Here is a 55,927-nt window from a genome sequence, read left to right as displayed (position 1 = left end):
GAGCGCAGCCTGGCTGAAGCTGCGATGGCGCGCGACTTCTTCGAACACGCGCAGGGTGTTGAGGGAGGGCAGTTGACGCATGGAGGCAGAACCCCGGATCGAGCGTTTGGCTCGGTTTGTTTTTTGTAGGTTTTGTTTGTAGGGGGTATCTGACTATTGCGCAGGGTTTGATGCAAGGGTTGTTTGTGCGGGCACCTTCGCGAGCACGCGCGCTCCCCCATTGGAATGCATTCCGGGGTGGGAGCGAGCCTGCTCGCGAACGCTGTCTCATCGGCGCAATAACGGCTGGATCAGAAGTAGTAGCCGACGTTCACATACAACTGGTTCTCCCACTGATCCAGCCCACCCGCACCCAGGCTCTGGGTGTAACTGCTGCCACCAATGTAGGGATCATTCCGGCCAAACAACCACTCGGTCGCGACCCACAATTTGCTCACCGAAAAAGAGCTGCCGAGGATCATTCGCTCTGAGGTCTTGAAGCCGCTGGCGGATTTGTCGAAGGCGCTGTAGTTGGCGTAGAGCTTGACGCCGCTGACCTGATCGAAGAAGTATTTGCCCGCCACGTCGTAGCTCAAGTCCGCGACGTACAGATTGCCGCGACTGGCGACATTGTAAGTACCGTCGTAACCACCGAGTGTGACCACTGCATCGCTGCCGGGATTGCGTGGCGACATCTGTTGCCGCGCCGCTTGCAGTTGCACGCCCCACGGGCCGTTTTTGCCCAGATAGTGAATGGCCACGGCGTTGCGCCGGCCATCGTTGTTGGTGTCTCGGTTTTGCAGGCTGGAGGTCAGGCCTGAAATGCCGACCTCCGATTTCCACGGGCCCAGATCGAGTGCCTTGGCGACGCGCAGCACCACGGTGTTGCGCTCCTGGTTGTCGCTGCCGTCGGCGACATAACTGTCGGCTTCGGAGACGATGCTCGAGTAGCTGACGCCATTGCTGGTGCCTTTGCCTTGCCATGCCGGGCGCAGGTAGTAACCGGCCTGGACGTTCCAGTCGCCACTTTGCTGGATGTATTTGGCGCCGACCTGTTGCACGTCTTCCAGGCCGATGACGTTGCCCAGGGTTTCGTAAAAAGTGCTGCCGAAATACGGCTGCAAGCCGAACGGCACGGTGTTCAGGCCGACTTGCACTTGCTGGTCGGGGTTGAACTTGTAGCCGACCCACGCGAACTTGGCGAACTGGATGTCGCCATAGTTTTTCGTGTACTGGTAAGGGTAGGAGCGACCGTAAAAACGGTATTGCGCTTCGCCGATCCAGCTGTCGGAATTGTACTTGGCGCTGAGGAATACCGTGTCGAGACCAAACTTCTGTATGTCACGATCCGGGTCGAGGTCCCAGCGCGCACGAATCGCGCCGCCCAGATCAAGATTGTCGGTGACCTGCACGGCCATCGCCGGGGCGGCAATGCTGCAGGACAGAGCGATGGCGGTGGTGCGCAAGCGAATGGAAGCAGAGAAGGACATGGAGCGGCTCTCGATTGTTTTTATTAGAGATGCCGCGCAGTTTTGCTATCCGCCGATTGTTGAACAAACGATAAAAACGATGAGTAAACCTGCGTGGGATGCATGTTACTCGCAAATTCCTGTAGGACAGTCCGGCAGGCTCGTGGGATGCTTGGCATCTTGTCAGTGGTTTTCGAGTGCCTCGATATGAAACGCAAAATGCCTGGCCTGAACGCGCTCAAAGCGTTCGAAGTGGCCGGCAGCACCGGCAGCTTCACCCGCGCTGCCGAGTTGCTCAATGTCACCCAAAGTGCGGTCAGTCGGCAGGTGCGGCAACTGGAGGAACAGCTCGGCGAGAGCTTGCTGGAGCGCCGTCATCACCATCTGGAACTGACGTCCGCCGGCAAGGTGTTGCTGCGAGCCCTGCACCAGTCTTTCGACAAGATCGAACTGACGGTGCGCAGCATTCAGCAGAAAACTCATTCCAATCGTTTGCACATCAATGCACCGCCGACCTTCACCAGTCGCTGGTTGATGCCGCGGTTGGGCCGCTTGCGCGAGCAGCACCCGGAGCTGGAATTAAGCATTACCACGCGCTTGCAGGACAGCCTCGCCGAAACCAACACCCTCGATTGCGCGATCCGTTTCGGCAATGGCGAGTGGGACGGCCTCGACAGTTCGCTGTTGATTCAGGAGCGGCATATCGCCGTGTGCGCGCCGTCGTTATATGCCCGTGAAGTGGGCGAGCGGGGCGTTGATCTCAACCGCCTGACGCTGCTGCATGTGCTGGCCAGGGAAGACCAGCGCTATCTGACCTGGAAACACTGGCTCGACGCCGCGCGGATCACCGGTGTGGATACCCAGGGCGGGTATGAGTTCGATCTGCTGGACCTGGCCATTCAGGCGGCGACCGATGGTCTGGGCATCACCATTGCCGATTGGCATATGGTCGCGGCCGAGCTGGCCAGCGGGCAACTGACGCAAGTGCTGAATGTGCATGTGGAGGGGCATCAATCGTATTGGCTGGTGACGCGACCGGAGCAGACCGAGATGCCGCAATTACAGGTTTTTTCGCAATGGCTGCAAGAAGAAATCTGGCTGGCGCAGCGCCAGTTAGAGCCCTCGACCGCTGCTATCTGAATCAGCCCGGATTCCCTTGTAGGAATGAGCCTGCTCGCGATGGCGGTGTATCAGCGAAAAATATGTGGCTGACACACCACCATCGCGAGCAGGCTCACTCCTACAGGGGATTTGCGCCGATGTGGGGTAACCTGCATTTTTCGAATGTTTGCCCGCCCGATAAATCGTTTGTTCAAGCCGCCATCGATGACAAGACTGGCGGCATTGATAAAAACAAACGATGGGCGATGCACATGCGAATCGAGCGAAATTTTGTTAACGGCCAATTCATCGAGCCTGCCAGCGCGGCGCTGATCGCGGTCTACAACCCGGCGACCGAAGCGCTACTCGGCCACGTCTCGGGTGCCACCGTCGAAGAAGCCACTGCGGCGGTCGACGCGGCGGCAACGGCGCAAAAGGTCTGGGGCAAACTCACCAGCATCGAACGCGCCGAACACCTGCGAACTTTCGCCACTGCCCTTGAAGACTGCGCCGAAGCCATCGGCACAGCGCTGGCGGCCGAGTCCGGAAAAAGCGTCAGCGACGCGAGTAACGAAGCGCGTTACGCCGCGCAGATCACCCGCTATCACGCCGAATGGGCGCGGCGCATCGAAGGCGAGATTATCCCCAGCGATAGCCCTGACGAAAACCTGTTTCTGCACCGCGAACCGATCGGCGTGGTGGCGTGCCTGATCCCGTTCAACTATCCGGTTTACACGTTGCTGCGCAAAATCGCCCCGGCGCTGATTGCCGGCAACACTGTGGTGGTGCGCCCGAGCAACAACACACCGACCTCGGCATTCGAGATCGCCAAAGCCGTGCAGCAGTCGGGCATGCCGGCCGGTGTGATCAATATCCTGACGATGGATCACGCCACGGCAGCAGCGGTTTGCACGCATAAAGCGGTGGGCCTGATTACCCTGACCGGCAGCGTCAACGCCGGGCGCATCGTCCTCGATTACTGCAAAACCAACATCGCCAAGCCGTCGCTGGAACTGGGCGGCAAGACCCCGGCGATCATCGAAGCAGATGCCGATCTGGAAGCGGCCGCTACCGCGGTCATCGCCTCGAAAACTACACACTGCGGGCAGTTGTGCACGGCGGTCGAACGCGTCTACGTGCAGGAAAGCGTCTACGACAAATTCCTCGCGCTGCTCAAGGCGAAAATTGCCGAAGTGAAGTTCGGCGACCGTGCCACTGATGCGAGTCTGATGGGGCCGCTGGTCAACGCCAGTTCGCAGAAGAATATTCACGCCATGGTCGAGCGCGCCATTGCTGACGGCGCGACTCTCGAAAGCGGCGGCGTATTGCCACAAGGCCCCGGGCATTTCTATCCGCCGACGCTGCTCAGTGGCTGCCGGCAGGACATGGAAATCGTCCAGGAAGAGATCTTCGGCCCGGTGCTGCCAGTGCTCAAGTACCGCGACATCGACGAAGCGCTGGCCATGGCCAACGATCACCAGTTCGGCCTGTCATCGGTGCTCTACACCGAGAACTACCGCACCGCGCAGAAAGTCGCCAATGCCATCGAAGCCGGCGAGTTGTATGTCAATCGCACCCCGGCCGACCCGTATCAGGGTTACCACGCCGGCTGGAAACGCTCCGGCCTGGGCGGCGATGACGGCAAGCACGGCATGCTCGAATTCACCCAGACCCGACTTGTGGTCATGAAGTACTAGAAAGGCAGCTGCTGGCTGTGAGCTTCAAGCTGTAGGTAAGGGCAAACGGTGGCGGGCTTCGGCTTGCCGCGCGTAGCTTGAAGTTCGCAGCTGATTTTATCTAATAAAAACAATTATCAGGGGCGCCCGGACACCGGACCGCCCGAGGTCACTTCAATGTCCAAGCATGCATCCTCTGCTGCCGCTGTTCAGGGTTCCGATTCGGCTGTGAAAAGCCAGAGCGACAAGGGAAGTCGCTATGTCCAATTGATGTTGCTGGTGCTCGCCGCTGGCGCGATCTACCCGATTCTCTATCTTCGCCAGGTCTATCAGACGACCATGCTCGAAGTGTTCCAGATCAACCACAGCGAGTTGGGTTATCTGTATTCGATGCTGGGCACGATCTTCCTGCTCAGTTATTTGCCAAGCGGTTGGCTGGCTGATCGCATTGCACCGCGCTTTCTGATTTTCTTCTCATTAGTGGCTACCGGAGTCTTGGGCCTTTGGTACTCGACCGCGCCGTCGATGACCGGGTTGATGATCATTTTCGGCTGCTGGGGCCTGACCACCGGTTTGACCTTCTGGGCCTCGGTACTCAAACGCGTGAAGATGATTGCGCATCACACCGAACAGGGGCGTTTTTTCGGGATCCTCGATGGTGGACGCGGATTGGTCGAAGCCTTGCTCGCGACCGTTGCACTGGGCCTGTTTGCCTTCGCCACCGAAACCCGTGGCGAGTCCACTGCCGAAGGTTTCAAGCATGTGGTCTATCTCTACGCCTTCACCTGTATTGCCATCGGCTGTGTGCTGGTGCTGATCAAGGATCCGAAGTCGATGGAAGAAACGCCGGCGGTGGAGAAGGGCAAGTTCAATCTGCTCAGCGACCTCACCACGTTAGTGAAAATTCCCGAGCTGTGGCTGGTCACCGCCATCGTGTTCTGCGGATACCACATCTTCTGGGCCACCTACAGTTTCTCCGACTACCTGCAAGGCAGCGGCATGACGGCGGTCATGGCCGGCACCATCACCACGATCAAACTGTGGATGCGTCCGATCGGTGGCATTGGCGGCGGCTGGCTGGGTGACAAGTTCTCCAATATTTCGGTGCTGATCGTCGCGCTGCTGTTGGCGAGTCTGGCCATCGTCGGGCTGATCGTGTTCCCGGGACTCAACAGCATGGGGCTGCTGATCGCTACGGTGATTTTCATCGGCCTGATGACTTATGCGATTCGCGGTCTGTACTGGGCGATTCTCGACAGTTGCAACATTCCGCTGCGCATCACCGGCCTGGCTATCGGGATCGTCTCGGTGGTCGGCTACATGCCGGATGCCTTTATCCCGCTGATCAACGGCTACCTCACCGAACATTTCCCCGGTGCCCTCGGCTACAAGCTGTACTTCGGCTACATCGCCACTATCGGTCTGGTCGGCATGCTCGCTGCTGTGGCCTTGCGTGCCCGAATCAATCGTCAATCTTCGAAAAAAGCAGGAGCCTGAGATGAAAATCATCGCCCTTGAAACCCATATCGTTGCCGTACCGCCACCGCACATCGGCGGCATGTACTGGCTGTTCGTCAAGCTCAAGACCGATTGCGGGATCGAGGGTGTCGGCGAGATCTACGCCGCGACCTTTGGCCCGAAAGCGATGTTGCCGATCATCGAGGACGTGTTCGAGCGCTATCTGCTCAATCACGACCCGCACCACATCGAACGCTTCTTCCGCCAGGCCTATTCCAGCGGATTCACTCAGCGTCCCGACCTGACCATGATGGGAGTGGTCAGCGGCCTGGAGATGGCCTGCTGGGACATCATCGGCAAAGCGGCGAACAAGCCGGTCTACGAATTGCTCGGTGGCAAGGTCAACGAACGCCTGCGCTCCTACACGTATCTGTACCCGGTCAACAGCCGTGGCGAGTACGACTACGACGACCCCGATCTGGCCGCCGAATGCGCCATCGACAACATGAACAAAGGTTTCACCGCAGTGAAGTTCGACCCGGCCGGGCCGTACACCGCGTACTCCGGGCACCAGATTTCGCTGGAAGTGCTGGAGCGCTGCGAGACCTTCTGCCGCAAGATCCGCGAAGCGGTAGGCGACAAGTGCGACCTGCTGTTCGGCACTCACGGGCAGATGGTGCCGTCGTCGGCGATTCGTCTGGCCAAGCGCCTGGAAAAATACGATCCGCTGTGGTTTGAGGAACCAGTGCCGCCGGGGCAGGAAGAGGCCATGGCGCAAGTTGCGGCCAAGACCAGCATCCCGATTGCCACCGGCGAACGCCTGACCACCAAATACGAATTTTTCAAGCTGTTGCAGGCCGGCGGCGCGTCGATCCTGCAGATGAACGTGGCGCGCTGCGGCGGCCTGCTCGAAGCCAAGAAAATCGCCAGCATGGCTGAAGCCTACTACGCGCAGATCGCCCCGCATTTGTACAACGGGCCGATTGGCGCAGCGGCGAGTTTCCAGTTGGCAACCTGCACACCGAACTTCCTGATTCAGGAAAGTATCGAGACCTGGGGCGGCTTCCACGCCGAAGTACTGACCAAGCCATTGCAGTGGGAAGACGGCTACATCATTGCGTCCACCGAGCCGGGCCTGGGCGTCGAGCTGAACATGGACGTGGTGCGCAGGCATTCGCCGTATACCGGCGAGCGGTTGCATTTGCAGATGGCGCCGAGCCCGGCTGACGTCAAAGACACCTCGCCGGCTCGCGGCTGACACAGCTTTTGATTGCTGAGCCCCCTGTGGGAGCGAATTTTGTACAACGACTTACGCGGTAACCGTGCATGACATACGACTACATCATCGCTGGCGCAGGCGCCGCTGGCTGCGTGCTGGCTAACCGGCTCTCGGCGTCGGGCAAGCACACCGTGCTGTTGCTGGAAGCGGGCGGCAAAGACAGTTCGCTGTGGTTCAAGATCCCGGTCGGCTTCGCCAAAATGTATTACAACCCGACCTTCAACTGGATGTATTACAGCCAGCCACAAAAGCAGTTGGGCAACCGCGAGATCTACGCCCCGCGCGGCAAAGTGCAGGGCGGTTCCGGTTCGATCAACGCCATGATCTACGTGCGCGGCCAGGCTCATGACTTTGATGATTGGGCCGCCAATGGCAACGATGGCTGGGGCTTCAAGGATGTGTTGCCGTACTTCCGCACACTGGAAAACCACCCGCTGGGCGATAGCGAATACCACGGTGGCAGTGGCCCGATCAGTATTACGCCGATGAAGGGCCAGACGCATCCGATCTGCGATGTGTTTCTTGAGGGCTGCTCGGAACTCGGCTATCCGCGCAGTGAAGATTTCAACGGGGCAAAGTTCGAAGGGGCGGGTCTCTACGACGTCAACACCAAGAACGGTCAGCGCTGCTCCAGCAGCTTCGCGCATCTGCATCCGGCTCTGAAACGACCGAACCTGACCGTCGAGCATTTCGCGCTGGTGGATCGGGTGTTGTTTGATGACACGCAACAACGTGCGACCGGAATCTCCATTACTCAGCATGGCGTGGTACGAACCTTCACCGCACGCAAGGAAGTGATCTTGTGCGCGGGTGCCGTCGACACGCCGAAAATTCTGCAATTGTCCGGCGTGGCCGATAGCGGCTTGCTGGCCCGGCATGGCATTCCTCTGGTCAAGCACCTGCCGGCAGTAGGGCAGAACCTGCAGGATCACCTGTGCGCCAGCTATTACTACAAGGCCAATATCCCGACGCTCAATGATGAACTGAGTTCGCTGTTCGGTCAGTTCAAGCTAGGCGTGAAATACCTGCTGACACGCAAGGGCGCCCTGGCCATGAGTGTGAATCAGGCCGGCGGTTTTTTCCGTGGTGACGCGCAACAGAATCACCCGAACCTGCAACTGTATTTCAACCCGCTGTCGTACCAGATTCCGAAGAACAACAGGGCCAGCCTCAAGCCCGAGCCGTATTCCGGCTTCCTGCTGTGCTTCAACCCGTGCCGGCCGACCAGTCGTGGGCATATCGAGATCGCCTCGAAAAATCCCCGGGATGCAGCGTTGATCGATCCGAACTACCTGAGCACGCAAAAGGACATCGACGAGGTCATTCAGGGTAGCCGTCTGATGCGCAAGATCATGAACGCCCCGGCGCTCAAGAGCATCACGGTAGATGAAGTTTTACCGGGGCCAGCGGTGGAAACTGACGAGCAGATGTTGCAGTACTTCCGCGATAACTGTGGCTCGATCTATCACTTGTGCGGGTCCTGTGCGATGGGCGCTGACGAGCAGACGTCGGTGGTCGACAAGCGGCTGAAGGTGCATGGTTTCGACGGGCTGCGGATTGTTGATGCGTCGATTTTTCCGAATGTAACCTCGGGCAATACTCACGCCGCGGTGTTGATGGTGGCGGAGAAGGGCGCGGATCTGATTTTGCAGGATGCGTAATGAGTGGTGACAGTTGCGCGCGAGGGTTTTCAGCCGTGTGCACTAGGCTTTTGAAGGCCGTCGATAGTCAGATCGGCCGGTCTTTCAAGGAGCCTCTGATCATGGATGATCTGGTCAAAGAAGTTATTCCGCTGTTGCAGTACCTGATTCCCGGGTTTTTGTCGGCGTGGATTTTTTATTCGCTGACGGCGTTCAAGCGACCCGATACGTTTGGGCAGATCGTGCAGGCGTTGATTTTTACGTTTGTGATTCATGGGGCGGTGCTGGCGGTTGGGGCAATCTGCTTGTGGATAGGCGCGAAGGGCTTTTCTATCGGGAAGTGGGATGCTCGGGCTGAAACCCTTTGGGCATTTGTTTTCTCATTGGCGCTTGGAATCTTCGCGTGCTATCTGGCTACCAGCGACAGGATGCATGCGTGGCTACGTAGTAGAAACGTAACGAAACAATCTTCTTACCCCAGTGAATGGTTCAGTATTTTTGCTCAGCACCATCGTCTCATCACCCTCCATTTGAACGATGAGAGGCGCGTTTTTGGCTGGCCTGTGGAGTGGCCGCCGGAATCCGACAGTGGCCAGTTCGTGATGCAAAATCCCTGTTGGCTGGATGCCGACGGAACAGAAGTGCCTTTTGGCGCTGAGTTTTTGCTGATAGATTCCGGGAAAGTCAAATGGGTAGAGTTCGGCCCGAAATCGGAGGTTTCGTCATGACAGCCAGAGCACCGCAACCAATGCCAGAATGGGTGGCGCGTCGTTATACGAAAGATGGCAAGCCAGTGGCAAATGCGCAGCCTAGAGCACCCAGTGCTCCACCACCGCTCAAGAGCTAGCGCCTTTCAGCCCCACCCCTCAGCCACCGCCCGGCGAATCGCTTCCAGCAACATCGCAAACGCCGGGTTGTCGTTATTCTCCCGCCAGATCAGATGCAGCTCGCTCTGCACCCCTTCGCCCAGATCGATATCGCGAAACACCACATTCCTGAACACCACACTGGTCGCACAACGCGGCACCAGTGCCAGGCCCATCCCGGCATTCACCAGTGCCAGAATCGTCAGCGACGACCCCAGCCACTGCACGTAATCCGGTGCAACCCGGGCCGAGCGCAGCATGCCGGTCAGCAGTTCGTTGAACGGCGGATAAGCGGCGTGGGAATACATCAGAAATGGCTGCTTATCCAGATCGTTTACGGCCACTTCAGCCGCGCTCGCCAATGGATGGCCACTCGGTACCGCCAGTACAAACGGCTCGCGCACCAGGCATTCAGTGGCATATCCCGGCTCGAGTAATGGCGCACGGGCGATGCCCAAATCGATGCGTCGCGCGCGCAAGGCTTCGTGCTGCTGGTAAGTGTTCATCTCCGACAGATCGATTTTTACCTGGGGCTGTTTCAGGCGCGCCTCGGCGATAACCTTGGGCAGAAACTCATACACCGCGCTGCCGACAAAACTGATGTTCACCGAACCGATATCGCCTTCGGCAAACCGGCGGGCGGTGACTGCCGCTTGCTGCGCGCGCTCCAGCAGGTTCTGTGCTTCGATGAAAAAAGCCCGGCCGGCGGCGGTCAGCGCGACACTGCGGGTGCTGCGGGTGAACAGCGCGACGCCGAGGTGATGCTCAAGCAATTGAATCTGCCGGCTCAGTGGCGGCTGCGTCATGTTCAGTCGCTCGGCGGCGCGGCGAAAGTTGAGTTCGGTGGCGACGGTGGTGAAGCAGCGCAGTTGAGTCAGTTCGAACATTGATCTAATCCAGGTATCAATCGAATGCCAGGTTAGATTAGACGGGATCAATGATCGCCGTCCATGATCGGTCCATCGCTTTACGCCATCCCTAAAAAAACAAGATCGGGAGTCGCCCCTTGAAAACCCTCCAGAATCCGCTGGACGTCACGGTTCTCGCCCGTGCCGCCGCCAAGGTCAAGCGCCACGTGCTGCCGCTGTTCGTGGTGATGTTCATCGTCAACTACATCGATCGGGTCAACATCGGTTTCGTGCGCAGTCACATGGAAACCGATCTGGGCATCGGTGCGGCGGCTTACGGCCTCGGCGCCGGTTTGTTCTTTGTGGGCTACGCGCTGTTCGAAGTGCCGTCCAACATGCTTCTGCAACGTTACGGCGCACGGGTGTGGCTGACGCGGATCATGTTTACCTGGGGCGCCGCCGCCATGGCCATGGCGTTTGTCAGAGGCGAAACCAGTTTCTATGTGCTGCGCTTTATTCTCGGCGCGGCCGAGGCGGGGTTCTTTCCGGGGATCATTTACTACTTCACGCAGTGGCTGCCGGCCTCCGAGCGCGGCAAGACCATGGCGGTGTTTCTCAGCGGTTCGGCGATTGCCTCGGTGATCTCCGGCCCGGTCTCCGGTGCGCTGCTGCACATCAGCGGGTTGGGCCTGCACGGCTGGCAGTGGATGTTCTTGATCGAGGGCGCGGCGTCGGTGGTGCTTTGCGGGTTTGTCTGGTTCTGGCTGCAATCGCATCCGCGTCAGGCCAAGTGGCTGAGTGAAGAGGAGCGCGAAGCACTGGTCGCGGCGATTGCCGAAGAGCAGCAGGCCCGTGAAGCGGTGCAGATCGCCAAGCCGTCGATGTTCAAGCTGTTGGCGGATCGGCAGATTGCGCTGTTCTGTTTCATCTACTTCTCCATTGCCCTGACCATTTACGGCGCGACGTTCTGGCTGCCGAGCATGATCAAAAAGATGGGCAATCTCGGCGATTTCCAGGTTGGCCTGCTCAACTCGATACCGTGGATCATTTCGATTGTCGCCATGTACGGCTTTGCGGCGATGGCCGGTAAATGGAAGTTCCAACAGGCGTGGGTCGCGCTGACGCTGGTGATCGCGGCCATCGGCATGTTCATGTCGACCACTGGCGGGCCGATTTTCGCCTTCGTCGCAATCTGCTTCGCCGCCATCGGTTTCAAGGCAGCGTCGGCATTGTTCTGGCCAATTCCGCAAAGCTATCTGGATGCGCGCATCGCCGCTGCGGTGATCGCGCTGATCAACTCTATTGGCAATCTCGGCGGTTTCGTCGCGCCGACTGCATTTGGTTTTCTCGAACAAACCACCGGCTCTATCGAGGGCGGCCTGTATGGCTTGGCTGGCACGTCGCTGATCGCAGCGGTGGTGATTTTCTTTGCCCGCACGGCGCCGGGTGCCAAAGGCAAAACCCCGGCAAAGCCCTATGACGACACCGCCGTTGTCGCGACGGCCAGCCCGGCTGCGAGCCATTGAATTGATTGTTGATCTGTCAGGAGCGTTATCTTGAAAATCACCCGTGTCACCGTGACCCCGATTGCCTTCCGTGATCCGCCGCTGCTCAACGCCAGCGGCATTCACGAACCCTTTGCGCTGCGCTCGATCATCGAGATCGAAAGCGACAACGGCTACATAGGCCTCGGCGAAAGCTATGGCGATGCCCCGGCGCTGGCGATCCAACAGCAGTTGCAGGTGCAACTGATCGGCCTCGATCCGTTCAACCTCAACCAATTGCGCGCGATCGTCCAGGCCACCGTTGCCGCCAATAAACCTGCGAGCATCGCCGGTGCCGAACTGGCGCCCGGTTCCCACGCCAGCAAAGCGGTGAGCAACGCCTATTCGGCGTTCGAAGTGGCATTTCTCGATTTGCAGGCGCATTACCTGAATGTGCCGCTGGTGGACCTGCTCGGCGGCGCGATTCGCGATGAGGTGCCGTTCAGCGCTTATTTGTTCTTCAAGTACGCGCAACATGTCGATTCGCCGTACAAACCGGACAACTGGGGCGAGGCGCTCAGCGAGCAGCAAATCGTCGCGCAGGCTGCGCGGATGATCGAGGCGTACGGTTTCAAAAGCATCAAACTCAAGGCCGGCACGTTGCCGCCGGAGCATGAGGTGGCATGCATCAAAGCCTTGAAAAAAGCCTTCCCGGGCTATCCGCTGCGCATCGATCCGAATGGCAACTGGTCGCTGGAAACGTCTATTCGCATGGCCGAATTGCTCGGCGATGATCTGCAGTATTACGAAGACCCGACCCCGGGTCTCGATGGCATGGCCGAGCTGCACAAGCGCACCGGTCTGCCGCTGGCGACCAACATGGTGGTCACCGACTTCGACGAGTTCCGTCGCAGTGTCGCGCAGAACAGCGTGCAGATTGTTCTCGCCGACCACCATTACTGGGGCGGCCTGCGCGACACGCAGGCGCTGGCGAAGATGTGCGACGTGTTTGGCCTCGGCGTGTCGATGCATTCCAACTCGCACTTGGGCATCAGCCTGATGGCGATGGCGCATGTGGCGGCGGCCGTGCCGAATCTGGATTACGCCTGCGACACCCATTACCCGTGGCAGGAGCCGGATGAAGAGGTGATCAAGGGTGGCAAGCTGTCGATTGTCGATGGCTGCGTGAAGATCAGCCGGGCAGCGGGGCTTGGCCTGGAACTGGATCATGAGCAGTTGGGCAAGCTGCATGATCAGTACCTGACGTGCGGGATTCGCCAGCGTGATGATGTGCGACAGATGCAGCGGTACAAGCCGGACTGGAAGGCGGTCAAACCGAGGTTTTGAGGTGCCTGAATAGGCGCCATCGCGAGCAGGCTCACTCCTACAGGGAAACGCGTTCCAACTGTAGGAGTGAGCCTGCTGGCGATTGGCGTCCTCACGGTTACAACGTTTCTAGCAGCCAATCGCGAAACGCTTTCAGTGACGGCAAATTCTCATTGCGCGGCGGATACACCAGGTAATAGCTGCGCCGACTGGTAATCGGCTCACCCAATTGCAGCAGCTCGCCACTGTGCAACTCATCCTCCACCAGAATCCTCGGCACCAACCCCACACCAATATTCGCCCGCACCGCCTGAATCAGGTGCGAAGTCATTTCAAAACTCGGGCCGATACGCATGCTGCGATGTGGCAGGCCGTGATGGCTGAACCACTCCGCCCACGCCTGCGCATTGCTGCTGACATTGAGCAGCAGTTGCCCGGCAATCTGTTGTTCGGCGTCGTCGCGTTCAGCCGAGGACAGCTGCGCGCTGGCAATCACCACCAGTTCTTCGGTGTGCAGGGGCAGGGCGGTCAGCCCCGGCCAGTCACCGCCGCCAACGCAAATCGCCGCGTCGATTTCGCTGGTATCAAAGTCGATCGCTTCGATACGCGAATGCAAGTGCACGGTCATGCCCGGATGCGCGGTGTAGAAATCCTTCAGGCGCGGCAACAGCCATTTCGAACCAAAAGTCGGCAGCGTCGCCAAGCGCAAACTGTGAATGCCCGAACCAAAGGCCATCGCCTGCAACGTCGCACTGCGAATCTGCCCCAGCGCTTCCGCGAGTTCACGCTGATACATGCGCCCGACGTCGGTCAGCACCACTTGCCGACCTTCGCGAGTGAACAGGCGCATGCCGAGCATTTTCTCGAGAATCTGCACCTGCCGGCTGACCGCACTTTGCGTCAGCGACAGTTCATGGGCGGCGCGGGTGTAGCTTTCGTGGCGCGCGGCAGCCTCGAAAGCCAGCAATAACGACATGGAGGGGGTGAGCGTGCGCGGATTCATTCGTAAAAGTCATCAATAGCGGGTCGAATTTACGGTTGTCCCGATGTCCTGCAGCAATGAACATGGGCGCCATTAGATGGCGGAGCCTGACGCAATCATTCCTTGCGTACAACTGTTCACCGCCACACGGCCCGATTTTGACCGAGATACCCTGACCGATGATTGCCCAGCTGTCGCCCGCACAAGCCCTGACCACTGATTACCAGCAGTTCCTCAAAGCCCTGGAGGCCAGCGGCTTTCGCGGTGAAATCAGCGCCGATTACGCCAGCCGCGTGGTGCTCGCGACTGACAACTCGATCTATCAGCGTCTGCCGCAAGCGGCGGTGTTTCCGCTGGACGCCGAGGACGTCGCGCGAGTGGCGCGACTGATTGCCGAACCGGCTTTCCGGCAAGTGGTGATCACCCCACGGGGCGGTGGCACCGGCACCAACGGCCAGTCGCTGACCGATGGCATCGTCGTTGATCTGTCGCGACACATGAACCGCATCCTTGAAATCAACGTCGAGCAACGCTGGGTGCGGGTGCAGGCCGGGGTGGTCAAGGATCAGCTCAACGCCGCATTGAAATCCGCCGGGCTGTTCTTCGCCCCGGAACTGTCGACCTCCAACCGCGCCACGGTCGGCGGCATGATCAACACCGACGCCAGCGGCCAGGGCAGTTGCACCTACGGCAAGACCCGTGATCATGTGCTTGAACTCGACATGGTCTTGCGCGGAGGCGAGCGTCTGCACGGTTTGCCCCTTGAAGAAAGTGAGCTTGAAGCGTTGTGCGCGCGCGAAGATCGCGTCGGTGAAGTCTATCGCTGCGCGCGGCAGATCATTGATGAACAGGGTGAGCTGATCAAAGCGCGTTTTCCCGATCTCAATCGCTGCCTGACCGGTTATGACCTGGCGCACCTGCGCGAGGCGGATCAGCGCTTCAACCTCAACAGCGTGCTTTGCGGCGCTGAAGGTTCGCTGGGTTTCGTCGTCGAGGCGCGGCTGAATGTGTTGCCGATTCCCAAGTACACAATGCTGGTGAATATCCGCTACGGCGGTTTCATGGACGCCTTGCGCGATGCCCGCGCGTTGATGGCGCTGAAGCCGTTGTCGATTGAAACGGTGGATTCAAAAGTCTTGCTGCTGGCGATGCAGGACATCGTCTGGCACGGCGTCGCCGAATACTTTCCGCAAAGCGCCGAGCGGCCGACGTTGGGCATCAACCTGGTCGAGTTCTGCGGCGATGATCCCGAAGACTTGCAACGTCGGGTCGAGGCGTTTGTCGGGCACTTGAGCCGCGACCGCACGGTCGAGCGATTAGGCCATACCCTGGCGGTCGGGCACGCGGCAGTCAACAAGGTCTACGGCATGCGCAAACGTGCAGTCGGTCTGCTCGGCAACGTTGCCGGTGAGGCGCGGCCACAACCGTTTGTCGAAGACACTGCGGTGCCGCCGCAGCACTTGGCCGAGTACATCGCCGAGTTACGCGACCTGCTCGACAGCCACGGTTTGCAGTACGGCATGTTCGGTCACGTCGATGCCGGCGTGCTGCACGTAAGGCCGATTCTCGACATGAAAGATCCGCAGCAAGCGGCCCTGGTGCGCCCGGTCTCCGATGGCGTCGCGGCGCTGACCCAGCGTTACGGCGGCTTGCTCTGGGGCGAGCACGGCAAAGGCTTGCGTTCGGAATATGCGCCGGCGTTTTTCGGCGAGTTGTATCCGGCGCTGCAAGCCCTGAAAGCCGCGTTCGATCCGTTCAACCAATTCAATCCGGGCAAAATAGCCACGCCTGCCAACAGCGGGGCGGCCCTGCTGAAAATCGACGAAGTCACCCTGCGCGGTGAACTGGATCGACAGATTGACGAGAAAGTCTGGCAAGACTACGGCGCCGCCATGCACTGCAACGGTAACGGCGCCTGCTACAACTTTGATCCCGACGACGCCATGTGCCCGTCGTGGAAAGCCACCCGCGAACGTGCGCAATCGCCCAAGGGCCGCGCGTCGTTGATTCGCGAATGGTTGCGTTTGCAGGGCGAGGCGGGGGTCGATGTGTTGTCCAGTGCCGTTCGCCAACCAGCGTTTTTCAGCACGCTGTGGCAGCGCTGGCGCAATACCCGCGCGCAATCCGAAGACTTCTCCCATGAGGTCTACGACGCCATGGCCGGTTGCCTGGCGTGTAAATCCTGCGCAGGCCAGTGCCCGGTGAAGGTCAACGTGCCGGAGTTTCGTTCGCGGTTTCTCGAGCTGTATCACAGCCGTTATCTGCGCCCGGCGCGGGATTATCTGATCGCCTCGCTGGAATACAGCATCCCCTACATGGCGCGGATACCGGCGTTGTATAACGGTTTGATGGGCGCTGCGTGGCTGCGCAGTGTGCTCGAACGTGCCGGCGGCATGGTCGATGTGCCGCTGCTCAGTCGCTTCGATTTCCATGCGGCGCTGCGTCGTTGGCAGGTGCAACCGGCAACGGTCGCGACCTTGTCGGCGCTGACCCAGGCGCAACGCGAGCGCAGCGTGGTCATCGTGCAGGACGCCTTCACCCGTTACTTCGAGGCGCCGTTGCTGGCGGATCTGGTCGAACTGATTTCGCGGTTGGGCTATCAGGTTTACCTGGCACCGTTCAGTGCCAACGGCAAGCCGCTGCATGTGCAAGGCTTCCTGTCGGCGTTCAACCGTGCGGCGTTGCGCAATGCCCGCCAGTTGGGTGAGTTGGCCAATGTGGGTGTGCCGCTGCTCGGGCTGGATCCGGCGATGACCCTGGTTTATCGCCAGGAATACTTGAAAGTGCCGGGTATGCAGGATTGCCCGGAAGTTGCTCTGCTGCAGGAATGGTTGCTCAAGGTGATGCCGCAGCAGGCGTCAGAAGATAACGCCGCGTCGTTCCGTCTGCTCGCGCATTGCACCGAGAAAACCAACGCCCCGGCCGCGACTCGCCAATGGGAGCAAGTGTTCGAGCGTGCCGGTTTGAAGTTGGCGACGCAGGCCACTGGTTGCTGCGGCATGTCCGGCACTTACGGCCATGAGGCACGCAACCGTGAAACCTCGGCGGTGATCTACGAGCAATCGTGGGCGCGTCAGGTCGAGGCGCCCTCGGAGAAGGGTGAAGCGCTGGCCACCGGTTATTCCTGCCGCAGTCAGGTCAAGCGCCAGTCGGATCAGGCGCTGCGCCATCCGTTGCAGGTGCTGCTTGAGGTTCAGCGTCGCTGAGCGATTGGTCCGAGTCCTTGTCCCAGATCAGCCGTGGATCGAAGCTCATCGCCGCCAGCATGGTGAACACCACGACCAGGCCGAAAAACAGGATGCCCGGTCGTGGCTCGATGTCGCCCAGGGCCTGGAATTTCACCAGCGCCGCGACCAACGCCACCACCAGCACGTCGAGCATCGACCAGTAACCGATCAGCTCGACGAAGCGGTACAGCTTTGAACGCTCCTTGCGCGCCCAGGCGCTGTCACGTTGTACGGTAGTCAGCAGTAACGTCAGGGCGACGAACTTGATCCCCGGCACGGCGATACTGGCGATGAAAATGATCAGCGCGATATCCCACGCGCCCGCTTCCCAGAACTCCAGGACGCCGCTCATGATTGTGCTGTCGGCGCCACTGCCGAGCATGGTGGTGTTCATCACCGGCAGCAGATTGGCCGGCACATAAAATGCCAGCGCGGCGAGCATGTAGGCCCAGGTGCGCGTCAGCGAGTTGGTCTTGCGCCGATGCAGCGGCGCATCGCAACGCGGGCATTCGTGCGGCTCGCCAGTCATGTCGCAGGCCAGCCCGCAGCTGTGGCACAGGCACAGGTCGAGTTCGCTGGCAGTCGGTGGCCGCTTCATAGAATGTCCCAGAGATCGCGAATGTCGCGGCCGGCAATGCGGATCATCATCAGGCTCAGCACCGCCAGCGCAAACAGGCCGATGCCGGGCAACACGTCGAGCAGTCCGGCGAGTTTGAACACTGCCACCATCGCGCCCAGCAGACACACTTCAAGCATGCTCCACGGGCGCAGGGTTTCCAGCCAGCGCATGCACAGCTTGAACCCCGGCGCCCGTCGCGAGGAGAGCGCGAAGCTCAGCACCCACACCAGCAACACCAGTTGAAACGCCGGCGCAATGATGATGGCAATGGCCGCAACCATGGCGATAAAGGTAATCGGCCCCTGACTCAGCGCCAGCACCGAGTCCCACAGCGTCGCGCTGTTTTTCAGGCCTTTCATGCTGATGCTCATCACCGGGTAGAAATTGGCGAACAGCCACAACATGGCGGCCGTGAACGTCAACGCCAGGCGTTGTTCGACGCTCAGGCCGTTGAAACGCTGCAGGACACCGCCGCAGCGTGCGCACAGGGTTTTCTGGTGTTTGCCGAGCACGGCTTTTTCATACACACAATCGCAGTGCTCGCAGATGATCAGGTGTTCAGTGTTGACCATGGACAACGCTCGACAGCAAAGACCTGATCACTATAGACGCTCCCCCGTAGGAGCTGCCGCAGGCTGCGATCTTTTGATGTTGTTTTTTAAAAGACAAGATCAACAGATCGCAGCCTTCGGCAGCTCCTACATGGCGTCAGGTCGGTTACTTGCGATCGAGCCACACGGTTTGCGCGTTGCAGAATTCGCGTACGCCGAAGTGCGACAGCTCGCGGCCGAAACCGCTTTTTTTCACGCCGCCGAAGGTCACGCGCGGGTCGCTGGCGGAGTAGCCGTTGATGAACACGCCGCCGGTTTCCAGTTCACTGGTCAGTTGCTGGGCCAGTTGCACGTTGGCGGTGTAGATCGTCGCGGTCAGGCCGAACTCGCTGTCGTTGGCCAGCGCTACTGCGTGGGCGCAATCGCGGGCGGTGATGATCGACGCGACCGGGCCGAACAGTTCCTGTTTGAACGAGGTCATGCGGTCGGTGACGTCGGCCAGCACGGTGGGTTCGTAATAGTTGCCAGCGCCTGCGGCTTTGCCGCCGCCAAGCAATAGCGTCGCGCCTTCTTCCAGGGTGTCGCGCACTTGCTGATCGAGTTCGTCGCGCAGGTCGAAGCGCGCCATCGGGCCGATGTACGTGTCGGCGGCCAACGGATCGCCGACTTTCAGCTTGCGTGTGGCTTCGACGAATTTGCGAGTGAATTCTTCAACCACGCCTTCTTCGATGATCAAGCGTTTTGCCGCTGCGCAAACTTGACCGGAGTTCTGGTAACGACCGATGACCGCAGCTTGTACCGCTTCATCCAGATTGGCATCGTTGAGCACGATGAACGGGTCGGAACCGCCCAATTCCAATACGCATTTCTTCAATGCAGCACCGGCCTGCGCGCCGATGGCCATGCCGGCACGCACGCTGCCGGTCAGCGTCACAGCGGCAATGCGCGGGTCAGCGATGGCGCTGGACACGCCTTGCGGGGTGACGTTGATCACTTCAAACACGCCTTCGGCGAAACCGGCGCGGGTGAAGGCATCGCGCAACAGGTAGGCGCTGCCCATCACATTCGGCGCGTGCTTGAGCACGTAGGTGTTGCCGGCGATCAGCGCTGGCACGGCGCCGCGCAGCACTTGCCAGATCGGGAAGTTCCACGGCATCACGGCGAGGATCGGGCCGAGTGGGCGGTACTCGATGCGCGCCTTGCCGCCTTCGACCTGAGTCGGTTCCGCGTCGAGCATGGCCGGCCCGTTTTCGGCGTACCACTCGCAGAGCTTGGCGCATTTCTCGATTTCGGCGCGAGCCTGAGCGATCGGCTTGCCCATTTCCTGAGTGATCATCGTCGCCATGGCATCGCTGGTTTCACGCAGCGCAGCGGCCAGAGCGGTCAACAGGCGCGAACGATCCTGCAACGGCTTGCGCTTCCACTTGCCGAAGCCAAAGGCTGCACGAGTCAGCGCGGCATCGAGGGCGGCGGCGGATTCAAAGGCGTAATGGCCGATCTGCTCGCCGGTGGCTGGGTTGATCGAGATGGCGTGGGTCTGGCTGGAAATCTGGCTCATGGCTTCGTCCTGCATGTTCGTCGGATGAGCCTAGAGTAGGGTGGTGTTTGTTTTCTGGAAACTGAATAATAAAGATCGTTTCTTTCACGATTGGAGAATGACTGTGGATCTGGTGCAACTGGAAATTTTCAAGGCCGTTGCCGAGCACGGCAGCATCAGCGCCGCCGCTGCGCAGATCCATCGCGTGCCGTCGAACCTGACCACGCGGATCAAGCAGCTTGAGCAGGATCTCGGTGTCGATCTGTTTATTCGCGAGAAAAGCCGTTTGCGCCTGTCACCGGCGGGGTGGAGTTTTCTCGAGTACGCGCGGCGCATTCTCGACCTGGTACAAGAAGCGCGCGCCACCGTAGCGGGCGAAGAACCGCAGGGCGCGTTTCCTTTGGGTTCGCTGGAAAGCACGGCGGCGGTGCGCATTCCCGAACTGCTCGCGGCGTATAACCAGTTGCACCCGAAAGTTGATCTGGACCTTTCCACCGGGCCGTCCGGGACGATGATCGACGGCGTGCTTTCCGGGCGTCTCGCGGCAGCATTCGTCGACGGCCCGGTGCTGCATCCGACGCTGGAAGGCGTGCCGGCCTTCGAGGAAGAAATGGTCATCATCGCGCCGCTCAATCACGCTCCGGTAAAGCGTGCGGCGGATGTGAATGGCGAGAACATCTATGCCTTCCGCTCCAACTGCTCCTACCGGCATCACTTTGAGAAATGGTTCAGTACCGACGCCGCCGTGCCCGGCAAAATCTTCGAAATGGAGTCGTATCACGGCATGCTCGCCTGCGTCAGCGCTGGTGCCGGTCTGGCCCTGATGCCACGCAAGATGCTGCAGAGCATGCCGGGCAGTGCAACCGTCAGCGTCTGGCCGCTGGCGGCGGATTTTCGCTACCTGACGACGTGGCTGGTATGGCGTCGGGGGACGGTGTCGCGCAGTTTGAGCATGTTCGTGCGGCTGCTCGAAGAGCGTGGCGTGGTGCGCGCAGAAGAGTAATTGACACTTTGTGTCATGGCTGTATCTTTATCGAAGTTTCGCAATATAAAAAACTATACAGCGCAGCCATGAGGACGAGGAAATGAGTACAGCCCTGAGCGAAAATGCAGCCCTGAGCGGTAAGGAGGCGGTCGGCGAACGTTTTGTCCTGGACACCATGCGCCATGCCCAGCAGCTGACCTGGAAGGCCGTCGATGCCATCGCCGCAGTGATCAAACCGGGCATGCTGGAGTCCGAAGCGACGGCGCGTGGCAAGGAAATCCTCGCCGAACTGGGCATGGACCGGATCTGGCATCCGCTGCTGATTCGCTTCGGCGCCAACACCCTGAAAACCTTCAAGCAGCGCTCCGACGGCGATCCGGTGCTCGGTGAAGACGACATTTTCTTCATCGACATGGGTGTGGTCTGGCAGGGCCACGAAGGTGATGCGGGGGCGACTTACACCAGCGGATCGGACCCGGAAATGAAAGCCTGCGCGGCAGCGGCCAAAGCGCTGTTCGACCGGGTCGAGGCGTTCTGGCGTGAGGGTGTATCCGGGGTTGAGCTTTACCGCTATGCGACGGATCAAGCCGAGGCGATGGGCTGGATGTTGAACCTGAATATCAAGGGGCATCGGGTCAGTGATTTTCCGCATGCGATTCACCGTGGCGGCGACCTTGGCGATTTCGAGCAGGCACCGAATGCCGGCGTGTGGATTCTGGAAATCCAGATCGCTCATCCGACGCGACCGTTCGGTGCGTTCTATGAAGATCTGCTGATCTGAGTCGTGCTGTTTTTTGAGAGCGTGCTTTTATGTAGGGGGCGTGACAACAGGGCGCAGCGCTGTAGTTGTTTTTATATAGCGTCAACTTCGATGATGCACGCCGTTTCCTAACTCTAAAGTCAAAAAACAGGACGTCCAGCATGAAAGTCAGTGCACGCAACGTATTCAAAGGCAAAGTCAGCAATGTTCAGGCCGGCGCCGTCAACGCCGAAGTGGTACTGACCCTGGCTGGCGGTGAGCTGTTGGTTGCAGTCGTGACCATGGAAAGCATCAAGAACCTCGGCATCGCCGTCGGCAAAGAAGCCGTTGCGCTGGTCAAGGCGCCATGGGTCATGCTGATGACCGAGTCCAGCGACATCCGCCTCTCGGCGCGCAACTGCCTGGAAGGCAAAGTGCTGAGCGTGACTGACGGTGCGGTCAACGCCGAAGTGGTCATCGAGCTGGCTGGCGGCTCCAAGGTCTACTCGATCGTGACCCGCGATGCCGTTACCGAGCTGGGCCTGGCCAAAGGCGTCAGCGCCACGGCGGTGATCAAGGCTTCGCACATCATCCTGGGCGTTCCAGCCTGATTTAGCTTTCAGGCAAATAAAAAACCGCTGATTCCGCGATTCGGGATCAGCGGCTTTTTGCGTCATGGCGTGCCGTTTCGCCCGTACAGGCGATAGCCCTCGCGCTGGTTCAAGCGATCGTAGTAGGCGCTGACGGCGGGCAAGTGCGGATGTTTCAGCGGCGTTTCAAACCAGCGATTCACCGACAACCCGATCGGGATATCGGCCAGTGAAAACTCTTCGCCACTGACGTAAGCACCGGTCGATTGCAGCTGGCGATCAAGAATCTGCATGTTCTTCGACCATTGTTCGATCCCGACCGCCAGCGCAGCGCTGTCCTGATAATCCGGCGACTTGCGCACCAGGGACATCAGCGGATACGACCACGAGCGATTCAGCTCCGCAGCCTGCCAGTCAATCCACTGATCGACCCGCGCCCGAGCCATCGGCCCAGACGGATAAAGCTGCGCGCCGCCGTAACGCGCGACCAGATAACGGATGATCGTATTCGATTCCCACAGCGTGAAATCCCCGTCCTCAATCACCGGCACCATCGCGCACGGGTTCAGCGCGAGGAACTCCGGGGTATTCGTCGATTTGAACCCCGAACCCCAGTCTTCACGCTCGAACGGGATGTGCAATTCGGCGCACGTCCACAGCACTTTGCGCACGTTGATCGATGAGGCCTTGCCGAGTATTCGCAGCATGTCATTGCCCTGAAAGGGTGGGTGGTTGTTCGAGTGCGCTGGCGAGAAAATCAGCGAACGCGCGCGCCGCCAGACGTGTCGCGCGGCCCATGGGAAAGTAGGCATGAACCGGCAAGTCGGCCATTTTCCATGCCGGCAATAACTGCAGCAATGTGCCGTCCTGCACCTCCTGCGCGCAGGCCCAGGACGTGGTCGAGGTGACTCCCAAGTCAGCCACGGCCGCGGCCAATGCGCCGGCAGTATCGTTGACCGAAATCTGCGCCGTCAGACTGACCGACGTGGTCGCGCCGTCGCGCTCGAATTGCCAGGATGAAGCCTGCGCCGCCGCCGGCCCGCCGATGATCCGGTGTTGTTCCAGTTCCTCGGGGCGTTGCGGCGTGCCGTGCCGCGCGAGATAGGCGGCGGACGCCACGACGATTCGTTGCATGCTGCCAATCAGCTTCGCCGTGCCGGCCAGATCCGGCAGTTTACCGACGCGAATCCCGACATCGACCGCTTCCTTGACCATGTCCTGCCACTGATCTTCGAGCATCAGTTCGAGGTGCAGTTGCGGGTGGCGTTCGGTGAACGCTGACAAGCGCGGGATGATCACCCGAATAGCCATCGTCGACGGCATACCGATGCGCAGCAATCCGCGTAGTTCACCGGTTTCGCGCACGCTGTTTTCCGCATCGTCGACGGCGGCAAGGATTGGCTCCATCCGCGCCAGAAACTCCAGGCCCGCTTCGGTCGGCACCACCGCGCGGGTGGTGCGCGACAGCAGCCGGGCGCCGAGGCTGGCTTCCAGCTCGGCAATCATTCGCGACACCTGGGATTGCGTCAGGCCCGCCTCGCGCGCGGCGGCCGAGAAACTGCCCAGGCGTGCGACGCGGGTGTAGAGCCGCAGGCTGTGAAGGTCTTTGAGTGGCATGCCGGTTCCCGTGTGCGCGGAGGATTGATGCTGGATCGAGATAAATCTTAGCCCAATTCACTGGCTACCGAGCATGAGTCGAAGCGTGGATATTGGCCACATCGGACACGCGGCACGGCCGCCAACTCCGCAACTTGCCCTTATCGAGCTTCGAGGAACACATCATGCAAATCGCCCATTCGATTGCCCTGGTCACCGGTGCCAACCGCGGCATTGGCCGTACCTTTGCCGAAGAACTGCTCAAGCGTGGCGCGGCGAAAGTCTACGTTGCCGTGCGCGACACCGCTGCGCTGGCCGACCTGCTCAAGAGCGGTGATCGCCGCCTGGTGCCGCTGCCGCTCGACGTGACTGACCCCGATCAGGTGGCTGCCGCTGCCAGTGTGGCCGCCGATATCACGCTGCTGATCAATAACGCCGGGTATGCCGCGTTCGACGGCGCCATCAGCGCGCCGGACATGCTCGACGCTCGCCTGGAAATGGAAGTGAATTACTTCGGCCCATTGGCCCTGACCCGAGCGTTTGCGCCGGTTCTGGCGGCCTCCGGTGGCGCGGTGTTGAACATGTTGTCGATGCTCTCGCTGGTTAGCCTGCCGATGGCAGCAACGTACTCCGCCTCGAAAGCTGCGGGCCTGTCACTGACGCGCAGTTTGCGTGCCGAGTTGGCTGGGCAGGGTACTCAGGTGGTCGGGGTGCTGGCGGTGCAGACCGAAACGGCGATGGGCGCAAAGCTTCCGGAACCACGCCTGAGCCCGCTCGAAGTGGTGACTGACGCACTGGATGCGATCGAGGCCGGCATCAACGATGAGGTCGTCGCTGGCGCCCAATCGCGCAGCATTCATCAGGCGTTCATCGCTGACCCGCAAAAGCTTCAGGCGCTGATGTCGACGCGTCTGCCACAGCGCGGCTGATTACCCATCCTTGATCGAGGTGTGCCATGGACTTCCTGCAAACCCTGCTCGAACGCAATGCCGCGTTTGCCGCCAACGGCTTCTCGGCCGAATTGAAGATCATTCCTTCCCAGCGCGCGCTGATCGTCGGTTGTGTCGATCCGCGTGTCGATCCGGTGGATGTGCTTGGCCTGCAACCCGGCGAGGCCGCGGTGATCCGCAATGTCGGTGGTCGGGTCACCCCGGCACTGTTTGAAACGCTGGCAATCCTCGGCCGCGTTTCGCAAGCGGGCGGCGCGGCGCTCGGTGAAGGCTGGCACTTGATCGTCCTGCAGCACACCGATTGCGGTATTCGCGGATGCCTGCACCACGCACCGGATTTGCTCGCTCAGTACATGGGCGTGGCCACGGAACAATTGCCATCACTGGCGATAAACGACCCGCGTCAGGCCGTGGCCATCGATGTCGCGGCGCTGCAAGCCAACCCACAGTTGCCCGCTGGTTTCAGCGTCAGCGGTCTGGTCTACGACGTCGCCACCGGCCGGGTCGAGACCGTGGTGCCGGCCGGTCGCTTGCGTCCCTGACAACCCCGATTTTCATAACATTGATCTGGAGAAATACGATGAGTACGTTTTTGGTAACAGGTTCTACCGGCGACACCGGCGCGCCAACCGTCAAAGCCCTGCTTGAGCGCGGTCACCGGGTCAAAGCTCTGGTCCGTCGTGAAGACGAGCGCTCGCAAAAACTCAAGGACATGGGCGCCGAGATTCACGTCGGCAACTTGCGCGACCTGAAGTCGTTGCGCCCGGCCATGAAAGGCGTGGACGGCGCCTATTTTTGCTATCCGCTGAGCGATGGGCTGGTCGAAGCCGCCGCGTTGTTTGCGCAGGCGGCGAAGGAGCAAGGCGTCAAGCACATCGTCAACATGTCGCACAAGCAATCGCGACCCGATGCACGCAGTCAGGCGACGTTGAACCACTGGATGTCGGAACAGATTTTCACCTGGTCGGGCATTCCATCCACGCATTTGCGCGTGACGTTCTTCGCCCAATGGATGCTCTACATCGCCGACTTTATTCGTGAAGGCCGTTACCTGACACCGTTCGACGCCGACAGCCGTTTTGCACCCATGGCGGCCAGTGATATCGCACTGGTGGTCGCCAATGTCCTGCTCAAGCCCGAAGGGCATGGCGGTCAGGCGTATGCGCTGCACGGCCCGATCGAGTACAGCCACCGCGAGCTCGCCGCGTTGTTGGGCAGTACGCTGGGCAAGGAGGTACGTTTCGAGCAGGTGGAAGTCGAGGAGTTTGTCCGGCTGCTCGGCGTCGATGGCGATCCCGCGTTTGCCGTACATTTCAACGCGGTGAAAATCGACCAGCGAGAAAAACGCCTTGAGGGTCTCGACGATTCGGGGGCGGCCATCATCGGTCAGCCATTGCAGACACCCGCGCAATTCATCGAGGAGCATCGCCAGCGCTTCATCTGAGAGTAACGAAACAGGGCCGGATCGCTGCACAGCGTTCCGGCCCTTTTTACGTTCAGGCGATGACGATTACACGCTGCTCGCCAACTTCCCGCCCATCATCCGCCGACGATAGGACGTATCCCGATTCGCCAGCCAGAAGTACAGCGGCGAGGTCACCAGCAAGCCCACCAGCCACGACAGATCGGCGCCGTTGATGTGCGCCGACACCGGGCCGACGTACAGCGGCGTGTTCATGAACGGGATCTGCACGGCGATGCCGATCGCATAAGCCAGCAAAGCCTGTGGGTTGTAGCGACCGTAGATGCCGCCATCCACCTGGAAGATCGACTGGATGTCGTACTTGCCTTTGTGGATCGCGTAGAAGTCGATCAGGTTGATCGCGGTCCACGGCACCAACACCACCAAAAGCACCAGCACCATGTCGACGAAGTGTCCGATGAAGTCCTTCGAGGCGCCGACGGCGGCGAAGCAACAGGCCAGCAGCACGATGATCGAGATCACCGCGCGGCTCTTGGCGGTGGGGATCCAACGGTAGGCGAAGGTCTGCACCAGGGTGATCAGCGAGAGCACGGCGCCGTACAGGTTGAGGGCGTTGTGGCTGATCACGCTGAGCAGGAACAGCACCAGCATCAGCGGGCCGATGGAGCCGGTGGCCATTTTCACTGCGTCCATGGTGTCCATGCCGACGGGCGTGGCGAGCACAGCGACGGCGCCGAAGATGAACGCCAGGCTCGAACCGAGCGCCGAACCCAGATACGTCGTCCAGAACGTCGAGGAGACTTTGACGTCGGCCGGCAAGTAACGCGAATAGTCGGACACGTACGGCGCAAACGCGATTTGCCACAACGCCGCCAGCGACACCGTGGCGAGCCAGCCGGAGAGGTTGAAGCCGCCCCGGGTGAGGAAATCATCGGTTTGAATGTGGGTGAAGATGTAGCCAAAACCGACGACGATGCCGATCCCCAGCACCCAGGTGCCGATGCGGTTGAGCACGTGGATGAAGCGGTAGCCGATGATGCCGATGATCCCCGAACCGAGGGCACCGATAACGATGCCGACCGGCACCGGAATGCTGTCGGCCACGCCGTGCAACGACTTGCCGGCAAGAACGATGTTGGAGGCGAAGAAACCGATGTACATGACGCCGGCAATCAGCACCACCAGCAGCGCGCCGAGGGAGCCGAACTGCGCGCGGCTCTGGATCATCTGCGGAATACCCATTTGCGGGCCTTGCGCTGAGTGCAACGCCATCAGTACGCCACCGACCAGGTGGCCGACGAGAATCGCGACGATGCCCCAGACCAGATTCAAGTGAAACAACTGCACGCCCAGCGCACCGGTGACGATGGGCAACGGCGCGATGTTGCCGCCGAACCAGAGCGTGAACAGATCCCTGACCTTTCCGTGGCGATCTTCGGGGGGCACGTATCCTATCGTGTGTTTTTCAATCAGCGGAGCGGAGGATGCTGCAGGGGTAGCCATGACGAACTCCAAGGCAAGGATGAGTACGTGGACGTACTTCGGCAAGCGCCGGCACGGGCGGCGCAATTCTTGTTGAAGCGATCATGTGCAAAGCATCGGGATAGATAAATTAGTAAGTTTGTTGCTACAGACCTTAAAAAAAATATGCTCCGGGTGAGGCATAGCTCCGGTATGTTCAGGCTTCACCCTTATCCGGCTTTGCACAGTCCTGTGGGGAGGGGATTTTCTGTGGCGAGGGGATAAATCCCCTCGCCACATATAAATCCTGTGGCACAGATAAATCCCTCTGACACAGATAAGTCCTTCTGCCACAGATATTCCCCTCAGAGGTGCTCTGTGCAGGAGCTGCCGAAGGCTGCGATCCTTTGATTTCTGGAGATTCCCATGGCCGCCTACAACCTGCGCCAGCTCAAATACTTCGTCACAACCGCCGATTGCGGCAGCGTCGCCGAAGCCTCGCGCAAGCTCTATATCGCGCAGCCATCGGTCTCCACCGCGATCAAGCACCTGGAAGAAAGCTTCGGCGTGCAGTTGTTCATCCGCCACCACGCCCAAGGCGTCTCGCTGACGCCGAGCGGCTCGCGCTTCTATCGCAAGGCGCTGGAGCTGTTGCGCGTCGCGCATGAGTTTGAGCAGAACGCTCTGGCCGACAACGACGTGGTGTCCGGGCAGATCGATATCGGCTGTTTCGAAACCGTCGCGCCGCTGTACCTGCCGCGCCTGATCGCCGGTTTCAAGGCGCGCTGGCCCGGCGTCGAAATCCGCATTCGCGACGGCGAACAGCAGGAACTGGTGCAGGCTCTGACCGCCGGCAGCATCGATATCGCGATGATGTTCGAACACGACCTCGACAGCACCATCGAAACCACGCCGCTGATGCCGCCGCAGCAGCCTTACGCCTTGCTCCCGGCCAACCATCGTTTCGCGCAACAGGCCAGGGTTTCGCTGCATGATCTGGTGCTGGAACCGATGATCCTGCTCGACGTGGTGCCGAGCCGCACCTACTTCGTGAGCATCTTCGAGGAACGCGGACTGACGCCGAATATCGTCTTCAGCTCGCCGTCGATCGAGATGGTGCGCGGCATGGTCGGCAATGGTTTTGGCTTTTCGATTCTGGTGACCAAACCGTTCAGCGACTACACCTACGACGGCCAGCAAGTCGTATGTGTGCCGCTCGCGGAAACGGTGACCGGTTCGGGCTTGTCGGCGGCGTGGTTGCGGCGCGTGCAACTGACCAAACCGGTGCAGTTGTTTGTCGACCATTGCCGTGAGGAACTGGCCCGACTGTACGCGTGAGTGCAGTCGAACCGGGTTTCAAGCGCGGATAAACACCAGCAGGCGCTGGAGCATGTCATCGCAAGCCTGCAACTGATCGAGGCTGACGAACTCATCGGGTTTGTGCCCCTGATCCATGCTGCCGGGGCCGCAGACCACGGTGGGAATCCCTACCGCATCAAACAGTCCGCCTTCAGTGCCGAACGCCACGGTGCCGAATTCCTCGCAACCGCTGAAGCTGGCGATCAGCTGGGCTGCCTGGCTCTGCGCATTGGTGACCAGGCCCGGATACGCTGACAACTCTCTGAAACGGATTTCACTGTGTTCACTGACCGCACGCATACGCGGCAGCACTTCGCGTTCGGCATAGCTTTTCAGCGCCTCGGCGACCAGCGCCGGATCCTGCGAGGGCAGGGCGCGGATCTCGAAATCGAAACGGCAATCGGCAGGCACGATATTCAGCGCTTTACCGCCGCTTATTACCCCGGTCTGTACCGTGCTGTACGGCGGATCAAAACGCGCATCGTGATGCTCCGGCGCTTTCAACTGCTGGCCAAGGCGCCCGAGTTCGCCGATCAGTTCGGCGGCGTACTCGATGGCATTCACCCCAAGCGGGGCATACGCCGAATGGCACGGATGGCCCTGCACATCGCAGCGCATCGCCAGTTTGCCTTTGTGGCCGAGCACCGGTTTCAGTTCAGTCGGCTCGCCAATGATGCACAGCAGCGGTTTGACCGGACGTTGCTCCAGAACCTTGAGCAACGAACGTACGCCGAGGCAGCCGACTTCTTCGTCATACGACAATGCGATGTGCACCGGGATGCGCAACGGCGCCTGCACCAGCGCCGGCACCAGCGCGAGCACGCAGGCGATATAGCCCTTCATGTCCGCCGTGCCACGGCCGAACAGTTTGCTGTCGCGCTCAGTCAGTTCGAACGGTGGCATTGTCCACGGCTGACCGTCGACCGGCACCACATCGGTGTGCCCGGACAGCACGATGCCCGGTTGATCCACTGGGCCGATCGTGGCGAACAGGTTGGCTTTGCTGCGCTCATCGTTGTAGATCAGCGCGCAGGGCACGTCGAAATCTGCGAGGTAATCCCTGACGAATTCGATCAACTGCAAGTTGGATTCACGGCTGGTGGTGTCGAACGCCACCAGCGCCTTGAGCAACTCGACGCTGTTCATCGATCATCACCGGCAACGCCGTAACCCGGCGCCTTGGCGGGGTCGAGGGCGCGGTCGATGTAGTCCTGCAGTTGTGGCTGATAGGCGTCCCAGAGTTTTTGCAGTTGGCCGATCGGGTTTTCATCCGCCCAGTCGACGCGCAGATTGACGATCGGCCAGGTCTGTTCGCCGACCACCACAACCGCTGCCGAATGCACCGGGCCGGCTTCGCCACCGAGGGCTTGCGCCGCGTGCAGGGCTTTGAGCAAGCGGTCGGCCAATTGGCCTTCGCCGTCTTCAAAGGCGCTGACCATCGCTTCGATCACCGAGCGCCCGGCGAGCATGTTGCCGGCGGCCACGCATTGATCACCGGACACGGCGTTGTGTACGCCAAGGGTTTGCGAACCGCTGAAGTGTGCGGTCTGGCCGAGATGGTTGATCGCGGTGATCTGGCGGTACTGGCTGTAGCCGTTGCGCGTGAGGACTTTGTCCAGCGCATCGTCCGGGGCCAGGCCTTGTTCCATCAATGCCAGCACTTCCGGGCCGAGCGACGGCAGGGTGATGTTCTGGCTCGACACCGCGCCAACGCCTGGCAGCAGCCATGGGCAGCGGGCGCCGACGGCGATGCTGGAGGAACTGATGGCGACACCGAACTGGCCGGTTTCGGCGCAGCGGGCTGCGATTGAAAAGGTCATCTATTGAACTCCTTGTGTGTCTGGGCTGGCCTCATCGCGAGCAGGCTCACTCCTGCAGGGGAACGCATTCCAAATGTAGGAGTGAGCCTGCTCGCGATGGCCATAACGCGGTGAACCTGCTTACTCAGGAATCACCGCAATCACATCAATCTCCATCAACCACTGTGGCTGCCCCAGCGCCGAGACCACCAAGCCGGTCGAGATCGGGAACACGCCCTTGAGCCACTTGCCGACTTCGCCGTACACCGCTTCGCGATAACGCGGGTCGATCAGGTAGGTGGTGGTCTTGACGATATGGCTCATGTCGCTGCCGGCTTCTTCGAGCAGTTGCTTGACGTTGCGCATGGCCTGTTCGGCCTGCGCACGCGGATCGCCGAGCCCTACCAGATTGCCATCGAAATCAGTACCGACCTGACCACGCACATACACCGTGTTACCGGCGCGGACGGCCTGGCACAGGTCATTGTCCAGCGACTGGTTCGGGTAAGTGTCTTTGGTGTTGAACATGCGGATACGGGTGTGAGTTGGCTGGCTCATGTGAAGCTCCTGACAAAGGTTGGCCCGGCGCAATCGGCGCCGGGGCGAAAGAGCGGATCAAGCGTCGACGGTGTCAGCAACGTGGCTGTGCGTGGCTTGATGCAGTTCGGCTTCACGCTGCTCGGCATCGCGATAGTCGAGGTACTTGCGCTGGGTGGCGATGTGGTCGGCGACGTGCTTGGCGTCGTGCCAGACGCCCCAGATGAACGACGAACCGCGACGCGACTGCCACGGCAGACCGAGGAAATACACTCCCGGCTCGCTCGACACACCGCGCTGATGCACAGGCTTGCCGTTGTCATCGAACGCCGCGACTTGCAGCCAGGAATAGTCCACGGCAAACCCGGTGGCCCAGATGATCGACGTCACGCCAGCCTTGGCCAGATCGAGATCGGCCAGCGGGTTTTTTACGCATTCAGGCTCTGCAAACGTTTCGCGAGCTTCCGGTTCTTCCGGCAGGTCCAGACCATTGCGTTCGATGTAGGCATCGGCGGCATCCAGCAGCGCCAGATAGTTTTCATCGCCGCGATTGAGGTTGCCCGCCAGATCCTGCTTGAAGGTCACCACGCCGTTGTTGAACGATTCGGTGACCCCGACCAGCGTCATGCCACGATGGGCGAGGCCACGGAAATCGATGGTGCGCCCGCCATGGGCGCCGCTGACGGCAATGGTCACGTGCTCGCGGCCGGGTTTCATGGCGGCCTGATCCCACTCGCCGAGCACACCCAGCCACCAGCAGAAATCACGGTTGCGGTAAGCGCGAGGCGGGCGGTCGTGGGCGCCGACCGACAGATAAACCTGCTTGCCGGAACGTTGCAGCTCATCGGCAATCTGTACCCCGGAAGAACCGGCACCAACCACCAGCACCGCGCCTTGCGGCAGCTGTTGCGGGTTGCGATAGTCGGCGGAGTGGATTTGCAGCAAGCGCGGGTCTTGCGGGGCAATTGCCGGGATTACCGGTTTCTGGAACGGACCGGTGGCGGCGACAACGCGGCTGGCTTCGATCACGCCTTCGGACGTTTCGACGGTGAAGCCTGGGCGACCGACATTGCGCACAACGCTTTTGACTTCGACGCCGGTACGAATCGGCGCGTTGAATTTCTTCGCATAGGCTTCAAAGTAATCGGCCACGCGTTCCTTCGGGGCAAAGCCGTCGGGGTCGACGTCATCGAATTCCAATCCCGGGAAGCGGTCGTGCCATGCCGGACCGTTGGCGACCAGCGAGTCCCAACGCCCGGTGCGCCAGCGTTCGGCGATACGGTTGCGCTCGAGGACGATGTGCGGCACACCGAGTTTGCTCAGGTGCTCGCTCATCGCCACGCCCGCTTGGCCGGCACCGACGATCAGCGTGTCTGTTGTTATTATTTCAGTGGTCATCTCTACATCCTTCCTAGCAAGGCAGTTGGATTCGGGCGCTGTTCGGCTTGTCCGTTTTGCTTGAGGTCAGACTAGGGAGAGGGGGGGTATCGGTAAAATATTATTAAGCTGGGATGTGAAGATAAAATTCTGATGCAGATGGGCGAAAGCCTTTGAATACGGGCGCGCAGGGCGCGGGCACTGAACGGGATGTCACCGCAGGGAAGAAAAAATCAGTTCGCCTGAGGCCACCGGACGATGGCCTCGCGCCTGTTTTGAAATACTCGAAGGGCTAGATCCTTCGCGCCCCGGCTTGCCCGGGCAGGTGGCCCGTCAGCAAGGTCTTGGCCGTGCCCGGCTCGGCCGGCAAATGCTCGCTGAGATCCCAGATCTCGAGCATTTTCGCGTACTCGAAGGCATGACGCGGGTCCGCTTGCACCCACTGTTGAAATTCCCGGCGCTCGTCGGCGCTGCAACTATTGTCGTGCAGCCGCATGCACCAATGAGCGGCCTGGTCGAGGACGGCGTCGTCCACTATCTCGGTGCGGGTCGTATCCATAGAGCGCTACCTGTTGGGTCGATTCAGCCACTCTACGAAGCGGTTTGATAAAAAAACGTCAAAACACCCGTGATGACCGTTTTTTCATCGGCGGGCGCGCATGGCCGCTGTAGCGACTGAATCGAGATCTGCCCGCGAGCTAATTACCATCCGCCACCTTGCGCTCGATCTCGTCGACCTTGCGCTGCAGCGTCTCGGCGTCCTGCTCCTTGGTGCGGGTCGAGGTGGGGGTGATCACCTCGTCGACGGCTTTGGTGTCGTCATCCGTGTCTGCCAGATCGCGTTGCACCACATTGACCGGTTTGCCCGAAGAGTCGACGGCCGGTGTTACGGGTTGGGTATCGTCAGTGCTGTTCATTTTTCTCAACCTCCAGTGACCTGTACGTTGGATACGATGGTCGTGCCGGAGTTCGAGATATTTTCAATCAGCGCTGATCATCCCTGACCGTGGGCTGCCGCTGCCAGTTGCCCGGTATCGACCCGGACAAATACCGAATCGCCAATCGCGGTAAGCACGTCACCGGCATACACCTCGCAGATCACCCGGCTCTTGCGCCCGATTTCGCCTTCGACTTTCGCCCTTAGCGTCAGCGTCACGCCCATTGGCGTTGGTTTGATGAACTTGATGCCGAGGTTGCCGGTGACGCAGTCGATGCGCGGCAGGCTGCCGGCTTCGCGTTGTTCGTTGCGGTAGTGATAGGCCATGGCGGTCCAGTTGGAATGGCAGTCGACCAGCATCGCGATCAGGCCGCCGTAAACCAGTTGCGGCCAGCCGCAGTATTGCGCGTCGGGCAGGTGTTCGGCGACGACGTGCACGCCGTCTGCGTGCCAGTGACTCTTGATGTGCAAACCGTGCGGGTTGCTGCCGCCGCAGCCGTAGCAGACGCCTTCAGGCGCGGCGATGTCTTGCAGGGAGGTTTCGAGGCTGGACATGCGAGGGGTCATCCTGGAGTGGTAAGCCCGGTCAGGCGTATGCGGTTGCGCCCGCCGCGTTTGGACTCGTAGAGCGCGGCGTCGCCTTGTTCAATCAGCGCGGTGAGGCTGGCCGGGGGCGTGTCGAACAGGCTGGCGCCGATGCTCAGTGTCACGGCGGCGGGCGTGGGGAAAGTCTCTGATGCGCTAGCGAGGAACTGCTCGCGCAGGGCGTTGCCCAGTTCGACGATGCGTTCGGTGGAGACGTTGCTCAGCAGCATGACGAACTCGTCGCCACCCAGGCGCGCGGCCAAGGCGTTGCGTGGCAGTTGCGAGCGAATCATCTCGCTCAAGGCGATCAGCAAACGGTCGCCGGCGGTATGGCCATACAGGTCGTTGACCAGTTTGAAGTTGTCGATATCGATCAACAGCAGGGCGCCACGGCGCTCTGGCGAAACCTCGGCGAGCAAGCGTGGTGCGCGTTTTTCGAGGGCGCGGCGGTTGTACAGGGCGGTCAGCGGATCGCGCTCGGCGAGGCGGGCGATTTGCTGTTCCCGGCGGTAGCGTTCGGTGCCGGTCATCGACAGGGCAATCAGCATGATCGCCATCGCGCCCTCGACCAGGGAAATCTGGATGATCTCGCCCTTGAACGCGGCCAGGTCGATCAGCGTGCCGGGAATCACCACGGTCAACGCTTTGGCGACATAGAACAGGCCGTGGAGCAGCAGCACATAGCGCAACTGCACCGCGCCGACGCTCAGCGATTTGCCGTGCGGGCGCAGCAGGAAACTGCCCTTGAGCGTCGCCGCCGCGACCAGCAGCGAGTTGGCCACCAGCATGACTTTCGACCACTGCGGCCCGTCCGGCAACAGTAACAACGCCAGCCAGAGCAGGAAAATCAGGTACCAGGCGCGCGACAGCCGCGTCTGGGTAAAACGCGCGACACCGAGCAGGAACAGAAAATGCGCGGTGACCAGCAGGCCATTGGCAAACCAGATCCCGATCAGCACAAAGCCGTTGCTGCGCAGCAGGGCGAGGGTGGAGCCTACGGTGATCGTGGCAAACCCGGCGCTCCAGAACAGCAGCGAAGGTTCACGGATGCTGCGCCACTCGACCGCCAGGTACAGCGCGGCAGCGGCCGCGAGCGCGATCGAAAGGGTCAGCATCGTAGGAGGGTCGAGCGGCATTTCTTCAGGGGCCTGTCTGTGGGGCAGCAAGACCGGCGATTGTAAGCGTTTGCGGCTGATTTGGCAGGAGGGCGGCGCGAGCGGCTGTGGCCGTCGCGCCGAACGGTTACTGGCTGGCGTCTAGCACCACGCGGTAGCGCGCCTTGCCGCTGCGCAAATGCTCGACCGCCTCGTTGACCTGGCTCATGGGAAACATCTCGACCTGCGGCAGAATCTGATGCCGGGCGCAAAATTCCAGCATGGTCGCCATGGTGGCGGGCGAGCCTACCGGCGAGGCGGACAGGGATTTCTGCTGCGGGATCAGATCGAACACATGCACCGGAATGGCGCTGGGCACGATGCCGACAAAGTGCAGTCGGCCGTTGGCACGCAGGGTGGCGAGCATGGCTGTCCAGTCGAGGTCGGCGTTGGCGCTGATCAACAGAAAGTCCAGCGTGCCGGCAATGGCTTTCAAGGCATTGCTGTCGGTCGAAGCGACGACATTGTGCGCGCCGAGGCGCTTGGCTTCGTCCTGCTTGTTCAACGACGAGGTGAACGCCGTGACTTCACAGCCCCAGGCGTTGAGAAAACGCAGCGCCAGATGGCCGAGGCCGCCGATGCCGACCACGCCGACGCGGTCGGTGGGCTTGACGCCAAATTGCAGCAACGGGTTGAACACCGTGGAGCCAGCGCAGAACAGTGGGCCGACCAAGGCCGGGTCAAGGTTGTCGGGTACCGCAATCGCCCACGCCCAGTGTGAACGCAAGCGGTCGGCGAAGCCGCCGTTGCTGCCGATGATCGTCGGTTGCGCGGTGCCACACAGTTGCTGCGAGCCGCTGATGCAGGACGAGCAGTGCATGCAGCTGCCCTTGTACCAACCGATGCCCACGCGCTGGCCCATTTTCAGGCCGCGCACCTGTGTGCCCATGCGGACGATTTTGCCGACCACTTCATGCCCTGGCACAAAGGGATAGCGGCTGATGCCCCAGTCGTTGTCGATCAGCGACTGATCGGAATGACAGACGCCGCAATATTCCACGGCGACTTCGACGTCTTCTTCGCCCAATGTGCCGGGATCGTAGCTGTAACGCTCCAGCGGTGCGCCGGCAGCGGTCGCCGCCCAGCCATTGAAAGTTGCGGGTTCGGTGTTGCTCATGGGGACACCTCCGGTTCGACTCGCGGGGACAGTGACAGCCCGGCAAGTCTAGTCGGTCATTGCGCCGGCGCGAGCCAGGTGTCGACGACTCGCCGATCCAGCTCTTCCCAGTACGCCATGCCCAATACCCGTGTGGTGTTGAGGCCACGCAGGTAGCCGCGCAATTGGTTGGCGGTGTCCTTGATCAGCTGCGGATCGGCGATGTTCTTGTCCAGCAGGACGCTTTCATACTGGACGAGATACTCGGCCACTCGCTCGCGAAAATCGGGCAGAACGGCGTCACGGATCAGGTCAAACGTTCTCAAAGCGGGATCCTCATTGATCTTTTTCTAGTTGTAGTGAGTGTGTATCAGTCTGCTCGGCGCGCAACTATTGCTAGAAGTAATAGTGACCATCACGAAACGCAAGTTCTGCTTTGTCGGTAATGAGCGGAAAATCGGCTCCATCGAACACGCAGCTCAAGGAATTTGCGCGATGAAGACTCTGACCCGACTGGCTCTGGTTGCCCTGTTGATGGGCGGCGCGGTTGCTACTGCACCGGCCTACGCAGACGACGCCCGGTCTTGTCATCTTCAAACCATCGCCGGCAGCAGCGCTACATTGCAGCACTCGCAGACCGTGGGTGTACTGCTCAGCGAGAACACCCTGGAAAACCTGCAATACCTTGAGCGTTACCACGACATGGCGTTGAACGGCGCAAAAGATGCGCTCGATACGCGGATTCGCCAGGCGTTCGTTGCCAGCTCCGATCCGGAACTGGCGATCGACTGGCTGATGAGTTCGTTGCAGCAACAGTTTCTGTCGGTGACCGTCTACGACAATCTCGATGCGCTGATTCAGGCGCACCCGGACATCGTGGTCAAGCTCGACACCTTCAATCGCCTGCTGACGCAACGCAACAGTCTGGTCGAAGCGCGGTTTACCGCACGCTTCTACGACGCTGACCTGCAATACATCGGCAAGGCCGAAGGCGCTGTCGAGAAACAACTGCCTTCGGTCTGGGTACATAACCAGGCAGCGCCGCAAGTCGCCGCGCAGATCGACAGACAGCGTGACCTGCAACTTAACGCATTGAAGCAATTCGATGTGTCGCTCAAGGCCCTGGTGGCGTCGAGCTGAACACTTAAAACATAAATGGCAACGGCGGCTCCGTGAGGCTGAACCGTTGCCGGTTGAACCGAACCTTTATTTTCAGGATTTTACTGATGCGTCCTTTATTTGTGCCTGCCATGGCTGTTGCTTCCCTGTTGCTCGCCGGTTGTGCCTCCACGCCGAACAACCCGACCCTGACCTTGCAGACCAGCAAGACTCCGGCGCAATACGCCGATTGCGTGGTGCCGAAACTGCAGGGCAGCGCGCTGAACCCGACGGTGTCGCAGACCCAGCGCAGCTACCGCATTGTGGTGCCGAGCAAGATTTCCGCGGACAACATTCTGGAAGCCTACAAGGCTGGCACCGGCGGCAAGGTGTTCCTCTACGAGCGCCACTTGCTGGCCTCGAACTACCTGCCTTCGAGTTTTGAGCGCGCCGCGCAGGACTGCATCTGATTTCACCCCGTACACGTATGTAACAGAGCTCCTTTGGTTGGCCGCAACCAACCAATTTTTTGCCCCGCGCCTTCATTCGGTCGCGGGGTTTTTTTTGCTTTGTTTCGCTGAAACTGCGCACACCCATTGTTGGAGCGGGCTTGCTCGCGAAGGCCGTTTATCAATCGCTCTCTGTATGACCTGACAGACCGCTTTCGCGAGCAAGCCCGCTCCCACAGGGTTCGTACAGGCACTCAACCACTGTCGGCATAGAAAAGTCAGCTGGTTCGAAACAGTCACTGGTGTCCATCGGTCAATGGGCGAAAGCGCTACCGCAGAAGGTATAGTCGGCTCTGCGACAGATCGCCCCGCTGCTGTAACATGTCGCACCTCACCTCATTTATCGCGAGCACTGAAAATGGATTCTCACTCGATTCTGACCTTCACCCTGGTCGCCGCGATTGCGATCGCCAGTCCCGGCCCGGCGACGTTGATGGCGATCAACAACAGCCTGGCCCATGGGCAGCGCAGCACCATTTGGTCCTCGTTGGGCAATGCCAGTGGGCTGTTCTGCCTGTCGGCGGCGGCGATGCTCGGATTGGGCGCGTTGCTGGCCAGTTCGGAAGTCCTCTTCAACGCGGTGAAGGTCATCGGTGCCGGGTATCTGTTCTATCTCGGCGTCAAGCAGCTGTGCAAAAAAGGCCCGATGCTGCCGGAAGGCACGGAAGGGGACGCGAACAAGGTGCGGCCGACGCGCAGCAAACTGTACAAGTCAGCCTTTCTCACCGCTGTGACCAATCCCAAGGCGACGATGTTTTTCACCGCGCTGTTCCCACAGTTCATCGATCAGGGCGCGGCGCTGCTGCCGCAATTCCTGATACTGACGTCGATCTTCATGGCGTTGTCGGTGTCGTCGCTGAGCGTCTATGCGGCGCTGGCCTCGCGGGCCAAAGGGGTGCTGACGCGGCCGGCGCTGTCGCGTTGGGTCAGCCGCGTCGTGGGCACGACGTTCATTGGTTTCGGTGCCGCGATCCTGACCATGCGCCGGCAGACCGCTTGATCGCCGGACTTCGGCTCAAACCCATTTGAACTGCGCCGGGAATCTCGCGACAAAGCAGGTTCCCGACTCGGCATCGGATGTCACCTGCAACGTGCCGTTGTGTGCAGCGGTGATCTGCGCAGCGATGTACAGGCCCAGCCCCAGGCCTTCACCGCGCTGACCGGCTTCGGACCGGGAAAACGGTTCGAACAGCAGCGGCATCAATGGCGCCGGAATCGGCGTGCCCTGATTGCTCAGCGAGATGACGATTTCATCGCCCTCGGCACACGCCTTGAGGATGATCGGCGCGCTGGCCGAGCCGTGGGTCACCGCGTTGCCGAGCAGGTTGGACAGCAACTGGCTGATGCGCAGGGCATCGCAATAGACCCCCGTCGGTACGTTCAATTCATGAATGAAGGTCGCGCGCGGGTGCGAAGCCTGGACCTCTTCCAGGGTCAGCAGCAATGTCCGTTGCAAGTCATCCACCAGTTTGCGCTGGACCGGAATCCCGCCACCCAGACGGCCACGGGCAAAGTCGAGAATGTTCTCGATCAGCACGCCCATGCGCATCGAGCTGTTGCGGATGGCCGACAACAGATTGAGCGAGCGCTTGTCTTCGGTTTTGGTTTGCAGCAGATCGGCGCTCATGCGGATCGCGCTCAGCGGTGTGCGCAGGTCATGGCCGAGCACCGCGATGAATTGCTCGCGCAGCCGCCCGAGTTCGTTGGCACTGGCCAGCTCGACCTTGGCGGCCTCCAGATGACTTTGCGTGTCGAGGCTCATGGCGATCAGCTGGGCGAACAGCGTGAGGGTCTTGGCGATCGCCGGTTCGTCGAGATTCGCCGGCACCGAGTCGATGGCGCAGAGTGTGCCGAAAAAATCGCCATTGGCTTTGACGATCGGAATGGAGATGTAGCTTTCCAGGCCGTAGGTCTGTGGCGTGTGATGCCGGGAAAAGATCGGGTGCGCGCTGGCGTGGCCGAAAATCACCGGTTGCTGGTGTTGGCGGATTTCGTGACAGATGGTCGATTCAAGCACCAGTTCGCCGCCGGGCTTGAGCCCGAAGTCGATCGAGTCGTCGACGGCGCAGGCCACCCAGTTTCGCTCAGTCACCCGCGCCACCGCCGCGAAGCGCATGCCGGTGAGGTGTTTGACCATACTCAAAATCACCGGCACCGCGTCAATGCTGCTGATGGCTTCGATGTCTGGGATGAATTGCGGATTGGTCATTAGGCGGCGCTTCGCAATGAGTTTGCTCAGAGACTATCCGTTATCGCCGGTGATGACTAATGGGCTTGTCGGAAAAAGACGAAGGGCGCGTGGTGTTCCAGGCGCCCTTCGCGGTTGAACGTTTTACGAGTGTTTTAGAATTTGTATTTGGCCGTCAGCATGTAGCTGCGCGGGTTGCCGTAGTTGTCGGTGGAACCCCACGTAGTGTTGTAGCCGATGGCGGAATAGTAGACGCGGTCAAAGATGTTATTGGCGTTGACCTGCAGATCCAGGTGTTTGTTGACTTCATAACCAGCCATCAGGTCGGTCACCGCGTAGCTGCCCTGTTCGAGACGATAGCTGCCGACGCTGAGCGGTACATCGTTGTACATGCGGCTCTGCCAGTAGACGTTGCCGCCGACGCGGAATTTCTCCAGCGGGCCTTGCAGGCGGTACAGGGTCGAAACCTTGAACAAATGCTCAGGCGTATCGGTGTCGAAGCGCTGATTATTGTTGTCCGGGTTTTCGTCCTTGATGTAGTGCGCGCGGGTGTAGGTGTAACCGGCGCCGACTTGCCAGTTCTCGGTCAGGGCGCCTTGCAGTTCGACATCCAGGCCTTGGCTGCGGACTTTGCCGGAACCCTGGTAGCAGGTCATGACCGGGCAGCCGAGCTGACTTTCGGCGAGGGTCGCGCGGTTGGTCTGGTCGATCTGGAACACCGCCAGGCTGGCGTTGAGGGCGCCGTTGAAGTACTCGCCCTTGATGCCGACCTCGTAGTTTTCGCCGACGATCGGGTCGAGCTGTTTGCCGGAGATGTCCTGCTGGGTTTGCGGGGTGAAAATGTCGGTGTAGCTGGCGTACAGCGAGTGGTGATCGTCGAGCTTGTAGATCAGGCCCGAGTAGCGCGTCAGGTTGCGGGTGACTTTGTAGTCGCCGTCACCGGTGCGGTCATCGTAGTCGTACCAGTCGAGACGGCCGCCGAGGATCAGCGTCAGCGGGTCGGCCAGGCTCAGGCGAGTGGTCAGGTACACCGCATCCTGCGTGGTCACCGTGCGGGTTTTGCTGTCACGCACGAAGTCCGGTTTTGGTGCACCGATCGGCCACGCCGTGGTGTACGGGTCGTATTCCTTGGAGGTGGCATCGTAGACGCGGTTGCTGGCGCCGAGGACCAGTTCGTGGGTGCGGCCGAAGGCTTCGAACGGGCCGCTGGCAAAGGCGTCGAGCGCGGTTTGCTTGTCGGTGTTGTGCGACTGGTAGGCGGTGGTTTCCAGCGGGCCTTTGTAGCGCGACAGATAAGTGCCGGAGAACTCGCCGTTGAGTGTCGAGGACGAGCCGGCGAGGTGCAGTTTCCAGTCGTTGTCGAAGCGGTGATCGACTTCACCGAAGACGGTGTCAATCTGCAGCTTCCTGTTTTCCCAGTCGGTGCCCGGATAGGTGGAGCGGGGCAGGTCGAGGTGATGACCGTCGGTGCCGATCGGCAAGCCGCCCCAGAAATAGTTGGTTTGCTCGTTCTGACGGGAGAAGCCCAGGGTCGCCGTGGTGCTTTCGCTGAGGTCGGCTTCACCGATGGCATAGAACAAGCCGTGATCGTTCTGTTCTTTGTCGCGGAAGCTGTCGGCGCCCTGATAGGAACTCACCACCCGGCCACGCACGGTGCCGCTGTCATTCAGCGGGCTGGAGGCGTCGATCTCGCCACGGTAATCATCCCAGCTGCCGGCGGCGCCGGTGAGGGTCACTTGTTGATCGGCCGTCGGGCGTTTGCGCACCAGGTTGATGGCCGCCGAAGGGTTGCCGGCACCGGTGACGAGGCCGGTCGCACCGCGAACGATTTCGACCCGGTCGAACATCGCCAGGTTCGGCTGCACCGCCATCGAGAACGGCGAATAAGAACTCGGCAGGCCGTCGTACATGATGGTATCGATGTCGAAGCCGCGAGCGCTGTAAGTCTGTCGGCCCGGGCCGCTGGACTGATTGAGGAACAACCCCGGCGTGGCCTTCACCACATCATTGATGCTGGTCATGTTCTGGTCGTCCATGCGCTGCCGGGTGATCACGGTCACCGCTTGCGGCGTTTCGCGCATGGTCAGCGACAGCTTGGTCGCGGTCTGCATCGGGCCAGTGGTGTAGGAGTCCGTGCCTTCGGTGGTGCTGCTCAGTTGCGTGGCGCCGATTTCGGTAGCGCCCAGCTCGAGGGTGGTCGGTGCATTGGCTTTTTCAGGCGCTGCCTGGGGTTTTTCCTCAGCTGAAACGCTGGTGATGCCCGCCATGCAGATGGCGATTGCCAGCACGTTGGGCGAGAGGTTCGAACGGCGGTGAATGGTCTGAAACGACATCAATCTGCTTCCCCGGGAAATACTAAAACGAATCTGATGCACGTGCATGTAAGAAGTATTCGCATTAGCATGTCAGATTGATTCGCACGAAGAAAGGCATTCGAGTCAGACAGTTAACAAATTTTTCACATTTTCCAGGGTGGCTTACAGTCGCGAATCAGGACGATTTGGGCGAGTGAAGCCAGAGAAATTACGAGGTGTAGAGGGCAGGGCGTGGGGGGGAACAGTGTGCAGCGGTGTCGATGATATGAGCCTTAATCGACACCGCCGCCGAAGGGATGACTCAGTCCAGATCTGCAGCCTGATGGCGCTCGGCAACCTGGCTCTCTTCATCGCCCCACGTGCGGTTGACGCGCATGCCGCGAACGACCGCAGGCCGCTGGGCGATGTCTTCGGCCCAGCGCTGGACATGGGTGTAGTCCTGCGCCGAGAGAAATTCTGCCGCCGAATAAACCGTGTTGCGCACCAGTTGGCCATACCACGACCACACCGCGATATCGGCGATGGTGTAGCTGTCGCCGGCCAGATAAGCACTTTCGCCGAGACGCCGATTCAGCACATCAAGCTGACGCTTGGTTTCCATGGTGAAGCGGTTGATCGGATACTCGAGCTTCTCCGGCGCGTAGGCATAGAAATGCCCGAAACCGCCACCCAGATAAGGTGCCGCGCCCATTTGCCAGAACAGCCAGTTGAGGGTTTCGGTGCGTCCGGCCAAATCCTTGGGCAGCAAGGCGCCGAATTTTTCCGCCAGATACAGCAGGATCGAACCAGACTCGAAGACGCGGACCGGCGGTTCGACGCTGCGATCCAGCAACGCCGGAATCTTCGAGTTCGGATTGATCTCGACAAAACCGCTGGAGAACTGATCGCCCTCGTTGATGCGGATCAGCCAGGCATCGTATTCGGCATCGCGGTGACCGAGCGCGAGCAACTCTTCGAGCATAATGGTGACCTTTACGCCATTCGGCGTGGCCAGCGAATAGAGTTGCAACGGGTGCTTGCCGACCGGCAGGGTCTTTTCATGGGTTGGCCCGGCAGTCGGGCGGTTGATACTGGCGAACTGGCCGCCGGACGGTGCGTCGTTTTTCCAGACCTGGGGCGGAACGTAGGGCGCTTTGCTCATGTAACTGACCTCATCGTTGGCTGGCTGAGAAGAGACAGACACCCTAAGGAAAATTCGCCGCCCTTGCCAGGCTTACTTCGCAGTGCTTGTCTGGCTGATATCACCACAAAAAATATCGACGCTGCCATCGGTCGCGGCTGTGCGCACGACCACCGAATATTCGCCGGCAAGCAATGTCGACAATGCCACCGGCGCACTTCTGGAAAATGCCCAACCGCGCACGGGCTGGCGTTCAGTGCTGACTTTGTCGTTCATCGCATAGGCCACCGGCCCCGGTTGCGCGCAACTGCCTTGATTGACGAAGGCATACAGGCGCAGGGGCAGCGAGGCGCCATTCGGTGCACCGCTGATGAAGAAACTGAAGCCGGTTTGCTTACCGCCCCAGTCAGCGAGGGTGACGTTGCCGATCTGCCCGCTGTTCTGGCGGGTGGCGGTGAGCGTCACGTTCGCGCCGGGGCTGGAAGAAGTGGCGCAGCCGGACAGGCTTGCTGCAAGCATCAATACGCTGAGTGATTTTGCGGGTTTCATTGCCGAGCTCCTGTGCTGAAGAGTGTGCAACGGTTCAGTTAAGCAGATTGCCCTGAAGGCTCGCGCTCGATCACCCTCAAGGGCTCGGGCGCAATCGCCCGCGCAGCTGACAGCACCACGCTGCGCAGCCACTTCGATGCCTGCGAGCGATGCTTGCGCGCATGCCACAGCTGGTAATAGCGCAAAGGTTGCGCCGGCACCGGAAAAGGTTCGATGCGCAGCGGCAACAGTTCGGTGTAGTGCTTGGCAAACGAACGCGTGGTGGTGAACAGCAGATTCGATTTCACCAACACATAGGGCGCGATGCAGAAGTAGGGCAGGGTCGTGGTCACGCGCCGGACCAGGCCGCTTTTCGCCAGTTCGGCGCCGATGGTGCCCTGGCCCGACGCGTTGTGGGTCATCACTGCCAGATGATCGGCCGCCATGTAGGCTTCCCGCGTCAGCGCGCCCGGCTCGATGGGATGTTCTTCGCGCAGCAGACACACCAAGTCATCGTCGCATAAGGATTGCAGGTGCAGATGTTCTGCCGGGGTTCGCCAGTTGCCGATCACCAGATCGAGAAAGCCGTCTTCAAGACCGCGTGAATAGCCGCCCTCGGCTTGCAGGTGTTTGAGCTCGAGGGTGGCGAACGGTGCTTGCGCATAGAAGCGCTCGATGATCGCCGGCACGAAAAACACGCTGAGGTAATCCGGGGTGCTGATGCGGAACGTCTGTTTAGTGGTGGCGGGATCGAACAGGTCGACCGGGTGCAGAATCTGCTCGATGCCGTGCAACGCCTGCGCGACCGGTTCGATCAAGGTCAGGCCGTGCGCGGTCAGCACCATGCGGCTGCCACTGCGCACGAGCAATTGATCGCCGGTCAGTTCGCGCAGCCGGCGCAAGGCCACGCTGATCGCCGGTTGCGATTGTCCGAGCAGCTCGGCCGTACGGGAAACACTGCATTCGGTGAGCAAGGTGTAGAGCGTGCGAATAAGTTGGGCATCGCAGTTGGGGATGGCTTGGGACACGGCGGGCTCTCTTGTTATGGGACCCGCTGCAGATCGCTCCTTCTCCCTGAGTGGGTGCTGATGAAAACTGTATCGCTATATAGATGACTATATAGCGATACGCCGAAATACGTCTACGTGCAAGCTCATTGCGCGCAGTCGATAGCCGCTTAGCGCCAGTCCGGCAGGGTTTTCAGCAGCTCGGCCTTGAGTCGCGTCGCTGCACCCATCAACACGAAACCGCGCATCTGGCTGTGCTCATCGTGATAAAGCGACTTCACATTGGCGACGCCTTTGGCGCATCGATCGGCCCACTCGGTCGACCACAGCCCGTCGCTGTCCATCGGCGAGGCGACCACGGTGGGCAGCACACTGGTTTTGATCGTTACCGGCATGGCCGGGTAGGCGACCGGGGTGGGCTGGCCCGCCAGCGTCTGCGCCAGCGCGCGGGCTTGCAGCATGATCGGCATCACGTAGGGCAGCACCAGGTCGTGGACCCGTGCGCAATCGCCCAAGGCGAAAATGTTCGGCGTGCTGGTGCGCAGGCAGGCGTCGGTGATGATGCCGCCGGCCACGGCGATGCCGGCGGCGCGCGCGAGTTCGACGCGCGGTTCGAGACCGATCGCACTGAGCACGTAATCCACCTCGATCAGGCTGTCATCGGCCAATTGCAGATGAAAAGTCGCACCGCTGCGATGCACCGCGACAGGCGCGTTGCCCAGTTCCAGGCGCACGCCAAGCGACGCCAGCGCATTGGCCATTTCCTCGCCGGCCTCCACCGGCAGCAGACGACTCAACGGCCAGGTGGCACGATCGACCATGCACACGTCATGGCCGGCGTGGCGCAGATCGTTGGCGAATTCGCAGCCAATCAAGCCGCCACCGAGAATGGCGATACGGCTAGCCAGGCCGATCTGCTGACGAAAGCTTCGGTAGTCCTCAAGGTCGTTGACGGTAATGATTGCCGGCGCGCCATCGCCAGCAAGGACCGGGCGTCGTGCATCGGCGCCGAGTGCCAATACCAGCGCGCTGTAGCGTTGCGACTGGCCGTCGATATGGATCAGTTGCGCCTCGGCGTCGATGCGCTCGATCGCGGTGCGCGTCTTGATCTGCGCTTGCAGTTGCGTGGCCATTTGTTCGGCACTGAAGGTGACCAGTTGTTCCGGCAGACGCCCGGTCTGCAAGGCGTTGGACAGCGACGGTTTCGAGTAGAACTCGCCGCCGTCACGCGTGACGATAAGGATCGGCGTGTCGCTATCCAGTTTGCGCAGCTCGCGCGCCACGGTGTAGCCGGCCAGCCCTGATCCGACAATGATCACCGGGTCGGGCAGGTGTGGCGCTTGCGGGATCACCTCGGCTGAGGCCGAGAGCCGGATCATCTCGAAATCGGCTTTACCGACCCCACACTCCGGGCAGAACCAGTCATCCGGCACATCCTCCCAGCGTGTACCTGCCGCTAGACCGTCGTCCGGCAGGCCTTTGGCTTCATCGTAAATGAAGCCGCAGATCAGACATTCCCACTTGAACATAGTGCTTGCTCCTCTCGATATGCGGTGCAGGAATCAACTGGTAAAAGCGCGACCCAGACCGAGCGCACTGAGGGCGCGGCGGTAGGCCGTCGAGGAGCGATCGGCGGGGATGTGGATTTCCAGCGAAAGATCCAGTGGCAGGTCTTCCGGGCGGCACAATTCGACGATGTCGCGATCTTCTTCAAAGACCTGCTGATTGAAGGCGTAGACGTCCTCCAACGGCATTTCCTTGTCAAAGTTGCGCGTGATCGCGCAGAACATTCGCGTCTTGCGGGCCGAGATCGGGCTGGCGGCGTTGAGGATCACCAAACGGTGTTCAGGATCAGGGAAATTAACTGTCAGGCGTGCGGTGAACGGCGCGAAAACGTCGAAGGTGCGCTGCCACAGAAAATCTTCCGGGGCGCGATGCTGCATGCTTTTCGGGAAGTTGCTGACATTGCTGACGTATTCGGCGTGCATTCCGTAGGGCGTGACTTCGGCCTTGTAGGTCGGCACCACGGGATTGTCGCGCTCAGCAAAGGCTTCGTGGTGAATCCAGGCGAAATGCGCGACGTCGATAAAGCCTTCGACCTGACGCCCGGCGGAGGCGGCGATGTCCAGCGATGGTGGCAGAATGCATTGCGAATCAGCGGCGCTCCACGATGGCATTTGCGCGAACGGGGCACTGGTGCCGGACATCAGAACCCAGATCAAACCGTAGTCTTCGCGAGCGCTGTACATCTGAATGCGATGACGTTCGGTGAGGTTGGCATTGGGCTCGGACGGAATCCGCGTGCAGCGGCCATCGGTGCCGAAATGCAGGCCATGGTAAGGGCAAATGATATTTTCGCCTTGCACCCAGCCTTTGCTCAGCGGCGCGCCGCGATGGCTGCAGATGTCGCGCGCGGCATTGAGTTTGCCGCCGGCGCGGTAGAGCACGACGGGTTCATCCAGCAGGGTGACGGCAAACGGTTTGTCACCGACATCCGCCGAGAAGGCGACGGGGTGCCAGTGCTGTTTGAGGATCTCGCGATCGTGTTCGGTGAAGGTGCTGGACTTGGTGATCGGGTTCCAGGTGACGTCCTTGCAGGCTATGACGGCGGCGGACATGTTCGATTCTCCTAGGCGGCGGATGGCGCGGCAGGGCGGCGCATCCTCGGGGATCCGCCAGGCTGCTTGGCCAGCCAGGCGGACAATGAGTGCGAGCGCCATGCTAGGTAATCAAGCCGGCCGCGCCCATGTCGGGGAGAACATGTTGCTTATGTGAAATTGGTTATAGCGAATGTTGCGGTGGGCCAACTGGCCCCTTCGCGAGCAAGCTCGCTCCCACAGAGATTTGGGTGGCCGGAGGATTGGCAGGCGCCACCGGACATTGTGGGAGCTGGCTTGCCAGCGATGGCGGTCAAGCAGGCGACAGGCATTTTGGATGTGCCGGCCTCATCGCTGGCAAGCCAGCTCCCACAGGGTTTTGGGTTGCCAAAGAATCGGCAGGCGCCGTCGGACAATGGAGGAGCGAGCCTGCTCGCGATAGGGCCGCTGGGGTCACCGACAATCTGCGCTGGCCCTGGCCAATTCAGCGTTCATCGGCCAACGCGTCTGCAGATGCTCAGTCAGATAATCGACAAAGGCCCTGACCTTCGGCGTCATCGCCGCGCGTTCCTGTACGCAGGCGTAAATCTCCATCGGTTCAACCACTTCGCTGTGCTGCTGGTCAAACAGCGGCACCAGTCGGCCAGTCTCGATAAAGGGCGCCGCCACGAACTCCGCCAGCCGTGTGATGCCTGCACCGTTGGCTGCCATTTGCGCCAGCGCGTCGATGTCATCGCTGATCGCCGTTGCATTGATGTCGGCATCGTAACGTTGCCCGTCGCGGCTAAAGCTCCAGCGCAGAAAACGCCCATCCAGCGGGTAACGAAACGCCAGGCATGCGTGGTTTCGCAGATCGTCCGGTGATTGCGGCCAACCGGCGCGCTGCAGATAGGCAGGCGAGGCGCACATGATGAACGGCAGCGAAACGATCTTGCGCGCGACGATGCCGTCCTCCAGTTGCGGCTTGATCCGCAGGCTCAGGTCGATGCCGTCCTGGATGTGGCTGATCTTGCCGTTGGTGGTCGACAGTTCAACGATCAGGCGCGGATGCAATGCGGCGAAACCAGCGATCAACGGCGCCAGCACATGCCGGCCGAACGCTGAGGTCGAGGCGATGCTCAGACGACCCTGCAGTTCGGTTTCATGACTGCTGATCAGGTTTTGTGCCGACTCCAGATCCGCTGCAATGCGCTTGACCCTGTCGTAATACACCGCGCCGTTTTCGGTCAGCGCCATGCTGCGCGTGGTGCGTTGCAGCAAGCGCACGCCGAGGTGTGTTTCGAGTCGATTGAGAGTCTGGCTCACCGCTGCCGCGCTAACCCCCAATGCCTTGGCGGCAGCGACAATCGAGCCCGATTCGACCACTTTGATAAAACTGGCAATCGCCGCTAACAGATTCATCCATGGCCCGCTGAGAGGGTTGATTCGTAAGTTGTGCTTTATAAAGTACCTGCGATTGGCCGTCTAGTTGCAAGAAAAAGCCTTTGCTAAGGTGCCTGCTCCCTGTCATTGGATGGAACCGCCCTATGAATCAAAGCACTCAGTCCGAAGCCGTCTATCTGCGGCGCCGCAAGCTTTCGCCGCGCGCCACGCCTTACGTGTTTGCGTTGTACATGGCGACAATCATGGCGTTCCTGATGTCGCTGGTGATCACCGCCGCCAACTCCGGGATTGATAACGACTACCTGAATAATGCGTTGCACGCCTACAAACTGGCGATGCCGGTGGCGTTCCTGTGCATCCTCGTCGTGCGGCCCATCGTGATCAAACTGGTAGCAATGACCGTGCATCCGCATCGTTAGGGCTGTTTGAGCCAATACTGTGAAAGCGCACCTCGCGATCCTTGCAGAGGATCCTGCTCGGGAAACGCCAGATGATCGATACTCTGCTGCTGTTCGTGGCTCGGCGCCGCGCGGCAGATATCGGCGTGTTGCCCCGGCGGATACGCACCCACCACCAGAAAGTCAGCGCTGGATTGCAGATTGCAATGGCCAGTGCCGGCGGGCAGCAGCAGGGCATCGCCGGCACTCACTTGCAGCACATGTCCGTCAGGCCCGCCAAGCATCAACCGTGCATGGCCAGCGGCAACTCCCAGCACTTCATGACCCTCGGTGTGATAGTGATGAAAGTCATACACCCCATAGCGCCATTGCGGCGGCCAGCCGTTGGCGCTGAAAATCTGTTCGAACAACGCAGCCGGATCGCTACCCTCAATGGCAATCGCTTGCGGATAAACCAGCACCGGCAAGCGCGGGTTGTTCGGTACCCAATCGTTGCGCTCGAACAGTAAGGTTTGTACGCGAGCCGCCGTTGAATCCGTCATCGCCATTCCTCCATCAGTCGTTGAGCAATCGACAACGAGCCTCAGAAAAACTCGTCAGGCAACCGATAAAAGGCGCCGCCGCTTGTATCGGTCGCGACCTGAACCGGCGCAAATCAATCGAAACTTCGTCGCCGCCCCGACTGTCCAGACCCTTACCCTCCCGACGGATATCACCTCGGGAAGGCTTCATGCAGCGGTGACAGGCGAGGATCGAAATGACGACGACAGTGGGAGATTTTCTGGTTGAGCGGCTCAGCCAATGGGGCGTCACGCGGATTTTTGGTTATCCGGGCGACGGCATCAATGGCGTCTTCGGCGCGCTCAGCCGGGCACACGGAAAAATCGAATTCGTTCAGGCGCGGCATGAAGAAATGGCGGCGTTCATGGCCTCGGCGCACGCCAAGTTTACCGGTGAGCTGGGCGTGTGCATCGCCACCTCCGGCCCCGGTGCGTCGCACCTGATCACCGGGCTCTACGATGCGCGGATGGATCACATGCCGGTGCTGGCAATTGTCGGCCAGCAGGCGCGTACCGCGCTCGGCAGTCACTATCAGCAAGAACTCGATCTGCTGTCGATGTTCAAGGATGTCGCCGGCGCATTCGTGCAGCAGGCGTCGGCGCCTGCGCAAGTCCGGCATCTGCTTGACCGTGCAGTGCGCACGGCCATTGGCGAGCGCCGCGTCACGGCAATCATCCTGCCCAATGACTTGCAGGATCTGCCCTATGAAGCGCCGGCCCGAGCGCACGGCACCGCGCATTCCGGGGTCGGCTATACCAAGCCGAAAGTGCTGCCTTACGACGTCGATCTGCAGCGTGCAGCGGAGGTTTTGAATGCCGGCGAGAAGGTCGCGATTCTGGTCGGTGCCGGTGCGTTGCAGGCCACCGATGAAGTGATTGCGGTGGCGGAAAAACTCGGCGCCGGGGTGGCCAAGGCGCTGCTCGGCAAAGCTGCGTTACCGGACGATCTGCCGTGGGTTACCGGCAGCATCGGCCTGCTTGGCACCGAGCCCAGCTACAAGCTGATGAGCGAGTGCGACACCTTGTTGATGATTGGCTCCGGATTCCCATACTCGGAATTTCTGCCCAAGGAAGGTCAGGCACGCGGCGTGCAAATCGATTTGCAGCCGGACATGCTCAGCTTGCGCTATCCGATGGAAGTCAATCTGGTCGGCGATGCCGCCGAAACCCTCGCCGCGTTGCTGCCATTGCTTGAACAAAAGACCTCAAGCAAATGGCGCAAGAAAATCGAGGGCTGGCGCGGCAGTTGGGAGAAAACCCTGGAAAAACGCGCGATGGCCAAAGCCAGTCCGATCAACCCGCAGCGGGTGGTGTACGAACTGTCTCCGCGCCTGCCCGATCAAGCGATCATCACCAGCGACTCCGGCTCCTGCGCCAACTGGTATGCCCGGGACCTGAAGATCCGGCGGGGCATGCAATGTTCGTTGTCCGGTGGCCTGGCGTCGATGGGCGCTGCGGTGCCCTATGCGATTGCCGCCAAGTTTGCTCATCCCGAGCGCGCGGTGATTGCCCTGGTGGGGGACGGCGCGATGCAGATGAACAACATGGCCGAGCTGATCACGGTCGCTAAATACTGGCGCCAGTGGGCGAGTCCGAAGTGGATCTGCGCGGTGTTCAACAACGAGGATCTCAATCAGGTGACATGGGAACAGCGGGTGATGGAGGGCGATCCGAAGTTCGAAGCGTCGCAGAGCATTCCCGATGTGCCGTATCACCTGTTTGCGATTTCGATTGGTCTGAAAGGCATCTTCGTCGATCGTGAAGAGGACGTTGCCGCCGCATGGGAGCAGGCGCTGGCGTCGGATGTACCGGTGCTGATCGAGTTCAAGACTGACCCGAACGTGCCGCCGCTACCGCCGCATATCAAGCTTGAGCAGGCGAAGAAGTTCGCCACGACCTTGCTCAAGGGCGACCCGGACGAGGCGGGCGTGATCCTGCAAACCGCCAAGCAAGTGCTCAGCTCGGTCCTGCCCGGAAAAAAATAACCGGCTAAATCCCTGTAGGAACTGCCGAAGGCTGCGATCTTTTGATCTTTGTTTTTAAGATCAAGATCAAAAGATCGCAGCCTTCGGCAGCTCCTACAGGGGGAGTGGAGGTGTGATGATTTTTGTGGGTTGTGCGGGATGGAGTCTGGGGCGCGAGCATTGGCCGGAATTTCCCGCTGAGGGTACGCACTTGCAGCGCTATGCCGCACGCCTCAATAGCGTCGAAATCAACAGTTCGTTCTACCGTGCGCATCGTCGTCAGACCTACGAGCGTTGGGCGGATTCCGTGCCGGACGGGTTTGCCTTTGCAGTGAAGATACCCAAGCTCATCAGCCATGAACTGCGCCTGGCAGGTTGCGCAGCAGCACTCGATGAGTTCCTCGAACAATGCGCCGGATTGGGCGATCGATTGGGTTGTTTGTTGCTGCAATTACCACCGTCGCTGGCGTTTGATGCGGCGGTTGCCGAGGCATTCTTTACCGCGCTACGGGAGCGTTTTGGCGGCGCGGTAGTGCTGGAACCCCGACACGAGTCGTGGTGCGAGGCGGAACCAATGTTGCTCGATTTCCGGATTGCCCAGGCAGCGGTCGACCCCTCGCGCATCAGCAGTGACACCGCGCCAAGAGGTTGGGCCGGCGTCAAATATTGGCGCTTGCACGGCTCACCGCGCATTTACCACAGCGCCTACGATTCAGCCTTTGTGCAAAGACTCGAACAAGCACTGCAGGTCGCGGCGGCCGAGGGCGCCGCGACCTGGTGCATCTTCGACAACACCGCCAGTGGCGCCGCGACAGGCAACGCGTTGACGCTGGCGACACTGACATCCCCTTGAATCAGGCTGAAAGGTGCTCATACAGAATCGTTGCACCGACGATCATCAGCACCACGCCACCGACGATTTCCGCACGCTTGCCAACCACCGCGCCCAGCACGCGACCCAGCATCACGCCAATCGTGACCATGGTCATCGTCGCCAGACCGATCGCGGCCGCAGCCACCCAGATATTCACGTCGACAAACGCCAGGCCAACGCCCACGGCGAGCGCATCAATGCTGGTCGCAAAAGCGGTGACCGCGAGGATCATGAAGGAGTGCTGGCCAGGTTTTTGTTCTTCTTCGTCTTCGTGTTTCAGGCCGTTGTAGATCATGTGCAGGCCGAGAATCACCAGCAGGGTGAAGGCGATCCAGTGATCCCATTCGGCAACCCAGCGGGTCGCAGCCTGGCCGATCAGCCAGCCGATGATGGGGGTGATGGCTTCGATCACGCCGAAGATCAGGCCGGTGCGCAGTGCTTCGGTGAGACGCGGTTTGTGCAGGCTGGAGCCTTTGCCGATGGCGGCGGCGAACGCATCCGTGGACATGGCCAGAGCGAGGAATATCAGGGAAACGGGATTCACGGGGGCACACTTCCAGTCGGGCTATGAGTCAACGACACAACCACACGCCCGACTTTAGGCATGGATGTGTCGTCGGTCTCACCAACCAAAAAGGTGTTCGTACCACGGCAGGTTGCCGAGAATGTTGATACGAACGCTTCCGAGGGACTCGGAAACAGGCTACTCCCCAACGAGGGGGCGGATGTTATCAGGTAAACATGAAAAATTCGTCAAGGCAGCGAATCGGAAATTTGTCGTAACAAGTCAGGCTCGCTGCCATTGTCCAAATTTTTGCTGAGTCTTAACGCTGCAGAAACGCCAGCAGGTCTTCATTCAATGCCTGTGCATGCGTCACGGCAAACCCGTGCGGCGCGCCGGCGTAGACCTTCAGCTCGGCGTCCTTGATCGAAGCAGCGGCCAGTTTGCCGGTGGTTTCGAACGGCACGATCTGATCGCCGTCGCCATGGATCACCAGCGTCGGCACATCGATCTTGGCCATGTCGGCGCGGAAGTCGGTTTCCGAGAATGCCGTCACGCAGTCGACGGTGCCTTTGAGCGAAGCCAGCAACGCGACGTTCAGGGTTTGCGTAAGAACGCCGTCGGAGACTTTCTGGCCCTGATTGGTGCCATAGAAAGGTGCGGCGAAATCCGCGATGAACTGCGCACGATCCTGCAGCAGGCCGGCCTTGATGCCGTCGAACACCGACGTGTCGACGCCTTGCGGGAAGTCGGCTTTCTTGCCGAACAATGGCGTGACCGAACCCAGCAATACCAGCCCGGCGACACGTTCGCTGCCGTGGCGGGCGATGTAGCGGCTGACGTCGCCGCCACCCATGGAAAACCCGACCAGAGTGACGTCGCGCAGATCCAGATGGTTGATCAGTTGTGCGATGTCGTCGGCAAACGTGTCGTAGTCGTAGCCGGTCCACGGTTGATCGGAGCGACCGAAACCACGGCGGTCGAACGCGATGGTACGGTAGCCGCGACTGCTCAGGTATTCCATCTGGTATTCCCACATGTCGGCATCCAGCGGCCAGCCGTGGCTGAACAGCACAGGCTTGCCGCTGCCCCAATCCTTGAAATAGATCTCGGTGCCGTCTTGGGTGGTGAATGTGCTCATGCAAACTCCTTGCGTCGGGGGGTGATATAGGGACGTGTCGCTGCCGAATTGGCCACGATCACTATCCGCGCAAAGTCCGTTTGCCACTTGTACGCAGGTGCTGGGTTACAGCGCTCAGGGTTGTATGATGCAACCCTGAGCCGCAAGGCCGCCCAACGAGCTGATGGAGTACGTTTACGTGAAGCGCAAAAGCCTGCAAGGCAACGCCTGCCCGGTCGCCCGGACACTCGATCTGATCGGTGACTGGTGGTCGCTGTTGATCATTCGCGATGCACTGGAAGGCATTCGCCGCTTCAGCGATTTTCAGAAGAGCCTCGACATCGCGAAAAACATCCTCAGCGCTCGGCTCAAGGCGCTGGTCGAGCAAGGGATTCTGCAAACGGTGCCGGCCGCTGATGGCGGCGCCTACAAGGAATACGCGCTGACTGAGCGCGGCAAGGCCTTGCAGACGGTAATCGTTGCGTTGTCGCAGTGGGGCGGGGAATTCATGTACGCGCCGGGTGAGTCGGGCTCGGTGATGGTCGATGCGCAGAATCGCCAGCCGATTCGCAAGCTGGAACTGCTGGCCGAGGATGGGCGAAAGTTGCGGGGAGATGAGGTCGCAACGCGCCTTGGTGTGGCGCACTGAGGTGCTTTGCGCGCTGGGTAAATCCCGATAGACGGTCGAAACATAAGTTTGACGTCAAAATGATGGCCATCTAATATCGCGCCACTAATTTGATATCACTTTCCGTCTCGAGGGATCGAACATGTCCTCACCCGCCCTCGTGGCGAGGTTGTGCTTGGCTTTGCTGTGCCTTTCTCCGCTCCAAACCGTAGTTGCTGCACCCACCCCCGGTGACACCGATCTGATCCGCGAACGCCAGAATCGCCTGCTCGAAGAGCAGCAGCGGCGTCTCGATGAACTCAAGGAATTGCCTGGCAAGGACGCCCGGCCCGTACAACCGGCAGCGCCCACCGATACTCGCTGTTTCCTGATCAAAGACATCGAGCTCAAAGGCGCCGACAGCCTTTCCGAGCGCGAGAAAACGCATCTGCTTCAAGCCTACATCGGTACATGCGTGGGGGTGCCGCAGCTCAACCAACTGCTGAAAGCCATCACCGATCACTACA

Annotated in this window: 55 protein-coding genes and 1 riboswitch (2 of these 56 only partly in view); of the genes, 24 read left to right on the top strand and 31 right to left on the bottom strand. The window is 60.4% G+C overall.

The genetic code is table 11. The annotated features are described in order from the left end of the window. Nucleotides 1-81, bottom strand: partial view of a LysR substrate-binding domain-containing protein gene (locus ACIPZE_RS07845; RefSeq protein WP_283436831.1) — the start only. Its footprint begins 795 nt before the window's first position; the window shows 81 of its 876 coding nt (coding positions 1-81); the start codon lies at nt 79-81; the stop codon falls past the left edge of the window. Between the two features lie 209 nt (nt 82-290). Beyond that, nucleotides 291-1,469: a hypothetical protein gene (locus ACIPZE_RS07840; RefSeq protein ID WP_400772262.1), complete on the bottom strand. Its 1,179-nt coding sequence runs from the start codon at nt 1,467-1,469 to the stop codon at nt 291-293. 186 nt (nt 1,470-1,655) lie between these two features. Between ACIPZE_RS07840 and ACIPZE_RS07835 the strand changes: the two genes are divergently transcribed. From ACIPZE_RS07835 to ACIPZE_RS07810, 6 genes are all read left to right on the top strand, one after another. After that, nucleotides 1,656-2,588 (top strand): LysR substrate-binding domain-containing protein, encoded by a 933-nt coding sequence (locus ACIPZE_RS07835; RefSeq protein ID WP_400772260.1) that lies wholly within the window; start codon nt 1,656-1,658, stop codon nt 2,586-2,588. A gap of 233 nt (nt 2,589-2,821) precedes the next feature. Beyond that, on the top strand, nt 2,822-4,246 hold the full coding sequence (gene aldA, locus ACIPZE_RS07830; RefSeq protein ID WP_283436828.1) for an aldehyde dehydrogenase: 1,425 nt from the start codon (nt 2,822-2,824) through the stop codon (nt 4,244-4,246). Nucleotides 4,247-4,402: 156 nt separating this feature from the next. After that, the gene (locus ACIPZE_RS07825) at nt 4,403-5,722 is read left to right on the top strand and encodes a nitrate/nitrite transporter (RefSeq protein WP_400772258.1); all 1,320 of its coding nucleotides are present in this window, start codon (nt 4,403-4,405) and stop codon (nt 5,720-5,722) included. Between the two features lies 1 nt (nt 5,723). After that, a complete protein-coding gene (locus ACIPZE_RS07820) occupies nt 5,724-6,941 on the top strand; it encodes a mandelate racemase/muconate lactonizing enzyme family protein (RefSeq protein ID WP_400772256.1) in 1,218 nt (405 codons plus the stop codon). A gap of 68 nt (nt 6,942-7,009) precedes the next feature. After that, nucleotides 7,010-8,623: a GMC family oxidoreductase gene (locus ACIPZE_RS07815; protein WP_283436825.1), complete on the top strand. Its 1,614-nt coding sequence runs from the start codon at nt 7,010-7,012 to the stop codon at nt 8,621-8,623. 101 nt (nt 8,624-8,724) lie between these two features. Next, nucleotides 8,725-9,330: a DUF6338 family protein gene (locus ACIPZE_RS07810; RefSeq protein WP_283436824.1), complete on the top strand. Its 606-nt coding sequence runs from the start codon at nt 8,725-8,727 to the stop codon at nt 9,328-9,330. A 125-nt stretch (nt 9,331-9,455) separates the two neighbouring features. On the opposite strand, the gene ACIPZE_RS07805 is transcribed toward ACIPZE_RS07810, so the two are convergent. Beyond that, nucleotides 9,456-10,355 carry a LysR substrate-binding domain-containing protein gene (locus ACIPZE_RS07805; RefSeq protein WP_283436823.1) on the bottom strand — a complete coding sequence of 300 codons (900 nt, stop codon included), beginning with the start codon at nt 10,353-10,355 and terminating at the stop codon, nt 9,456-9,458. Nucleotides 10,356-10,474: 119 nt separating this feature from the next. Here ACIPZE_RS07805 and ACIPZE_RS07800 point away from each other — a divergent pair, with 119 nt between their 5' ends. Both ACIPZE_RS07800 and ACIPZE_RS07795 read left to right on the top strand, forming a co-directional pair. After that, the gene (locus tag ACIPZE_RS07800) at nt 10,475-11,842 is read left to right on the top strand and encodes an MFS transporter (RefSeq protein WP_283436822.1); all 1,368 of its coding nucleotides are present in this window, start codon (nt 10,475-10,477) and stop codon (nt 11,840-11,842) included. A 30-nt stretch (nt 11,843-11,872) separates the two neighbouring features. After that, nucleotides 11,873-13,147, top strand: coding sequence for a glucarate dehydratase family protein (locus tag ACIPZE_RS07795; protein WP_283436821.1), 1,275 nt, complete (start codon nt 11,873-11,875; stop codon nt 13,145-13,147). A 97-nt stretch (nt 13,148-13,244) separates the two neighbouring features. Here the strand turns inward: ACIPZE_RS07795 and ACIPZE_RS07790 are convergent, their stop codons facing one another. Beyond that, nucleotides 13,245-14,129: a LysR substrate-binding domain-containing protein gene (locus tag ACIPZE_RS07790; protein WP_283436820.1), complete on the bottom strand. Its 885-nt coding sequence runs from the start codon at nt 14,127-14,129 to the stop codon at nt 13,245-13,247. A gap of 158 nt (nt 14,130-14,287) precedes the next feature. On the opposite strand from ACIPZE_RS07790, the gene ACIPZE_RS07785 reads away from it, so the two are divergent. Further along, a complete protein-coding gene (locus ACIPZE_RS07785) occupies nt 14,288-17,314 on the top strand; it encodes an FAD-binding and (Fe-S)-binding domain-containing protein (protein WP_283436819.1) in 3,027 nt (1,008 codons plus the stop codon). Here the strand turns inward: ACIPZE_RS07785 and ACIPZE_RS07780 are convergent. From ACIPZE_RS07780 to ACIPZE_RS07770, 3 genes are all read right to left on the bottom strand, one after another. Further along, nucleotides 17,247-17,933 (bottom strand): paraquat-inducible protein A, encoded by a 687-nt coding sequence (locus ACIPZE_RS07780; RefSeq protein ID WP_283436818.1) that lies wholly within the window; start codon nt 17,931-17,933, stop codon nt 17,247-17,249. The two genes, ACIPZE_RS07785 and ACIPZE_RS07780, sit on opposite strands and share 68 nt — an antisense overlap. Then, on the bottom strand, nt 17,930-18,526 hold the full coding sequence (locus tag ACIPZE_RS07775) for a paraquat-inducible protein A (RefSeq protein ID WP_283436817.1): 597 nt from the start codon (nt 18,524-18,526) through the stop codon (nt 17,930-17,932). The genes ACIPZE_RS07780 and ACIPZE_RS07775 overlap by 4 nt, the downstream gene beginning before the upstream one ends. 145 nt (nt 18,527-18,671) lie before the next feature. Then, nucleotides 18,672-20,063, bottom strand: a complete 1,392-nt coding sequence (locus ACIPZE_RS07770) for an aldehyde dehydrogenase family protein (protein WP_400772253.1) — start codon at nt 20,061-20,063, stop codon at nt 18,672-18,674. A 103-nt stretch (nt 20,064-20,166) separates the two neighbouring features. Here ACIPZE_RS07770 and ACIPZE_RS07765 point away from each other — a divergent pair, with 103 nt between their 5' ends. The 3 genes from ACIPZE_RS07765 to ACIPZE_RS07755 all read left to right on the top strand — a co-directional run bounded on the left by ACIPZE_RS07765 (nt 20,167) and on the right by ACIPZE_RS07755 (nt 22,377). Then, nucleotides 20,167-21,045, top strand: coding sequence for a putrescine utilization regulator PtrR (locus ACIPZE_RS07765; protein ID WP_026000443.1), 879 nt, complete (start codon nt 20,167-20,169; stop codon nt 21,043-21,045). An 82-nt stretch (nt 21,046-21,127) separates the two neighbouring features. Further along, on the top strand, nt 21,128-21,808 hold the full coding sequence (locus ACIPZE_RS07760) for a M24 family metallopeptidase (RefSeq protein ID WP_283436815.1): 681 nt from the start codon (nt 21,128-21,130) through the stop codon (nt 21,806-21,808). Between the two features lie 140 nt (nt 21,809-21,948). Further along, on the top strand, nt 21,949-22,377 hold the full coding sequence (locus tag ACIPZE_RS07755) for a molybdopterin-binding protein (protein WP_283436814.1): 429 nt from the start codon (nt 21,949-21,951) through the stop codon (nt 22,375-22,377). 62 nt (nt 22,378-22,439) lie between these two features. Here the strand turns inward: ACIPZE_RS07755 and ACIPZE_RS07750 are convergent, their stop codons facing one another. Continuing rightward, nucleotides 22,440-23,063 carry a glutathione S-transferase family protein gene (locus ACIPZE_RS07750; protein WP_400772250.1) on the bottom strand — a complete coding sequence of 208 codons (624 nt, stop codon included), beginning with the start codon at nt 23,061-23,063 and terminating at the stop codon, nt 22,440-22,442. 1 nt (nt 23,064) lies between these two features. Beyond that, on the bottom strand, nt 23,065-23,973 hold the full coding sequence (locus tag ACIPZE_RS07745) for a LysR family transcriptional regulator (RefSeq protein WP_283436812.1): 909 nt from the start codon (nt 23,971-23,973) through the stop codon (nt 23,065-23,067). A 164-nt stretch (nt 23,974-24,137) separates the two neighbouring features. Between ACIPZE_RS07745 and ACIPZE_RS07740 the strand changes: the two genes are divergently transcribed. From ACIPZE_RS07740 to ACIPZE_RS07730, 3 genes are read left to right on the top strand one after another with little or no spacing between them, the layout of a single operon-like run. Next, entirely contained in the window at nt 24,138-24,881 is a 744-nt protein-coding gene (locus tag ACIPZE_RS07740; RefSeq protein WP_400772249.1) for an SDR family NAD(P)-dependent oxidoreductase, read from the top strand. 26 nt (nt 24,882-24,907) lie between these two features. Next, nucleotides 24,908-25,444 (top strand): carbonic anhydrase, encoded by a 537-nt coding sequence (locus tag ACIPZE_RS07735; protein ID WP_283436810.1) that lies wholly within the window; start codon nt 24,908-24,910, stop codon nt 25,442-25,444. Between the two features lie 38 nt (nt 25,445-25,482). Further along, nucleotides 25,483-26,346, top strand: a complete 864-nt coding sequence (locus ACIPZE_RS07730; protein ID WP_400772247.1) for an NmrA family NAD(P)-binding protein — start codon at nt 25,483-25,485, stop codon at nt 26,344-26,346. A 66-nt stretch (nt 26,347-26,412) separates the two neighbouring features. Here the strand turns inward: ACIPZE_RS07730 and ACIPZE_RS07725 are convergent, their stop codons facing one another. Then, nucleotides 26,413-27,828 carry a cytosine permease gene (locus ACIPZE_RS07725; RefSeq protein WP_129392714.1) on the bottom strand — a complete coding sequence of 472 codons (1,416 nt, stop codon included), beginning with the start codon at nt 27,826-27,828 and terminating at the stop codon, nt 26,413-26,415. Nucleotides 27,829-28,212: 384 nt separating this feature from the next. Between ACIPZE_RS07725 and ACIPZE_RS07720 the strand changes: the two genes are divergently transcribed. Next, complete coding sequence (locus ACIPZE_RS07720) at nt 28,213-29,124, top strand: LysR family transcriptional regulator (RefSeq protein ID WP_400772245.1); 912 nt, start codon at nt 28,213-28,215, stop codon at nt 29,122-29,124. Between the two features lie 18 nt (nt 29,125-29,142). Here the strand turns inward: ACIPZE_RS07720 and argE are convergent, their stop codons facing one another. The 10 genes from argE to ACIPZE_RS07670 all read right to left on the bottom strand — a co-directional run bounded on the left by argE (nt 29,143) and on the right by ACIPZE_RS07670 (nt 36,956). Then, on the bottom strand, nt 29,143-30,291 hold the full coding sequence (gene argE, locus ACIPZE_RS07715) for an acetylornithine deacetylase (RefSeq protein WP_400772243.1): 1,149 nt from the start codon (nt 30,289-30,291) through the stop codon (nt 29,143-29,145). Further along, on the bottom strand, nt 30,288-30,965 hold the full coding sequence (locus tag ACIPZE_RS07710; protein ID WP_283436806.1) for a DUF1028 domain-containing protein: 678 nt from the start codon (nt 30,963-30,965) through the stop codon (nt 30,288-30,290). Before ACIPZE_RS07710 ends, argE begins: the two co-directional genes overlap by 4 nt. A 120-nt stretch (nt 30,966-31,085) precedes the next feature. Beyond that, on the bottom strand, nt 31,086-31,502 hold the full coding sequence (locus ACIPZE_RS07705) for a RidA family protein (protein ID WP_129392726.1): 417 nt from the start codon (nt 31,500-31,502) through the stop codon (nt 31,086-31,088). A 57-nt stretch (nt 31,503-31,559) separates the two neighbouring features. Beyond that, a complete protein-coding gene (locus tag ACIPZE_RS07700; RefSeq protein WP_400772241.1) occupies nt 31,560-32,879 on the bottom strand; it encodes a flavin-containing monooxygenase in 1,320 nt (439 codons plus the stop codon). Between the two features lie 271 nt (nt 32,880-33,150). Next, nucleotides 33,151-33,417 carry a FecR/PupR family sigma factor regulator gene (locus ACIPZE_RS07695; protein WP_400772240.1) on the bottom strand — a complete coding sequence of 89 codons (267 nt, stop codon included), beginning with the start codon at nt 33,415-33,417 and terminating at the stop codon, nt 33,151-33,153. A 139-nt stretch (nt 33,418-33,556) separates the two neighbouring features. Continuing rightward, a complete protein-coding gene (locus ACIPZE_RS07690) occupies nt 33,557-33,775 on the bottom strand; it encodes a hypothetical protein (protein WP_129392735.1) in 219 nt (72 codons plus the stop codon). 77 nt (nt 33,776-33,852) lie between these two features. Continuing rightward, nucleotides 33,853-34,350: a PaaI family thioesterase gene (locus ACIPZE_RS07685; RefSeq protein WP_400772239.1), complete on the bottom strand. Its 498-nt coding sequence runs from the start codon at nt 34,348-34,350 to the stop codon at nt 33,853-33,855. Between the two features lie 8 nt (nt 34,351-34,358). Further along, nucleotides 34,359-35,516 carry a GGDEF domain-containing protein gene (locus ACIPZE_RS07680; protein WP_400772237.1) on the bottom strand — a complete coding sequence of 386 codons (1,158 nt, stop codon included), beginning with the start codon at nt 35,514-35,516 and terminating at the stop codon, nt 34,359-34,361. A gap of 106 nt (nt 35,517-35,622) precedes the next feature. Further along, nucleotides 35,623-36,651, bottom strand: coding sequence for an NAD(P)-dependent alcohol dehydrogenase (locus ACIPZE_RS07675; RefSeq protein WP_400772235.1), 1,029 nt, complete (start codon nt 36,649-36,651; stop codon nt 35,623-35,625). Nucleotides 36,652-36,707: 56 nt separating this feature from the next. Further along, nucleotides 36,708-36,956, bottom strand: coding sequence for a hypothetical protein (locus tag ACIPZE_RS07670; protein WP_129392747.1), 249 nt, complete (start codon nt 36,954-36,956; stop codon nt 36,708-36,710). Nucleotides 36,957-37,125: 169 nt separating this feature from the next. Here ACIPZE_RS07670 and ACIPZE_RS07665 point away from each other — a divergent pair, with 169 nt between their 5' ends. The 3 genes from ACIPZE_RS07665 to ACIPZE_RS07655 all read left to right on the top strand — a co-directional run bounded on the left by ACIPZE_RS07665 (nt 37,126) and on the right by ACIPZE_RS07655 (nt 39,237). After that, on the top strand, nt 37,126-37,770 hold the full coding sequence (locus ACIPZE_RS07665) for an ATPase (RefSeq protein ID WP_400772233.1): 645 nt from the start codon (nt 37,126-37,128) through the stop codon (nt 37,768-37,770). Nucleotides 37,771-37,856: 86 nt separating this feature from the next. Beyond that, the gene (locus tag ACIPZE_RS07660; protein ID WP_283436800.1) at nt 37,857-38,198 is read left to right on the top strand and encodes a hypothetical protein; all 342 of its coding nucleotides are present in this window, start codon (nt 37,857-37,859) and stop codon (nt 38,196-38,198) included. Nucleotides 38,199-38,595: 397 nt separating this feature from the next. Further along, a complete protein-coding gene (locus tag ACIPZE_RS07655) occupies nt 38,596-39,237 on the top strand; it encodes a LysE family translocator (RefSeq protein ID WP_283436799.1) in 642 nt (213 codons plus the stop codon). Between the two features lie 15 nt (nt 39,238-39,252). Here the strand turns inward: ACIPZE_RS07655 and ACIPZE_RS07650 are convergent, their stop codons facing one another. The 8 genes from ACIPZE_RS07650 to ACIPZE_RS07615 form a co-directional block, all read right to left on the bottom strand. Then, nucleotides 39,253-40,446: an ATP-binding protein gene (locus ACIPZE_RS07650; protein ID WP_400772231.1), complete on the bottom strand. Its 1,194-nt coding sequence runs from the start codon at nt 40,444-40,446 to the stop codon at nt 39,253-39,255. A gap of 134 nt (nt 40,447-40,580) precedes the next feature. After that, on the bottom strand, nt 40,581-42,758 hold the full coding sequence (locus ACIPZE_RS07645; protein WP_400772230.1) for a TonB-dependent siderophore receptor: 2,178 nt from the start codon (nt 42,756-42,758) through the stop codon (nt 40,581-40,583). Between the two features lie 283 nt (nt 42,759-43,041). Continuing rightward, nucleotides 43,042-43,881, bottom strand: coding sequence for a glutathione-dependent disulfide-bond oxidoreductase (gene yghU / locus ACIPZE_RS07640; RefSeq protein WP_400772229.1), 840 nt, complete (start codon nt 43,879-43,881; stop codon nt 43,042-43,044). Nucleotides 43,882-43,953: 72 nt separating this feature from the next. Beyond that, a complete protein-coding gene (locus ACIPZE_RS07635) occupies nt 43,954-44,409 on the bottom strand; it encodes a hypothetical protein (RefSeq protein WP_400772227.1) in 456 nt (151 codons plus the stop codon). 38 nt (nt 44,410-44,447) lie between these two features. Further along, complete coding sequence (locus ACIPZE_RS07630; protein ID WP_129392772.1) at nt 44,448-45,416, bottom strand: LysR family transcriptional regulator; 969 nt, start codon at nt 45,414-45,416, stop codon at nt 44,448-44,450. A 149-nt stretch (nt 45,417-45,565) separates the two neighbouring features. Continuing rightward, nucleotides 45,566-46,924, bottom strand: a complete 1,359-nt coding sequence (locus ACIPZE_RS07625; protein ID WP_400772225.1) for an FAD-dependent oxidoreductase — start codon at nt 46,922-46,924, stop codon at nt 45,566-45,568. 33 nt (nt 46,925-46,957) lie between these two features. Beyond that, nucleotides 46,958-48,013, bottom strand: a complete 1,056-nt coding sequence (locus tag ACIPZE_RS07620) for a Rieske 2Fe-2S domain-containing protein (RefSeq protein ID WP_129392779.1) — start codon at nt 48,011-48,013, stop codon at nt 46,958-46,960. 432 nt (nt 48,014-48,445) lie between these two features. Beyond that, nucleotides 48,446-49,393, bottom strand: coding sequence for a LysR family transcriptional regulator (locus ACIPZE_RS07615; RefSeq protein ID WP_400772223.1), 948 nt, complete (start codon nt 49,391-49,393; stop codon nt 48,446-48,448). A 125-nt stretch (nt 49,394-49,518) separates the two neighbouring features. On the opposite strand from ACIPZE_RS07615, the gene ACIPZE_RS07610 reads away from it, so the two are divergent. Beyond that, entirely contained in the window at nt 49,519-49,794 is a 276-nt protein-coding gene (locus ACIPZE_RS07610; protein ID WP_400772222.1) for a DUF2798 domain-containing protein, read from the top strand. Here ACIPZE_RS07610 and ACIPZE_RS07605 read toward each other — a convergent pair. Further along, a complete protein-coding gene (locus ACIPZE_RS07605) occupies nt 49,791-50,315 on the bottom strand; it encodes a cupin (RefSeq protein ID WP_400772221.1) in 525 nt (174 codons plus the stop codon). The two genes, ACIPZE_RS07610 and ACIPZE_RS07605, sit on opposite strands and share 4 nt — an antisense overlap. 215 nt (nt 50,316-50,530) lie before the next feature. Here ACIPZE_RS07605 and ACIPZE_RS07600 point away from each other — a divergent pair, with 215 nt between their 5' ends. Together ACIPZE_RS07600 and ACIPZE_RS07595 are read left to right on the top strand one after the other, a co-directional pair. Next, the gene (locus ACIPZE_RS07600) at nt 50,531-52,318 is read left to right on the top strand and encodes a thiamine pyrophosphate-requiring protein (RefSeq protein WP_400772220.1); all 1,788 of its coding nucleotides are present in this window, start codon (nt 50,531-50,533) and stop codon (nt 52,316-52,318) included. A 115-nt stretch (nt 52,319-52,433) separates the two neighbouring features. Further along, nucleotides 52,434-53,150 (top strand): DUF72 domain-containing protein, encoded by a 717-nt coding sequence (locus tag ACIPZE_RS07595; RefSeq protein ID WP_400772407.1) that lies wholly within the window; start codon nt 52,434-52,436, stop codon nt 53,148-53,150. A 1-nt stretch (nt 53,151) separates the two neighbouring features. Here ACIPZE_RS07595 and mntP read toward each other — a convergent pair whose 3' ends face one another. Both mntP and ACIPZE_RS07585 read right to left on the bottom strand, forming a co-directional pair. Then, nucleotides 53,152-53,715 carry a manganese efflux pump MntP gene (gene mntP, locus ACIPZE_RS07590; RefSeq protein WP_129392794.1) on the bottom strand — a complete coding sequence of 188 codons (564 nt, stop codon included), beginning with the start codon at nt 53,713-53,715 and terminating at the stop codon, nt 53,152-53,154. A 6-nt stretch (nt 53,716-53,721) separates the two neighbouring features. Next, nucleotides 53,722-53,895: riboswitch (yybP-ykoY riboswitch) on the bottom strand. A 100-nt stretch (nt 53,896-53,995) separates the two neighbouring features. After that, nucleotides 53,996-54,814: an alpha/beta fold hydrolase gene (locus ACIPZE_RS07585; RefSeq protein ID WP_400772217.1), complete on the bottom strand. Its 819-nt coding sequence runs from the start codon at nt 54,812-54,814 to the stop codon at nt 53,996-53,998. Nucleotides 54,815-54,992: 178 nt separating this feature from the next. Here ACIPZE_RS07585 and ACIPZE_RS07580 point away from each other — a divergent pair, with 178 nt between their 5' ends. Together ACIPZE_RS07580 and ACIPZE_RS07575 are read left to right on the top strand one after the other, a co-directional pair. After that, nucleotides 54,993-55,442 carry a winged helix-turn-helix transcriptional regulator gene (locus tag ACIPZE_RS07580; RefSeq protein WP_400772216.1) on the top strand — a complete coding sequence of 150 codons (450 nt, stop codon included), beginning with the start codon at nt 54,993-54,995 and terminating at the stop codon, nt 55,440-55,442. Between the two features lie 121 nt (nt 55,443-55,563). Next, nucleotides 55,564-55,927, top strand: the start of a protein-coding gene (locus tag ACIPZE_RS07575; protein WP_400772214.1) for a ShlB/FhaC/HecB family hemolysin secretion/activation protein. Its footprint extends 1,343 nt past the window's final position; 364 of the gene's 1,707 nt are visible here — the first part of the coding sequence; the start codon lies at nt 55,564-55,566; its stop codon lies beyond the right edge, outside the window.

It is taken from the genome of Pseudomonas sp. NPDC089741, from assembly GCF_044748825.1.
GTDB classification, from domain to species: domain Bacteria; phylum Pseudomonadota; class Gammaproteobacteria; order Pseudomonadales; family Pseudomonadaceae; genus Aquipseudomonas; species Aquipseudomonas helmanticensis.
This window is presented reverse-complemented; position numbering and strand designations above follow the sequence as displayed.

Excerpts from the sequence above, each read along its gene's own strand:
- ACIPZE_RS07840 (WP_400772262.1), bottom strand. The coding sequence starts at position 1,469 with ATGTCCTTCTCTGCTTCCATTCGCTTGCGCACCACCGCCATCGCTCTG.
- ACIPZE_RS07835 (WP_400772260.1), top strand. The coding sequence starts at position 1,656 with ATGAAACGCAAAATGCCTGGCCTGAACGCGCTCAAAGCGTTCGAAGTG.
- aldA (WP_283436828.1), top strand. The coding sequence starts at position 2,822 with ATGCGAATCGAGCGAAATTTTGTTAACGGCCAATTCATCGAGCCTGCC.
- ACIPZE_RS07825 (WP_400772258.1), top strand. The coding sequence starts at position 4,403 with ATGTCCAAGCATGCATCCTCTGCTGCCGCTGTTCAGGGTTCCGATTCG.
- ACIPZE_RS07820 (WP_400772256.1), top strand. The coding sequence starts at position 5,724 with ATGAAAATCATCGCCCTTGAAACCCATATCGTTGCCGTACCGCCACCG.
- ACIPZE_RS07815 (WP_283436825.1), top strand. The coding sequence starts at position 7,010 with ATGACATACGACTACATCATCGCTGGCGCAGGCGCCGCTGGCTGCGTG.
- ACIPZE_RS07810 (WP_283436824.1), top strand. The coding sequence starts at position 8,725 with ATGGATGATCTGGTCAAAGAAGTTATTCCGCTGTTGCAGTACCTGATT.
- ACIPZE_RS07805 (WP_283436823.1), bottom strand. The coding sequence starts at position 10,355 with ATGTTCGAACTGACTCAACTGCGCTGCTTCACCACCGTCGCCACCGAA.
- ACIPZE_RS07790 (WP_283436820.1), bottom strand. The coding sequence starts at position 14,129 with ATGAATCCGCGCACGCTCACCCCCTCCATGTCGTTATTGCTGGCTTTC.
- ACIPZE_RS07785 (WP_283436819.1), top strand. The coding sequence starts at position 14,288 with ATGATTGCCCAGCTGTCGCCCGCACAAGCCCTGACCACTGATTACCAG.
- ACIPZE_RS07780 (WP_283436818.1), bottom strand. The coding sequence starts at position 17,933 with ATGAAGCGGCCACCGACTGCCAGCGAACTCGACCTGTGCCTGTGCCAC.
- ACIPZE_RS07775 (WP_283436817.1), bottom strand. The coding sequence starts at position 18,526 with ATGGTCAACACTGAACACCTGATCATCTGCGAGCACTGCGATTGTGTG.
- ACIPZE_RS07770 (WP_400772253.1), bottom strand. The coding sequence starts at position 20,063 with ATGAGCCAGATTTCCAGCCAGACCCACGCCATCTCGATCAACCCAGCC.
- ACIPZE_RS07760 (WP_283436815.1), top strand. The coding sequence starts at position 21,128 with ATGAGTACAGCCCTGAGCGAAAATGCAGCCCTGAGCGGTAAGGAGGCG.
- ACIPZE_RS07755 (WP_283436814.1), top strand. The coding sequence starts at position 21,949 with ATGAAAGTCAGTGCACGCAACGTATTCAAAGGCAAAGTCAGCAATGTT.
- ACIPZE_RS07750 (WP_400772250.1), bottom strand. The coding sequence starts at position 23,063 with ATGCTGCGAATACTCGGCAAGGCCTCATCGATCAACGTGCGCAAAGTG.
- ACIPZE_RS07745 (WP_283436812.1), bottom strand. The coding sequence starts at position 23,973 with ATGCCACTCAAAGACCTTCACAGCCTGCGGCTCTACACCCGCGTCGCA.
- ACIPZE_RS07740 (WP_400772249.1), top strand. The coding sequence starts at position 24,138 with ATGCAAATCGCCCATTCGATTGCCCTGGTCACCGGTGCCAACCGCGGC.
- ACIPZE_RS07735 (WP_283436810.1), top strand. The coding sequence starts at position 24,908 with ATGGACTTCCTGCAAACCCTGCTCGAACGCAATGCCGCGTTTGCCGCC.
- ACIPZE_RS07730 (WP_400772247.1), top strand. The coding sequence starts at position 25,483 with ATGAGTACGTTTTTGGTAACAGGTTCTACCGGCGACACCGGCGCGCCA.
- ACIPZE_RS07725 (WP_129392714.1), bottom strand. The coding sequence starts at position 27,828 with ATGGCTACCCCTGCAGCATCCTCCGCTCCGCTGATTGAAAAACACACG.
- ACIPZE_RS07720 (WP_400772245.1), top strand. The coding sequence starts at position 28,213 with ATGGCCGCCTACAACCTGCGCCAGCTCAAATACTTCGTCACAACCGCC.
- argE (WP_400772243.1), bottom strand. The coding sequence starts at position 30,291 with ATGAACAGCGTCGAGTTGCTCAAGGCGCTGGTGGCGTTCGACACCACC.
- ACIPZE_RS07710 (WP_283436806.1), bottom strand. The coding sequence starts at position 30,965 with ATGACCTTTTCAATCGCAGCCCGCTGCGCCGAAACCGGCCAGTTCGGT.
- ACIPZE_RS07705 (WP_129392726.1), bottom strand. The coding sequence starts at position 31,502 with ATGAGCCAGCCAACTCACACCCGTATCCGCATGTTCAACACCAAAGAC.
- ACIPZE_RS07700 (WP_400772241.1), bottom strand. The coding sequence starts at position 32,879 with ATGACCACTGAAATAATAACAACAGACACGCTGATCGTCGGTGCCGGC.
- ACIPZE_RS07695 (WP_400772240.1), bottom strand. The coding sequence starts at position 33,417 with ATGGATACGACCCGCACCGAGATAGTGGACGACGCCGTCCTCGACCAG.
- ACIPZE_RS07690 (WP_129392735.1), bottom strand. The coding sequence starts at position 33,775 with ATGAACAGCACTGACGATACCCAACCCGTAACACCGGCCGTCGACTCT.
- ACIPZE_RS07685 (WP_400772239.1), bottom strand. The coding sequence starts at position 34,350 with ATGTCCAGCCTCGAAACCTCCCTGCAAGACATCGCCGCGCCTGAAGGC.
- ACIPZE_RS07680 (WP_400772237.1), bottom strand. The coding sequence starts at position 35,516 with ATGCCGCTCGACCCTCCTACGATGCTGACCCTTTCGATCGCGCTCGCG.
- ACIPZE_RS07675 (WP_400772235.1), bottom strand. The coding sequence starts at position 36,651 with ATGAGCAACACCGAACCCGCAACTTTCAATGGCTGGGCGGCGACCGCT.
- ACIPZE_RS07665 (WP_400772233.1), top strand. The coding sequence starts at position 37,126 with ATGAAGACTCTGACCCGACTGGCTCTGGTTGCCCTGTTGATGGGCGGC.
- ACIPZE_RS07660 (WP_283436800.1), top strand. The coding sequence starts at position 37,857 with ATGCGTCCTTTATTTGTGCCTGCCATGGCTGTTGCTTCCCTGTTGCTC.
- ACIPZE_RS07655 (WP_283436799.1), top strand. The coding sequence starts at position 38,596 with ATGGATTCTCACTCGATTCTGACCTTCACCCTGGTCGCCGCGATTGCG.
- ACIPZE_RS07650 (WP_400772231.1), bottom strand. The coding sequence starts at position 40,446 with ATGACCAATCCGCAATTCATCCCAGACATCGAAGCCATCAGCAGCATT.
- ACIPZE_RS07645 (WP_400772230.1), bottom strand. The coding sequence starts at position 42,758 with ATGTCGTTTCAGACCATTCACCGCCGTTCGAACCTCTCGCCCAACGTG.
- yghU (WP_400772229.1), bottom strand. The coding sequence starts at position 43,881 with ATGAGCAAAGCGCCCTACGTTCCGCCCCAGGTCTGGAAAAACGACGCA.
- ACIPZE_RS07635 (WP_400772227.1), bottom strand. The coding sequence starts at position 44,409 with ATGAAACCCGCAAAATCACTCAGCGTATTGATGCTTGCAGCAAGCCTG.
- ACIPZE_RS07625 (WP_400772225.1), bottom strand. The coding sequence starts at position 46,924 with ATGTTCAAGTGGGAATGTCTGATCTGCGGCTTCATTTACGATGAAGCC.
- ACIPZE_RS07620 (WP_129392779.1), bottom strand. The coding sequence starts at position 48,013 with ATGTCCGCCGCCGTCATAGCCTGCAAGGACGTCACCTGGAACCCGATC.
- ACIPZE_RS07615 (WP_400772223.1), bottom strand. The coding sequence starts at position 49,393 with ATGAATCTGTTAGCGGCGATTGCCAGTTTTATCAAAGTGGTCGAATCG.
- ACIPZE_RS07610 (WP_400772222.1), top strand. The coding sequence starts at position 49,519 with ATGAATCAAAGCACTCAGTCCGAAGCCGTCTATCTGCGGCGCCGCAAG.
- ACIPZE_RS07605 (WP_400772221.1), bottom strand. The coding sequence starts at position 50,315 with ATGACGGATTCAACGGCGGCTCGCGTACAAACCTTACTGTTCGAGCGC.
- ACIPZE_RS07600 (WP_400772220.1), top strand. The coding sequence starts at position 50,531 with ATGACGACGACAGTGGGAGATTTTCTGGTTGAGCGGCTCAGCCAATGG.
- ACIPZE_RS07595 (WP_400772407.1), top strand. The coding sequence starts at position 52,434 with ATGATTTTTGTGGGTTGTGCGGGATGGAGTCTGGGGCGCGAGCATTGG.
- ACIPZE_RS07585 (WP_400772217.1), bottom strand. The coding sequence starts at position 54,814 with ATGAGCACATTCACCACCCAAGACGGCACCGAGATCTATTTCAAGGAT.